Here is a 57,671-nt window from a genome sequence, read left to right on the forward strand (position 1 = left end):
CCATCGATGGCTTAAAACCATTCGACTATAGAAAAGCCCCATTGACCTTTTACTGCCGAAAATGGAAGTTGGTTGTTTCTACTTTCGCCTCAGAAATCATTAAAACCAAATTGATTTTTTTACCATTTATCTGAAACATTAAAACTTAACCTATGAAAATTTTGACCATTGACGACCAGCAGCTGATATTATTGTCTGTAGAAAAAAGACTTACAGAACAGGGCTATGAAGTAGAAACCGCCAATTGTGGCCAATTGGGCATCGAATTGTTCGACACTTTTCAACCGGATTTGGTTATTGTCGATATCAATATGCCAGTTATGTCCGGTTTGGAAGTCGTGAAACATATCCGTGTCAATAAAAAATCCCACACACCTATTATGGTAATGTCCGGAAACACCAATGAAAAGATAATCGTTGACGGATTTGACTTGGGGATTGACGATTATATGAAAAAACCGGTCAGTTTAGATGAGGTAGTAGCCCGTGTAAAACGCATATTGGGGAATACAGCGAAACAAGCAATTATCAGAAAAGAGGACAATACCCAAATGTTGCAAAAATATTGTGTGGGTGTTGTCATTCCTTGCTATAATGAGGAAGATCGCTTGTCTAGTGTATTGTTCCAGGAATTTGCACATAAAAACCTTGGATATCATTTATGTTTTGTAAACGATGGCAGTACGGACAATACCTTGGCTGTTTTGGAAGACCTGCGAAAAGGTAATGAAGATACCATCAGTATCTATAATTGTGAAAAAAATGGAGGAAAGGCCGAAGCGGTTCGCCAAGGGATACTTCATTTATCCAAAGATCCACAATTGGATTATATAGGATATCTCGATGCCGATCTTTCAACAGATTTTGAAGATTTTGATGAGTTGGTCCAAACGCTTGAAAATTCTGATTTCAAGATAGTAAGTGGTTCTAGGATCAGTAGGATGGGTGCAGACATCACCAAGGAATCTGCCCGAAAAATAATCAGTATGACCATTAATTTCATCATTCAAAAGATTTTGGGAATGCCTTTTAAGGATACGCAATGCGGAGCTAAGATCATGGATCGTGAGATTGCGTCCTTAATGTTCGATAAAAAGTTCATTACCCGCTGGTTGTTTGATGTTGAGATCTTCATGCGCATGCGTAAATATTACGGCAGGGAAAAAGTACAGGGTTTGATTTGTGAGCAACCTTTGAAACGTTGGATACATGCTGACGGTTCCAAGTTATCCATGAAAGATTCCATAACGATTGTAGGACAATTGGCAAGAATCGCTGTACAGTACAACACCTAAACAAATTTAGGCTAGGAATTGACAACCGTACGATCAAAGTGTATGTCAGTTTGGTTTAATTAAAAACTATGATATAAAAAAACCAACCAGGATTTATGGTTGGTTTTTCGGTTTTTAAGGATTCTCCAAGTTACAAACGCTTTACCTGTAAAGCATGAAAAGCATCGGCCTGAAGTTTAAGGAGTTCTTCGGCTTTTTGTTTTTTATGGGCATATACGGCTTCTTCCTCTTCGATTTCGTTATAGATTTTAGTGTTCAAAGCAATATCGGTAGCCAAAATCTGTTCGCGTTGTTGTACTTTTTGGGCTACCCAGGTTTTTAGAATACTTTCCTCTTCTTCCTGTTTTATGTCATATTCACCCTTAGGGGCCAACAATTTGGCTATAATCGGCGAAGTCTCAATAGCTAGGAACAAAAGAAAAATGAAGAATGAGGGAAACCAAGGTAACTTACCAAGGGCATTAATACGAGCCATGAGTCCATCAAAACCGTCGATAATGGGTTGTGAGGTATTTACAGCGTTATTGTAATCGGTGTTTAAAGCTGCAATTTGCGATTCCAATGTTGCTATTTTTTCGGCGTTGGCAGTCTTCAATTGTTGCAATTCGGCCAAGGCGGCATCGTGTTTTTCCCGTTTTTCACCATAAACAGGGCCTTTTCCCAAAAGACCTGTTCCTGCGGTGCCCTCGGCTTCACTAATATAGGTGTCGTAAAGGACATTGGTTTCGGCTTCCTTTGTTGATACTTCAGTTTTTAACGTCGTGATATCCTGATTCAATTTTTCGATCAAAGGGGTGTATTGCATTGCTATTTGATCTTTGTTGGCCAACGTGAGTTCGTTTTTTTGTTCCAATAATACCTGGTTGATTTCCTTTTCAAAAATCTTCATTTCCAAAGGTTTTGAAATGACTACGGCAATTATCACGGCCAAGATAATACGAGGTGTGGCTTGTAGTAGTTCATTGGCAAAACTATTGCGTTTCTTTATGGTAGAAACGATAAAACGATCCAAATTAAAAATCAACAGCCCCCAAATAAGTCCAAAAAAGATAGCCGTATAGAGGGTGTCAAAAACGGTGAACAGGGCATAGGCGCTAGCCAAAAAAGCCATTACAGCAGTGAAGAACACCGTGGCGCCGATACCGGCATATTTATTTTGTTCACCTTGTGAACAGGTTTGGAGTAAGGTGGCATCTGCCCCCGAGCAGAGGATAAAAAAGCGTTGTAACATAGTGTTCTGATTTTGATTGATGATGGCAATACTACGGTCAGTTCGAGCGCAGTCGAGAACTTTTGATCATGGTTCTATACTAAATCTGAATTGGTCGTAGTACTGCAAAATGTTTCATATAGATAGTTAGAACGCCATCTACGATGATTTGTTACAAAAAAGCCTCGATTTTCGAGGCTTTGGTGTAAAATTTATGATAAATGGGGCATTTTAATATGTTCAATGGCGGATTTTGACAATTGGAGGATTGTCGTTCTTCTGATTGATATCTATACTGAGGTCTTCATCTTTTGTTAAAAGGTTAAGAGCCTTATCTGGTGTAATCTCTTTGCCTTTATAATAAAACAAAGCACCTTTCATGTCCATTTCAATTAGAAGATCTAATGGAGAAATAGTTTTTTGGGGTTCTGGTGGTGTTGGAATATCATTTGTTTCTTCAAACTCTGCTTTATCCTCTTTTTGAAGAAAAAAACCAGTTTTCTTAGCCGATGAGATTGCATCTGGTGTGTTAAGGTTATCATAGGGGTCTTGATTTGCTATGATTTCTTGCATTATGCTATCTGCATTATGGTCTAGGGGACTTGGAGGTACGGGAGGTGTGGGAGGTTCAGGTAAATCAGGGAAGGGTTCCGCATTTTCTTTTTGCTCATGGGTCATTAATCCATGTAGGTATTCCAATCTTTCAACATCTGATTTAAGAATATGAATTTCTTTGGCATCACTCAATTGACGATTATATTTTTTGGCTAAAGCATTGTACTCTATAATTTGTTTTTTAGTGACACCTTCCTGAGGAGGGCATTCGGGAAAAGGGACTGCTTCATTTCTCTGTTGCCCACTCATCGATTGGTAGATATTTTCCAAAATTCGGAGGTCCTTCAATGGAATTCTCCTAGAGGCAAGAGGTTGTTGGTTGTACTTTTGGGCTAAGGAATTGAATGTCCGTATTTGGGCGATGGTAGCTCCCTTTTGTGTATTGATGTCGCGATTCGGGTCAAAAGATGCCTCAGGACCAATAAGGTTGACTTGTGCCACCCCATAATCGATTAAAACAGCTTCTACATTTTTCAAAATTTCAATGGGGGCTTCCGCAGCTGGTCGAATTATGGCGCGTATCCTATTGGAGCGTTGTTCCTTGGTCAAATTCGTATGGTGTTTTAGTAAAAAGCTTTTAAGGCGCTCTATGGGGATGACAGTGCTGTCCCCTGCAAGGATTTCACCTTTTTTCGAAATTCGAATTTCTATGGTTTCTGATCGTAGTGATTGTCCAATACTTTGCGGGTCCTGTTCAGGGGATATTGGGGCTGCAACTACTTTCCTGTCACTAAAAGCATAAAGCATTATGGCTAATAGGGGTGGGACGAATACACTTCTTAAGACAATGGCTTTTTTTGATGTTTTTGTTTTCATGACTGTAAATCGTTTTTTGATTGATGAATAATTGATGGCGTTAGCCAACTCGACTGAAGGTGAACTATAGGGATTTGATGAGAATCCCAGTAATATTTTTTGATATGTATTTGATGGAATGCCATGGGTGAGTACCTCCCGGTCAGCCAAAAATTCATGGTTTAGTTTTATGGCTTTTTTAGTTAAATAAACAAGTGGATTAAACCAGAATAATACCTGTATCAATTCAATAAGCAGTATATCGACACTGTGTTTCTGCTTGGCGTGGGTCTCTTCGTGTAATAGGACTTCCTTTGGGATCTGATTGGTTTCGAATCTTTGCTTGTTTAGGAAGATATAATGGAAGAATGTATGGGGTATTACACGGTTTTGCATCAATACATGGGTAATCCTATTGAATTTGTACTTTGGGTTTATATGTATGCGATGAAGAATCAGGTAGAGGTTTTTTAAGAATTTAAATCCGAAAACCAGAACCCCCAGGCCATAAAGTCCCCATAAGAATGTTGGTAAATAGGCCATCGGGTCAATATCGTTATGTGTGTTGATCGCATTTTGAACGGTTGAACCGGTTTCATCCTGAAACTGTTGTATATGGGGTAAGGAACCATATTCGACAATGGTAATCAAGGGGATGCCTAAAGCGGCAACCAAGACCCCGATCAAATAAAAACGCTTAAAGGTGTGCATGTTTTCCCTTTCAAGAAACAACTTGTAAAAGGCCAAGAATATGGCTAGACAAGTCCCGGACTTTATGAGGTATAAAAACATAGGTTACTTTTTTTCAAGTTCTTTGTCGATCATCGCTTTTAATTCCTCCAACTCGGTTTTGCTGAGGTTGGTTTCTTGGGTGAAAAATGAAGCGAATTGTGAGGCGCTGTCATTAAAGAAGTTCTTGATCAATCCGTTGACGTGTTTCGAGAAATAATCTTTCTTTTTTACCGTCGGATAATATTCTCGGGAACGACCATAACTTTTGTAGGCAACAAAACCCTTGTCGGTCATTCTTTTTAGCAAAGTGGCAATGGTCGTATTGGCCGGTTTTGGATCAGGATAAGCATTCAATAAATCCTTAAGGAACGCTTTTTGCTGCTGCCACAAAATATTCATGAGTTCTTCCTCTGTTTTTGATAATTGCACGTTCTACGTTTTTAGAATTACTTCTACAAACATAGAATAAATAATTTAATTCTACAAATGTAGAGTATAAAATGCGGTAGTAAGTCATTCAAAAATGAGGCTTCCATACATGGGAAATATTATTTATATGTAGCTTTGCAGCTCTTAAAAAAATATATATAATGGGTTTATTGGAAGACTTACAAGCGAGAAGCGGTGCAAAATGTGAAATATGTGGGGCAACGGAAAATTTGAAAATCTATGAAGTACCCCCGGTATCGACAGGTGGTGTTGATGGTAGTTTATTGGGTTGTGAAACTTGTTTAAGTCAGATTGAGGACCCGGATTCGGTAGACCCTAACCATTGGCGTTGTTTGAATGATAGTATGTGGAGCGAACATCCTCCTGTACAAGTAGTGGCCTGGCGCATGCTTTCCCGATTGAAATCTGAAGGATGGCCCCAGGATCTGCTCGATATGATGTATTTGGATGATGAACTACTGGCTTGGGCGAAGGCCACAGGGGAAGGTCAGGATGAATCTGAGAAGATCATTCACAGGGATGTGAACGGCGTCATATTGGAAAATGGGGATAGTGTGGTCCTTATCAAAGATTTGAAGGTAAAAGGATCTAGTATGGTGGCTAAGCAGGGAACCGCTGTAAGGCGTATTTCCTTGGATAGGGAGAATGCTGAATATATCGAAGGCAAGGTAGGTGCCCAGCAAATCGTTATTATCACGAAGTACGTTAAAAAGTTATAAGTTAAAAGTGCTAAGTGCGGAGTGCTGAATATAGGATTGAAATTATACTTTTAATCCAGCACTCTTCACCTAGAAAAGAGCTATTGCTTTTTGATTTAATTGGCCTTAGGCCATCATTTCCGTGAAATACTTGAAAAAGTATGGAATGGTCTCAATGCCCTTGTAGTAAAACCAGAGTCCAAAATGCTCATTGGGTGAATGTATGGCATCGCTATCCGAACCAAAGCCCAACAATATGGATTTACTACCCAATTCTTTCTCGAAAAGGGATACAATGGGAATACTACCGCCACTTCGTTGGGGTATTGGGGTTTTGCCAAAAGTCGTTTCATAGGCTTTGGCGGCAGCTTTATAGGCTATAGTGTCAATAGGGGTAACGTAGCCTTGGCCTCCATGATGTGGTGTTACTTTTACTTTTACACCTTTTGGGGCGATATTGGTAAAATGCTTCACAAAAAGATCGGTAATCACTTCCCATTCTTGATGGGGGACCAAACGCATCGATATTTTGGCGTAAGCCTTACTTGGAATTACGGTTTTGGCCCCTTCACCCGTGTAGCCACCCCATATTCCATTAACGTCCAAGGTGGGTCTAATGGAGTTCCGTTCGTTGGTGGTATATCCTTTTTCGCCGTATACACTTTCAATATCCAACGCCTTTTGGTAGGCATTGATATCGAATGGGGCTTTGGCCATTTCGGCTCTTTCTTCAGAAGATAATTCCTCTACCTTATCATAGAACCCTGGAATGGTAATATGGTTGTCCTCATCATGCAGCGAAGCGATCATTTTCGTTAATATATTGATGGGATTTGCGACAGCCCCTCCGTATAGGCCGGAATGCAGGTCACGATTGGGTCCTGTCACTTCTACTTCAACATAACTCAAACCACGTAAACCTGTGGTAATCGAAGGATATTCCTTACTGATCATTCCAGTGTCGGAAATCAAGATCACATCATTCTTTAATTTCTCCCTGTTATTGGCGACATAGGTCGCAATATTGACGCTGCCAACTTCTTCTTCCCCTTCAATCATGAATTTAACGTTACAGGGGAGTTGATTGGTCTTTACCATAAACTCCAAGGCTTTTACATGCATGTACATCTGACCTTTATCATCACTGGCACCTCTTGCGAATATCGCCCCTTCAGGGTGTTCTTCGGTTTCTTTGATAACCGGTTCAAAAGGGGGTGAGTCCCAAAGCTCAACGGGATCGGGGGGTTGAACGTCATAATGGCCATAGACCAGAACGGTTGGTAGGTTGGGGTCGATTATTTTTTCACCATATACAATTGGGTAGCCATCGGTCTCACATATTTCAACGTGATCACACCCTGCTTCGTCCAATGCTTTCCCCACCATTTCCGCAGTGTTGATCACATCCTGTGAAAAAGCCGAATCTGCGCTGATCGAAGGCATTTTGAGAAGCTCGATAATCTCGGTTAAAAATCGTTCTTTGTTCTTCGCTACGTACTCTTTACTATTTTGCATGTATATGGCTTTGTTAGAAATTCAAAATTACAAAAAGAACTTTTTAAAGAGAGAGTATCGTAAATTGAAATTTTGCTTTATATTTGCATCCCGATAATCAAATTAGGATTAAGGATTATTGTTTTGCGGGCGTGGTGGAATTGGTAGACACGCTAGACTTAGGATCTAGTGCCGCAAGGTGTGAGAGTTCGAGTCTCTCCGCCCGTACAAAGCGAAAGCCGACTTTTAGGAGTCGGCTTTTTTGTTTTTAAACTGTACTATTTGCTCCTCATAATAGTGGTTGAGGGGGCATTGAGTACGGTAAAAGGGTTGTCGCTATTCCACTGCATTCCAAATATTCCTTTTAGGATATTGTTTTTGTTCCCATTACATACCTACAAAAATAAAGGTGGTTTGATTGGAACCTCCTTTCTCATTCATTTTAAGGGGAATAGTATGGTTCGGAATTACATTCTCCATGAAATCATACTTAAACGGCCCCTGGCATTGTTGAATACCATTAGGATTGGAGGATACTTGTTTGGATGCTAATATTGGCGCTTTCGTTTTCCTCTTGTGTGGCAAAATCACACAGGATGGGTTCAAATAGTTTATTTTTGGGTTCCAGTCGATAACGCAATTTATTTGATCGGACAGAATTTAGTTAAATGGGAAACTAAAAAAACCAATTACATTGTACCATAATAGGTGTGCAACGAATAATGAATGAAATACCCGCATGTACAATAAAAACCGAATCCTTGATTATGATTGAATTTTACAAAATCCTTTTGGCCCTATTGTGTGTCAATTATGTCGCACAGGCACAAGAAATTAAAAACTTCGATCAAAATGGGGAACAGATTACCCGTTTTGATGAACTTGGAAATGCGGTGGACGCCCATGACGGTAAAATTGCCTATTTCAATGACACTTATTATTTATATGGAACGAGTTACGACTGTGGCTTTGAATGGCAAAATGAAGTGGCACGTTTTTGTGGTTTTAAATCCTATTCTTCCAAGGATATGGTTCATTGGAAGGACGAAGGCTTTTTATTTGACGCACAGACACCTTTGTGGCAATCTCGATGTGATGGAAAAACCTATGGCTGTTTTCGCCCCCATGTGGTTTATAATAAAAAAAATAAAAACTATGTGCTTTGGATAAATGTTTACGACAACGTTACGGGATACCGCGTATTTACCGCAAAAAAACCTACTGGGCCATTTGTTGAAGTGGAGCAACCAAGAATTGAGGTTAATAAGGATAAACCTGCGGCTGGTTTAAACAATGGGGACCATGATCTTTTTGTGGATGATGACGGAACCTGTTATCTCGCTATTACGGACTGGAGAACTACAGGGACAATTGCGATTGAGCAACTTAATGATGACTATTTGTCTGGAACAGGTAAAGTGGCTACGTTAATTACTTCCGGGCGTACAGAGGCACCCGGGCTTTTTAAACGAAAGGGTATTTATTACGTTACTTACTCCGATCCAAACTGTGGTTACTGTTCAGGTACGGGAACCTCCTATAAAACCGCTAGTTCTCCATTGGGACCTTGGTCAGAAGGCACAAAAATCAGTGACAATTCTTGTGGTGGGCAACCTTCTTTTGTGTCGGTCATGAAAATTAATTCCGATACCATTTATCTTTATGGTAGTGACCTTTGGAATAATGCGGCAAGAAATGAAGCCTTGGCCAATTTTTATTGGGCTCCTCTTACCTTTGCGGAAGATGGCTCCATAAATCCAATGGATTGTATTAAATCCTTTGTTCTGGACAAAAAGGGGGAGGAAAATAAGGTTGATGACCAAATCACAACAAATGGGGATTATAAAGCCTCATGTGACATTGGAGGGGGAATTCAGCGCTCCCAGTCATTCACGGCGAGTTCTAGTGGTACGTTAAAGTCATTTTCAATTACGACATTGAAAAGTGGGTACCCTACTGCGGATTTAACCCTTACTTTCTATGAGTCTCCAGACGGTTTAACAAAGAAAGGTAGTCCCCTTGCAACCGTAGTTATCCCCCAAAATACGCTTGGTTGGTCTGCACGAAACATCACCACAACCCCTTCCTTTGATTTGACTTTAGGCAAACGATATATGGTGATCCTTAAGTCAACTACCAATACGGGATGTTATGGGTTTGCGTATAGTGGTACTGTGTTGAATGCTGATGAAATTGCATCGATTAGTACAGACAATGGCGAAAATTTTATACCTGAAAAAAATAGCAAACTGAAATACAACTTGGTAATCGAATAGAATTTTCTACGTTATTGGTGATCAATAGGTTCGTGTCCATGGTTGGGTTAACAAATACATCGACTTCAAAATAAAAAAAACCGGGGCTGCCCTAGGGCATCATCCATATTGTCAACGGGGAGTTTGTACTTATTGCCCTTACACTTATTAATATATGTCCCATCGAAAACATACCCGCCTTTGATTAAAGGTTAAGGTTTCGGTGGTTGCTTATTTACATACTGGGTCTTTAATAACGAAATAGGCCTTCGCATATGGGTTCACTAATTGGGCGTTGTCATCAAGCATTTCCTCAAAATGGGGAATCCCCCGATGGGCATCTTTACTATACCGATAGAACCTTCCAGTACAAGGGTGCTATATTTCTCTGAGGCGATTTGGTAAAGTTGTTTTTATAAAGGAAAATGATGCGGTGTCATTGGTCGGTAGAGCATAAAAAAAAGTCCATTATTAAAATGGACTTGTTATTTTTCAGAATAAATTAGGAGGTAATATTTGGGGAAATCTTAGTTCGATCGCATTAAATGATTCCAACGGCAGCCAATAAAAGTCCACCAACTACGGATAGCAAAATCGCGATTAAAACCACAACCATAATACCCAAAAAAAGGTTGAGTATTTTAGTGCCAAATGTAATTTCTTGCTCCATGATTTTATTAATTTATTACAATTTAAGAAAATACGGCTTAAAATCCATCTGTTTTCAGCGATAATTCGACTAAAAGGCTGTTCCTTAGTATGTTTCTTGGGTGTAATACCTGTTTATTCGATGAAAAGCAGGGCTGAATTAGTCCTTAGCCTTACGTCCACTGAGCCTATCACTATTTCCTCTAAGGAAATCCCTTTGGTTTCGGGCATCATAAAAAGAGTTCAAGAACAATTGTTGTGTTTATGTAATTGATTGGGTTAACCTATAGAGGAAGAATGCTACATTTTTCACACCCCTGAACTGGGTCCTAAAGGCGGTTCATGCTTAATTATGGTGTTTTTTAATCGTTGGTTTTTAGTATTGGGAATAATCGAGTAAAACTTATATTGGGATTATTCTTTCATTTTAGTAGTAAATCAGGGTATTCCCACAAGGGAAATAGGAAGACATCCATAGCGTATAAGACCATGTCATTTCGACGGAGGGGGGAACGAGCGACGGGAAATCCCATAACCATATTCTAGTGCGATTCCTCTTCGAACCTCATTCGGAATTAAGTTGGAGTTTATAAGTTGGTTTGAGTAAATCCAACACCCCAATAGCTTAGGAATATAGCATGGCCACTTTAGGTTTCAGCGTATCCAGGTCCCTTGATTGCTTCCGCTTTTTTAAAATACTATCCTGGTTGTTGCTGTTCGGGACGGCCTTGTTCTTTTTGTTGGGGTCGGATTTCAATTTTTGGAGTTCCTCGGCAGGAGGGGTGTTGTCCTCTTGATTTGGTGGATTGACCTTTCTCCCTTGTCGGTTACCACAAGAATGGGTCAATATACTTAACAAGGCCAAAAGCATAAAAATTTGGGGAATTCTCATAGTGGCTACATATTCGTGTCATAGTAATGTACGAACGTATGCCATAATTTGGATGCTTGCCCCTTTATTCCCATTTACATAATCCGCATTGACCTGACCGGTTTTCCTTAAATAATCCGGGTTTTCCAATAATTGGGTTATTGTGGTGTCGAATTCAGCACGGTCTTTGATTACCAGGATGCCTTTTTTAAGGACCAAGGCCTTTGCTTCATTGAATTTCGAAAAGTCCGGGCCAATGATAATGGGGATGCCAAAAACAGCCGGTTCGAGGGTGTTGTGCAGCCCGGTGGCAAAAGCACCACCCACATAGGCGATATTCGAATAACTGTATATTTTGGTCAAAAGGCCTATGGTGTCAATAATCAATACATCAAACTGGCTAGGGTCATTATTTTCCCATTCGGAATAGAGCAAGGTTTTTTTGGTGATTGATTTTTTTAAGTCCGTAATGTGTTCCGGTTTTATGTTATGCGGGGCGAGAACGAACTTTAAAGGGGATTGGGTTTCATTGATGAACGGGAGCATAATGGCTTCATCCTCGGGCCAAGTGCTTCCAGCCACAAAACAGGGGGAAGTTCCTTTGAACTGCTCCATAAATGGAAGTTTGTTGTCCCTTTCCAGAATTTCGGCGACCCGATCAAATCGGGTGTCACCACTTAGTGTTATGTTGTTGAGGCCAATCCCTTTCAACAGGTTCACCGATTTTTCATCCTGAACAAAGAATTGGGTAAATGTGTCAAGAGCCTTACGCATGATGCCTCCATACCATTTGAAAAATATTTGGTCTTTTCTGAAAATGGCCGATATCAAAACGGTCGGGATGTTATTGTCGCCCAAAACTTTTAAATAATTGGGCCAGATTTCATATTTGACGAATATCGCTAGCTTGGGATTGACCGTGGCTATAAACCGTTTGGCATTGTCCAGGGTGTCGATGGGTAGATAGATGACGGCATCTGCCACGGGTGTGTTTTTTTTCACTTCGTAGCCAGAGGGGGAAAAAAAGCTGATCAGTATTTGGTAAGTTGGGTATTCGGCTTTGATTTTTTCCATGACGGGAAGGCCCTGTTCAAATTCCCCCAATGAGGCAACATGAAACCAGATAACATCCTTTTTTTTATCAATGGTTTTTTGAAGAATAGGGAAAGTGTCTTTTCTACCTTGAACGAATAGTTTGATTTTTGGATGGAAAAATGCTACTATTTTCAAGAAGAACCACGTGATTTGTGCGATAAGATTGTAGATATGATTCACTTGGTTATGGTTTGTGGCTAAAATACGTTTCTTTCCAGAATTGTTCCTTATTTTTGCACTGTTACTATGCTAAAACTTGCAGATGCGAAAAATACAAATGGTTGACCTAAATGGTCAATACCAATCCATCAAAGAGCAAATAAACTCATCGATATCAAATATTCTGGATACTTCGGCATTTATCAATGGTCCCGAAGTGCACGCCTTTCAAAAAGAACTGGAGGAATATTTAGGGGTAAAACATGTGATACCCTGTGCCAACGGTACGGATGCATTACAAATTGCCATGATGGGTTTAGGATTGCAGCCCGGTGATGAGGTTATTACCGTGGATTTTACCTTTGCGGCCACCGTTGAGGTAGTTGCCTTGCTCCAATTGACACCGGTTTTGGTCGATGTCGAAAAAGATACCTTCAATATCGATATTGCAGCCGCAGAGCGGGCAATAACCCCAAAGACAAAGGCGATTGTCCCCGTACACCTATTTGGTCAATGTGCCAATATGGATGCCATTATGGCCTTGGCCAAAAAACACGATTTATTCGTTATTGAGGATAATGCCCAAGCCATTGGAGCCACGTATAAGTGGGCCGATGGTTCAAAACAAATGGCCGGAACCATTGGTCATGTAGGTGCCACTTCATTTTTCCCTTCTAAAAACTTGGGATGCTATGGCGATGGAGGTGCTATTTTTACCAATGATGATGCTTTGGCGCACACCATTAGGGGTATTGTGAACCATGGTATGTACGAAAGGTACCATCATGATGTTGTGGGTGTGAATTCACGCCTAGACTCCATTCAGGCCGCAGTCCTAAGGGCGAAACTTCCACTTTTGGATAGCTATTGCGATGCTCGTAGAAAAGCGGCACGGGCATATTCAAAAGCATTTAAAGGCCAAGAACATATTGTTGTTCCTGTGACCGTGAACAATTGCGGGGAGATTTGTGATACCTGTGACTGCCATGTCTTTCATCAGTACACCTTGCGTATTACCAATGGAAAACGCGATGCCTTGGTAGCGCACTTAGGGGAAAAACAAATTCCATGTGGGGTGTATTACCCTATACCTTTACATAGTCAAAAAGCCTATGCAGATGAACGGTATAGTGAATCGGATTTCCCGGTGACCAATCAATTGGTGAAAGAGGTTGTTTCACTTCCCATGCATACCGAACTCGATGAAGAACAAATAGATTTTATTACTGAGACGGTTATCCGTTTTGTTAATGGCGAATAAACGCACTTTTTAATAGAATTGAATTTCAAAATAAACAAGATTATATGAAAGTATTGGTAACAGGTGGATTGGGTTTTATAGGCTCACATACCGTAGTGGAGCTTCAGAATGAAGGGTATGAGGTCGTTATTATTGATGATTGTTCCAATTCCTCTGAAAAAGTACTCGATGGTATCACTGCGATAACAGGAAAGAGGCCATTGTTCGAAAAAATTGATTTAAAGGAAAAATCGAAGGTGGAGGATTTTTTCAAAAGACATACCGATGTGCAAGGTGTAATTCACTTTGCGGCCTCAAAAGCCGTCGGGGAAAGTGTTGAAAAACCCTTGTTGTATTATGAAAACAACATTGGTACCCTTGTTTATTTATTGAAGGAACTATCAAGGAAATCGAAATCCAGTTTTATATTCAGTTCTAGTTGTACCGTTTATGGTCAGGCAGATACCATGCCTATTACTGAGAATGCCCCTGTTAAGGCTGCAGAATCGCCATATGGCAATACCAAGCAAATGGGCGAGGAGATCATAAGGGACACCTGTAAGGTCACCGAAGGCCTAAATGCCATTGCCCTGCGTTATTTCAATCCTATGGGGGCCCATCCCAGTTCTGAGATTGGGGAACTACCCATTGGGGTGCCACAAAACCTCGTGCCATTCATTACACAGACGGGGGTAGGCCTACGGGAACAGTTGTCTGTTTTCGGGGACGATTATCCCACTTCAGATGGCACTTGTGTCCGTGATTACATCTATGTGGTGGATTTGGCAAAAGCCCATGTTGTTGCACTTCAGCGTTTGTTGGGTGGGAAGAACAAGACGAATTACGAGGTGTTTAATGTAGGTACGGGAAAAGGAAGCACTGTTCTTGAGGTAATCAAAAGTTTTGAAAAGGTGTCAGGTAAAAAACTCAATTATAAAATTGTGGATAGAAGACCTGGGGACATCACTTCGGCCTATGCCGATACCACCCTTGCCAATGAAGAGCTTGGCTGGAAAGCACAATTTACCTTGGATGAGGCTATGAAATCAGCTTGGGATTGGGAACAAAAGATAAGAAGCTGAATGTAAGGGGTTGATTCCTGTCTTTTTTGTAAAGCCAATTCATAGGTTAGTATAGAAAGGAATAAACCAAAAACAGTTTGGGAAACGTATTTAGTTTATGGAACTTGATTTTGTAGATAGCAATGAGCTTTTGGCGAATGCCCAAGCTGAAAACCTTTACGGCAAGTTGGTGCTTCAGGTAAAGAAGGACTTCGGACTTGCCAATATCCCCATTGACCTTGCCGATACTGTTTCACCTGGACACCTGCGGGTCTTTATGCATGAGAAGATTTATTTTTTGATCATGGAGAAATTCACCGATTACCTCAATCTACTCTATGTGGTCGATGTCCCGGAAAAATCCTTTAATCAGATTCATGTAACCGATGCGGTTGAGGTTGCCGAACAGGTTTCGTTACTGGTCTTGAAAAGGGAGTTCCAAAAAGTCTGGTTAAAAGAAAAATACTCTTCCTAAAAATAGACGCGTACAAAAGGCATAAGTGCATTGGCATAAATGCTTTTATCATCATCGTATAATACATCATACCGAAGACCGAAGGTCACATTCTGGTTGCTATAACCTATGCCGAGGAAAAGTGCCGGGGACCAATAATTATCTTCCCTGTTGCCTCCGTCCAGCGCATACGTTCTATTGATTCTCAATTGTTCCAGTTCCCCTGATAATTGAATGTTGGGGATAGGGTTGTAAAGCGATAGAATACTACCGCCATAGGCAAATAATTTGTCTTCGTTGAATTTGGCATAATTGAAATTGAGGCTTACCCCCGTGGCGAACTGGTCATTCACTTGGTATATGGCACTGGGTGAGATTGAAGCGTTAAAGCTTTCATTGGTAAAGCCTAAACCTATACCGCCCCCAAAACGTACATTGTTCCAGAAATCATTGGAAGTTTTTTGGCCTAAACAGGAAAATCCGATGAGAAAAACCAGGGATAACATGTAATGTTTCATTTCGAATTGATTTTGTATATTATAATGGTTGTTGTTGCTTTTTGAGCAATATTACCAATGAAGATACGCCTAGATATAGGAAATATTGTATTTTTGATCAGGTTTTGTTGTTAAAACAATATTTGAAATTCAGGAATCATTATTTCAAACAAATTAGAAAGAATTAGACTCGTCACCAGACGGGATTTGCTTCTTATTATAAGATAGAGCACATACATGGATAAATATTCCTTTTTAAATGCGGCGCATACTTCCTATTTCGCGGAAGTGTACGACAAATATTTAACGGACCCCGATAGTGTTGAGCCTAGTTGGAGGGCATTTTTTCAAGGTTTTGATTTTGGGGTTGAAAGTTCATCGGAAAAGACCGGTGATCCACTTCAAAAGGGAGATGGAGCTACATCCTTGATCGCGGATGGTCAAGTGCCGGAACACATGCAAAAAGAGTTTCGGGTAGTCCGCTTGATCAATGGATACCGTACCCGGGGCCATCTTTTCACCAAGACCAATCCGGTTCGTAAGCGTAGGACATATGTTCCTACATTGGATTTGGAGCATTTTGGGTTGAGTGACCAGGATTTGGATACCGTATTCACCGCCGGTGAGGTTATTGGGTTAGGACCTAATACATTGCGCGATATTATCGGACATTTACAACGTATTTACTGTGATTCCATTGGGGTTGAGTATATCTATATCCGTAAGCCCGAATTTGTGGACTGGATCCAGAATTGGGTGAATGTAAACGATAACCATCCTGATTTCAGTAATGATCAAAAGAAACATATCTTAAAAAAACTGAATCAGGCAGTATCCTTTGAAAGTTTTCTCCATACCAAATACGTGGGTCAAAAGCGATTTTCCCTTGAGGGGAACGAGTCGCTGATTCCTGCTTTGGACGCCATCGTTGAAAGAGCGGCCGAAATGGGGGTCGAACAGTTTGTCATGGGAATGGCCCACAGGGGTAGGCTCAATGTTCTTACGAACATCTTTGGTAAATCGGCCAAAGCTATTTTCAGTGAATTTGACGGGAAGGATTACGAGCAAGAGATTTTCGATGGTGATGTCAAATACCATTTAGGTTGGACTTCCGATAGGAAATCGGATAATGGCAATAAGATCAAAATGAACATTGCCCCCAATCCATCTCATTTAGAGACGGTAGGACCCGTGGTCGAAGGTATCGTAAGGGCCAAACAAGATGCTCACTATAAGGATGATTTTTCAAAGGTTATACCGATTATTGTACATGGTGATGCGGCCATTGCCGGCCAAGGGGTAGTTTATGAAGTGGTGCAAATGGCAAAGCTTGATGGCTACAAGACGAATGGTACCATACATATTGTAGTGAACAACCAGATCGGTTTTACCACCAATTATTTGGACGCAAGATCTTCAACCTATTGTACCGATGTGGGTAAGGTTACTTTAAGTCCGGTATTGCATGTGAATGCGGATGATCCAGAGGCAGTTTGCCATGCGGCATTGTTTGCATTGGAATATCGTATGCGTTTCAATACTGACGTTTTTATAGATTTATTGGGGTATAGGAAATATGGACATAATGAGGGTGATGAACCTAGGTTTACCCAACCCAAACTTTATAAGGCTATTGCCAAACATAAAAACCCCCGGGATATCTATGCTGAAAGATTGATTGCCGAAGGGGTTATTGAAGAGGGGCATGTAAGGCAATTGGAGCAAGAATACAAAGCCTCCTTGGAAGAGGAACTCGAAGATTCAAGAAAAGAGGATAAGACGATCATAACACCTTTCATGGCCGATGAATGGAAGGATTTCACTCCGGTTCGCGAATGGGAGATGTTGGATCGTGTGGATACGACCTATGATAGGGATAAATTGAGTCAAATAGCGAAAGTACTGACCGAACTCCCTGAAGACAAAAAATTTCTCAGGAAAGTGGTCAAATTGGTTGCCGACCGAAAGAAAATGTTCTTTGAAACCGATAAACTGGATTGGGCCATGGGCGAGTTGTTGGCTTATGGAACACTCCTCGAAGAAGGTTTTGGGGTGCGTATGTCGGGTCAGGATGTCGAAAGGGGTACTTTTTCCCATCGACATGCTGTTATGAAAGTCGAAGAAAGTGAAGAGGAGATAATGCTTTTGAACCATATATCTGAAAACCAAGGTGATTTTCAGATTTACAATTCCTTACTGTCGGAATATGCAGTCGTTGGTTTTGATTATGGTTATGCCATGGCGAGCCCAAATACCTTGACCATCTGGGAAGCCCAGTTCGGTGATTTCAGTAATGGGGCCCAAATAATGATCGACCAATACATATCCGCAGCAGAGGATAAATGGAAGTTGCAGAACGGATTGGTAATGTTCTTGCCCCATGGTTATGAGGGGCAGGGTGCAGAACACTCTTCTGCCCGTATGGAAAGGTATTTGCAATTATGTGCTAGGGATAATATGTACATTGCCGATGTTACCACACCGGCCCAAATGTTCCATATTTTGAGAAGGCAAATGAAGGTTGGTTTTAGGAAACCACTGATTATTTTTACACCAAAGAGCCTGCTGCGCCATCCAAAAGCTGTTTCCGCTGTTGATGACTTTGTTTCTGGTGGATTCCAGGAAGTATTGGATGATGGGTTGGCAGACGTTGAAAAGGTAAGGTCATTGGTGTTCTGTACCGGTAAATTCTATTATGACCTTTTGGCTGAACGGGAAAAATTGAATAGGGATGACGTTGCATTGGTTAGGATAGAGCAATTATTTCCGTTGCCCATTAACCAAATAGACGCTATCTTGGAAAAATACAACCAAGCCGATGATTTGGTTTGGGCACAGGAAGAGCCACGGAACATGGGTGCCTGGAGCCATCTTATGATGCATTATCCTAAATCGGACAGCTTTAGGGTGGCATCGCGAAGATTCTATGCCTCACCAGCGGCGGGTAGTGCCGTTCGCTCCAAGAACAGACACCAACAAGTGTTGGATTTTGTTTTTGATAAGAGCAAGGATAATATGACAAGACCTAAATAAAGAAATAAAACATCTAATTATTTAAAGAATGATTTTAGAAATGAAAGTCCCCTCACCGGGAGAATCAATTACCGAGGTTGAGATTGCGGAATGGTTGGTCGAGGATGGCGATTATGTTGAAAAGGACCAGGCTATAGCCGAGGTCGATTCTGACAAGGCAACATTGGAGCTTCCTGCAGAGGCAAGTGGTATTATCACTTTGAAGGCGGAAGTTGGGGATGCTGTTGAAGTAGGAGCTGTTGTTTGTTTGATCGATACATCCGCAGCTAAACCGGAAGGATCCGAATCAAAGGCCGTCGCACCGGAAGCGGCCAAACCGGAAATGGCAACACCAAAAGCGGAGGCAAAACAGGAAACTACCTATGCAACAGGATCGGCGTCACCAGCGGCTAAAAAAATATTGGCGGAAAAGAATCTTGATGCGGCGCAAATTAAAGGCACTGGCAAGGATGGTAGAATCACCAAGGAAGACGCTGTAAATGCTGTGCCTTCAATGGGGACTATACCGAATTGGGGAAGTCGCGGGGAAAAACGTTCAAAACTTTCCATGTTGCGCAGAAAAGTGGCCGAGCGATTGGTGTCGGCGAAGAACGAAACAGCCATGTTGACTACATTCAATGAAGTGGACATGTCACCCATTTTTGAACTTCGAAAAAAATATAAAGAGGATTTTAAGGCGAAACATGGTGTAAGTCTAGGATTTATGTCATTTTTTACCAAGGCTGTGGTACGGGCACTTGATATGTACCCTGCGGTAAATTCCATGATCGAAGGTAAAGAGATGATCTCTTATGAGTTTGCCGATATCAGTATCGCGGTGTCAGGTCCCAAAGGATTAATGGTACCTGTAATACGGAATGCGGAAAAATTAACCTTTAGGGGTGTTGAGGCCGAAGTAAAACGTTTGGCGATTCGTGCCCGTGAAGGTGAGATTACAGTGGATGAAATGACTGGAGGAACGTTTACCATTACCAATGGAGGGGTATTCGGGTCGATGTTGTCGACTCCTATAATCAATCCACCACAAAGTGCGATTTTGGGTATGCATAATATCGTTGAGCGCCCAATCGTCAGAAATGGTGAAATCGTGGCCGCTCCGATCATGTATGTGGCCCTGTCCTATGATCATAGGATTATCGATGGTAAGGAATCCGTAGGTTTCTTGGTTGCCGTGAAGGAAGCCTTGGAAAATCCGGAAGAATTGTTAATGGACAATGATGTGAAAAAGGCGTTGGAGTTCTAATAACGCCGTTTCCCTTTATAATAGGAATCCTGAACTGTATGGTTCAGGATTTTTTTTATGACAAATATCATCTTTATTTAGACTCATTAAAAATAAATTCGACCCTGATTCAATACAAGGGGATAATGAGGGGTTTTGTTTTAAGTGTTCTTTCGGTAGTCTTTGTTTGTTGTAACCTATTAGGGCAGACCGTGGAGCCATCTGCTGCCGTAGGAAAGGACATATTGCAATTGGAGTTTGAAACCCTGTATTCGGTTGAAAAATCCGCAACATTGAAAAACACCACATGGAATATTCCCAATGTCCTTGTTCGTTATGGTTTGTCAGATAATGTGGAGCTGCAATTACATACGCCCTTTACCAAAGACCGTTGTTTTGAGAATAATGGATTGACCAGTACCATTTTTAGTTTTAAGGAAGTTGAGCTAGGGGTATCATTAAACTTGTGGGGACAAAGGAATATAAGACCTGAAGCCGCTATCTTGGTAAGGGCTATATCGGCAACGGAGTCATTCGGTTTTAAGGAAATCGGTAATATGGTTTCCTTGAATTTCTCAAATACCATTGGCCAAAAGTTCACATTGGGGTATAATATTGGAACAACCACCGATTTGGATAAGCACACCTCCGGATTTTATGTTTTGAATTTGGATTATGCCCCGAATCCAAAAATCCATTTTTTTGTGGAAAATACCGTAAATTTCAATTGGGATTCAATGCGGTCCAATTGTATAGGATTAGGTGCAGGGTTTAAAATGGGGGGTAATCTATTCGTGGATTTTTCAGCGGCCAAAAGTCTTTTGCATGATATGTTCTATACGGGAGCTATTGTAACTTGGGCCATCAATACCAAAAAGCCATAGGTCATTTGATTCTTGGGAAATGTAACTTAAGGGGTATAATTTTTTTACTGCTTACCCACTGTGAATTTATAGGCGTTCGCGGTGATTGTGAATCACGGTTCTTGTAGGGATTGTTGGAAGGAATATCGGTTGCGAAGAACGATTTTGTTATTTCAGTTTCAGGTATAAAAAACACCCTTTGTAATCGATTACAGCTTTTCCTCTTTTTAAGACATCGGCACCGATGATGCCATCAACGGGTAGGGCGTTATGGGTCGTGAGCGCTTCATTTACATGGGTGAGGTCGAACAAAACGATTTTTTGCTTTTTTTTGCTCCATTTTCCGATTTCAATCCTGTTTTTGGTCGATATCATGGTTTCCATATTGGAGGATCCAGCCCCGGCTGCCTTTATTTCCGATTCCTTGGAAACTAACTTGAAAAGTTCAATTTTATCAAATCCGATACAGGTGTTCGAGGCCCCTGTGTCAAGAATAAACCGACCGGGAATACCGTTGATTTTAGCGACGACCTCAAAATGGTTGGTGGCGGTATATACCAAGGGTATTCTGATGTAGTTTTTTTTACGTAAAAACTTTTTGAGGCTCAACATTTATTTTTTTGATAAAGATAAGGCTATTTTTGTTCCTTGAAATGGGCTTTATGGTGGTTGGTGCGAATCAAATGATCCATAAGCGCATCATGTCTGATTGTTAAATAGGAAATAATAGCTATAAATGATTTTAACAGATACACACACCCATCTTTACAGCGAGGCTTTTGATGAAGATCGCGATGAGGTGATACGAAATGCCATGAAAAAGGGTGTGAATCGTTTTTTTATTCCGGCCATAGATTCGACCTATACCGAGGCAATGTTCGCATTGGAGGCAGCTTATCCCGAGAATGTGTTTTTGATGACGGGACTTCATCCGACGCATGTCAAGGGGGGTTTTAAGGATGAATTGGAACATGTCGTGAAATTGTTGTCTGAAAGGAAGTTTTATGCGATTGGTGAAATAGGGATTGATCTGTATTGGGATAAAACCTTCCTAAAAGAACAGCAGGAAGCCTTCCGATCTCAAATTAAGTTGGCGAAAAAGCATGGTTTGCCCATAGTGATCCATTGTAGGGAGGCCTTTGAGGAAGTATTCGAGGTGCTTGAAAGTGAAAAAGGGGACGATTTGTATGGTATTTTCCACTGTTTTACAGGGACCTTGGAACAAGCGAAAAGAGCTATTTCATACAATATGAAATTGGGTATCGGAGGGGTAGTGACCTTTAAGAATGGCAAGATAGATACCTTTTTACAACATGTGGATGTTACGGATATCGTTTTGGAAACCGATGCGCCCTACCTGGCTCCCGTACCCTTTAGGGGAAAACGGAATGAAAGTGCTTATTTGGACCTTGTGGCAGATAAGTTGGCGGGCATTTACGGTATGGATAAAAACGAGCTTGCCAAGATTACCACGGAAAATTCAAAACAAGTATTCGGTATTTGATAAAAATGAAAGATAGACCACGCATATTACTGATTTACACTGGGGGTACCATCGGAATGATCAAGGATTATGAATCGGGTTCCCTTAGGGCGTTCGATTTTGGTGCCTTGATGAAGAATATACCCGAGTTGAACCAATTGGATTGTTTTATAGAAACCGTATCGTTCGAGACCCCAATGGATTCGTCCAATATGAATCCGAGCCATTGGGTAAGGATTGCGGAATTGATTGAGGATAATTATCATGACTATGACGGTTTTGTGGTTTTGCATGGCAGTGATACCATGAGTTATACAGCATCGGCTTTAGGGTTTATGCTCGAGAATTTAGCGAAACCGGTGATTTTCACAGGTTCCCAATTACCTATTGGGGATTTGCGTACCGATGCCAAGGAGAATCTGATTACCTCGATACAAATCGCGGCATTACAAGTAAAGAAGGGGCCTGCTATTCAGGAAGTGGGACTGTATTTTGAGTATAAGCTTTATCGTGCGAATAGGACCACGAAGATCAATGCAGAGCATTTTCAAGCCTTTAATTCGCCTAATTATCCCCCGTTGGCGGAGTCCGGTGTGCATTTAAAAGTATATGATGAATACCTTTTTAAGCCAAAAACCGCAAAAAAGCTAAAGGTTCATAAGCACATGGATGATAATGTGGCTATTTTGAAAATATTCCCGGGATTGAATGAATCGGTGGTCAAAAGCATACTCAATACGCCGAACTTAAAGGCGCTGATTCTGGAAACTTATGGGGCAGGAAACGCTCCTACGGAAAAATGGTTGTTACAAGCCTTAAAAAAAGCTATTGAACGAAATCTTCATGTTGTCAATGTCACACAGTGTCCAGGGGGTAGTGTTATCATGGGAAGGTATGAAACCAGCAGGGCAATGATGCGAATGCAAGTCATTAATGGTAAGGATATTACGACAGAGGCCGCTATAACGAAGCTGATGTACTTATTGGGGGACAATGTTTCCCCAAAGCTGTTTAAAACGATTTTTGAAACTTCCCTACGTGGAGAAATGCAATAAAAATAACGTTTTAAATTTCATTACTTGATTATTTTTTTGTTAATTGGCCCACCTTTTGGGCTAAATTAGAGAGGTGGCCGAGTGGTCGAAGGCGCACGCCTGGAAAGTGTGTATACACCAAAAGTGTATCGAGGGTTCGAATCCCTTCCTCTCTGCAAAAGCATTGGTGCTTAAAAACAAATGGGGAGTTGGCTTCAGCATTTTTTTTAATGTGCAAGTCCAAGCTGTAAATCAGCGGTTTGGAATGCTTGTTTTTACTAAATTGAAGGTTATGGGAACTACGCGGTTTTCCCCTTGCCCAAAGCAAAAAAAAATACTATTTTTGTTATGTTTTTTATTTATCTTTAACCCTTATTAACTAACTAAATTTAAGTTTGAAAGAAATGAAAAGATTATTCTCTACCCTAGCTGTAGCTGGGTTATTTGTAGCAGGTACAAATACGGTAAGTGCAAACGTTGCTTCAGCGATGGTTGCTGTTCAGGAAACAGCTCCAGAAGCTTCTAAAGGTTTCACGCAGGTTTTAAAGGAAATGTTCATAACAGGTGGTGCCGGTTTCATGGGTATCGTACTTTTGTGTTTGATTCTTGGTTTGGCAGTTGCCATTGAAAGGATCATCTACTTGAACATGGCAACAACCAACACAACGAAATTAAAACAACAAGTAGAAGATGCTTTGGCGTCCGGCGGTGTTGAAGCAGCCAAGGAAGTTTGTAGAAATACAAAAGGACCTGTTGCCTCTATATACTACCAAGGTTTGGACAGGGCTGATGAAAGTATCGATTCTGCAGAAAAATCAGTTGTAGCTTACGGTGGTGTTCAAATGGGTCAATTGGAGAAAAATGTTTCTTGGTTGTCTTTGTTTATCGCTATTGCCCCAATGCTTGGTTTCATGGGTACGGTTATTGGTATGATCCAGGCCTTCCAGAAAATTAGTGCAGTAGGTAACTTGAGTGCCTCATTGATTGCAGGTGATATTCAGGTAGCATTGTTAACAACGGTATTTGGTCTTATTACGGCTATCATACTTCAGATCTTCTATAACTACATCATTGCAAAAATCGATAGTATTGTTAATGATATGGAAGATTCATCAATCTCTTTGATTGATATGTTGGTAGACCACAAGAAATAAGTAGGACTTAATACAGATAGTATCATGCATAAATTTTTAAAAATATTTTTGTTAATTGTTGGTGTTATATCCGCAGTACTCTGGTACATGTTGCCAGAAAAGGATATGCCAGTGGCAGAAGCCGCCCAAAGTGGGGCGATGAACACAATGTTCATGATTACTTACCTTTTATTGGGTATTGCGGTAGTCGCTAGTTTAGTGTTCACGTTGAAGAACCTTTTTGCAAATCCAGCGGGTCTTAAGAAAACCTTATTTGTGTTAGGTGGATTTATCTTGGTTGTTGTGATTTCCTATGTATTGGCAAGTGGAACGGATATTTCCGATGAGTACATGGCCATGTCGGATGAGAGCACAGTGAAGAAAATAGGAATGGGACTTAATGTATTCTTTATTCTTACAATCGTGGCTATTGTGGCAATTATTTTGCCTGGAATTAAAAGAATGTTCAGTAAATAAAAATAAACTATGGCTAGAAGAGCAGGAGCACCAGAAGTAAATGCTGGATCTATGGCGGACATAGCTTTCTTACTATTAATCTTTTTCTTGGTTACAACGACCATCGAGACAGATGCTGGTTTGGATCGTATGTTGCCACCGATGGAGCCGCCAGAGAATATGGAAGATGTTGTTATTAAACAAAAGAACATCTTTCAGGTGAATATCAATAAAAATGGTCAATTGTTGGCCGATGAGGAATTGACGGATCTAAAGAGTTTGAGAGCTAAGGCAATGGCCTTTTTGGATAATGGTGGTGATGGTTCTTGTAACTATTGCAAGGGCAAAAAGAATCCTGAGTCTTCCGATAATCCAACCAAGGCGATTATTTCCTTGAAGAATGATAGGGAAACCAAATATGGAACCTATATCACGGTTCAGAATGAATTGGTAGGTGCTTATAACGATTTGCGGAATAGGGAGGCACAACGTCTGTATGGCAGAAAATTCACTGACATGGAAGCGGAGTATCTTAATCCTGAAACAGCACAAAGTGTTAAGGATGATCTAAAGGAAAAGGTAAAGAAGATACAGGATTTGTTTCCACAGAAACTATCAGAAGCTGAAACCTCAACCGCGAATTAATAATATCTAAAGAGAAGTTATGTCTAAATTTAGTAAGAAAAAAAGTGGAGAACTACCACCAGTGTCTACGGCATCGTTACCCGATATCGTGTTTATGCTGTTGTTCTTTTTCATGACGGTTACGGTTATGAAAGATAGTTCGCTAAAGGTAGAGAACGTACTTCCTAACGCTAATGAGGTTAAGAAGTTGGAGAAAAAGGATCGTGTAATTTATATCTATGTTGGTAAGCCAACCCAAGAATTCCAAAAGGTCTTTGGTACTGAGCCAAAGATTCAATTGAATGATAAATTCGCAAATCCTTCTGAAGTCGGTGATTATATTTTGGCGGAAAGGGCCAAAAAATCCCAGGAATTACAAAACGTTTTGACTACAGCTTTAAAAGTGGATAAGAATGCCAATATGGGATTGATATCCGATATAAAGCAAGAGTTAAGAAAAGTGAATGCCCTTAAGGTGAATTACACCACCTATGAAGGCGATGCTTTTAGGAACTTGCAGTAATACAATATTTCAAACTTAAAAAACGCCCTGATAATTTTATCAGGGCGTTTTTTATTTCATTATTTTTACTTTTAGATAAAGGGTTTGTTGCAGGTTTTTTAGTAACTAATTTATCGTTCCATAGTTTCGATGTGACCATGGATTGGTTCCCTAGGTGCTCTTTATGAAACCTTTTTTATGTCTTGAACTTTAATTATATTGGTAATGAAACAATTGATTCTTGGTTTATTTTTATGCTGTACAGTGGGATTGTACGCCCAAGATAACCAGGAATTCGAAACCTTGGACTCAAGGTATCTTGAAGATCAATTTTATTTGGGCATTACCTATAATTTTTTTCGGGACAAACCTGCCGACTTTACCCAAAGAAACCTTTCTTATGGTTTACAGGGGGGTATTATAAAGGATATTCCCATCAATTCCAGCAGAACCTTTGCTATCGGTATTGGACTTGGGTATGCCGTTAATTCATATTATTCCAATCTTTGGGCCTCCAAAACTTCGGAAGGAATTGATTATAGCCTAATTGATGACGATGAAATTGTTATCGACGATGAAACCATTCAAGTGGATCGCAACAAGTTGGAAACCCATGTACTTGAATTACCGCTTGAGCTAAGATGGAGGAATTCCACACTTGAGGAGTATAAGTTTACCAGGATCTATGCGGGTATGAAATTCGGTTATATTTTTGCTGCCCGCTCTAAACTGGTTACAGATGTGGATAAAACTTCATTTGCTAATCCGGATATTGCTAAGTTTCAATATGGAATTATGCTTAACATTGGGTACAATACCTTCAATGCGCATATCTATTACTCCCTAAGTAATCTTTTTGAGGATGGCCCTACGATAGGTACGGAGTCCATAAATTTAAAGCCGCTACGCATTGGGTTTATTTTCTATATTCTGTAATTGGATCCATTTGGTATAGTTTGATTGTCAAACATGTTTTTCGCGTGTATTTAAACGACCATAAGGATTTCTTGTGACTAATGTTCTTCATACAGGGTTTCGGAATACCCTAATCAAATATAAGTTTCGGTGGATTGAATCCATTTCGATTGGACTACAACTGTATGGGAATATGGTGATAGGTTACGGTATTCGAAATGGTCTAATATGGGATATTGCCTTTTAATCCATGGAAGGAATAGGTCAGGGGTAGGGGAAGTGAATACGATCTATATGGTCAAATGTATGGTAAGAATAATATACAAGCGTTTTAAGGCTTGGAAATCTATTAGGGCCACTACATCTTATGATTGGGAAAATAAACTGATTGACCGCCGTAAAATGCATTGGGATGAAGGGATAGGGGTTTAAAAACACTACCACAACAGAGAGGCGGGACTTTGGGATGCGTCGATATATATTTTTCGGGTAAGATGACTGAAAAATCAGGAATGCCATCCCAGCTACTTTCTTGGACTGTCTAGGGGCATTCAGGATTGTATCTTAAAGGGTGTCTGAGGGTGATAACTCCGGAGTAGGTGATTGCTAAAGTCCAAGGATAGGTTTGAAAATGGCCAACAGTGGGTGTATGCGGCTTTTGTAGAGTCTTACAGCCAGTATTTAACCGTCAGTAATTGTGAAATTAGGCCAAGGCAAAGTCCAATCAACAATTCAATTTTGTTATGTGCTTTAAAATATAATCTGGAAGTGGCTACCAGGCCAATAGCAAGAATTAGAAAGCTTATTGCAATGGTGATGTTGATTTCAAAATGGATGCTAAGATTTATCAAGAACATCAACAAACTACCCATGCCCAATAGATGCATGCTGCTTTTTATTTTAAAAAACAAAAGAACAATAGTGGCGAAAGTGGCACCAACAAGACCCACAAAAAAGAAATACAGTTCAATGACATAATTATTGGGGATAACCTTGAGTACGATCATGAGTAAAAGTACCAGGTTTATGAATAAAGGGTATTTGCGCTCTTTGATAGTGGGCAACTGGACTGAGTGTACATAGCCTATATTCTTTAATATCAAAAAGGTGATAATGGGTATGATGACTGTTAAGATGAAAATGGGTAATATATTGCCACTTTGTAGTTCTAGGGGGCTGTATTTAGGGGTGATGAGGAAATAGGCAAAGGTCCCGGAAATAGGTGTAAAAAGTGGGTGGAAAATATAGGAAATTGCCTTTTGAAAAGTCCTCATTAGATCTGTTTACGCAATCTTGCCACGGGTATGCCCAATTGTTCGCGATATTTGGCTACCGTCCTACGTGCTATGGGATAACCTTTTTCTTTTAATATCGCCGCCAGCTTGTCATCGGTCAGTGGCTTTTTCTTAACCTCTTCGGTTATCACCGTTTCCAGTATTTTTTTGATTTCCTTGGTCGAAACATCCTCGCCTTGTTCATTTTTCATCGACTCTGAGAAATACTCCTTGATTAATTTGGTGCCGTAGGGGGTATCAACATATTTGCTATTGGCGACCCTTGAAACCGTAGAAACGTCCATCTGGATTTCGTCGGCGATGTCTTTAAGGATCATAGGCCTTAAATTGCGTTCATCCCCGGTCAGGAAATATTCTTTTTGATATTCCATAATGGCGCTCATCGTTATCAATAACGTTTGTTGTCTTTGCTTTATGGCATCGATAAACCATTTCGCAGAATCTAATTTTTGTTTAATGAACATAACGGTGTCCTTTTGGGATTTAGACTTCTCCTTGGAGTCCTTAAAGCCCTTAAGCATGTTGTTATATTCTTTGGAAACATGTAATTCCGGTGCATTCCGGCCATTTAAGGTCAGTTCCAATTCGCCCTCGACGATTCTGATCGAGAAGTCAGGTACTACGTGTTCAACAATGCGATTGTTTCCGGCATAGGAACCACCTGGCTTGGGGTTTAGTTTTTCGATTTCAGAAATCGCCCCTTTTAGCTCGTCTTCGGTAATAGAATGCTTTTGAATTAATTTTTTGTAGTGTTTTTTGGTAAACTGGTCAAATGATTTTTCCAATATTAAAATGGCCCTTTCAATATTGGCATTGGGTTCCTTTCTTTTTAATTGGATGATCAGACTCTCTTCCAAAGATCGTGCCGCCACTCCGGGTGGATCGAGGGCCTGAACCACCTTCAACACAGATTCAATGGTTTTTTCATCAGTATAAATATTTTGGGTAAAAGCCAAATCATCCATAATGTCGGCCAAGGGTCTCCTTATATAACCGCTTTCATCCACACTACCTACCAAAAATTCGGCAATACTCCATTCTTCATCGTTAAGGTAAACGGTATTCAGTTGGTTCAAAAGGTATTGGTTGAATGAGGTGCCTGCCGCATATGGCACGCTCTTCTCGTCATCATCGGCACTATAATTATTAGCCTTTGTACGATAATCAGGAATCTCATCGTCACTGAGGTACTCATCGATATTTATATCCTCCGTATTGATGCTGTCGCCATCTGGCTCGTTATTATATAGGTCATCGTATTCATCATCAATGCTGTCATTTTCCTCTTTGCCACCTTCCAAAGCCGGATTTTCTTCCAATTCCTGTTTCAGGCGTTGTTCAAATGCCTGCGTAGGCAGTTGTATCAACTTCATCAACTGAATCTGCTGGGGCGATAGCTTTTGCGATAATTTAAACTGTAAGTGTTGTTTGAGCATTGATATTGATTGTTGCCTTATAAAGTTAGCAATTTCAGATTAGAACTCCGCATTCTGTGGCGTTCTTGGGAAAGGAATTACATCCCTGATATTTCCCATGCCAGTTGCGAATAGGACTAAACGTTCAAAGCCCAGGCCAAATCCGCTATGTACTGCTGAACCGAATTTCCTCAAATCGAGATACCACCATAGTTCCTTTTCGTCAATACCAAGCGCTGCAATTTTATCCTTGAGTACGTCCAAACGTTCCTCTCTTTGGGAACCTCCCACAATTTCGCCAATACCCGGAAATAGGATGTCCATGGCCCTGACTGTTTTTCCATCCTCATTAAGTCGCATGTAAAATGCCTTAATGTTCGCTGGGTAATCAAAGAGTATTACAGGGCATTTAAAGTGTTTTTCGACAAGATAGCGTTCGTGTTCACTCTGAAGGTCAGCACCCCATTCATCGATGGTGTATTGGAATTTTTTCTTTTTATTGGGCTTGCAGTTTCTTAAGATGTCTATGGCCTCTGTATAGGAAACCCTTTTAAAGTTATTCTCGCAAATAAATTTCAATTTTTCAATCAACGCCATTTCACTGCGCTCTGCCTGGGGTTTCGATTTTTCCTCATCCAGCAACCTCTTTTCCAAAAATTGCAAATCATCATTACAATTCTCAAGAACATAATTGATCACATATTTGATGAAGTCTTCTGCCAAATCCATATTGGCATCCAAATCATAAAAGGCCATTTCCGGTTCGATCATCCAAAATTCGGCCAAATGCCTGGAGGTGTTCGAGTTTTCGGCCCTGAAGGTAGGGCCAAAGGTATATACCTTGCCCAACGCCATCGCATAGGTCTCGGCTTCCAATTGTCCCGAAACCGTTAAGTTGGTTTCCTTGCCAAAGAAGTCTTCCTTGTAATTTACCTCACCCTCCTCATTTAAAGGGGGATTTTTGCTGTCCAATGTTGTTACCTTGAACATTTCACCCGCACCTTCGGCGTCGGAGCCCGTGATGATCGGTGCATGGAAATAATGGAAATCATTCTGTCTAAAATACTGATGTATGGCAAAGGCCAATGCTGAACGTACACGCATTACCGCGGAAAACGTATTGGTCCGTATACGGAGATGGGCCTTTTCCCTTAGGAATTCCAAAGAGTGTTTTTTGGGTTGAATAGGGTAGGTTTCCGGATCGGCATCGCCATGGACGAATATATTGCTTACTTGGATTTCAACATTCTGGCCCCTACCTTGACTTTCGACCAATGTGCCACTTATCTTCAAAGCGGAACCGGTATTGATTTTTTTTAAAACGCCATCCTCAAGTTTTTCAAAGTCAACAACGCATTGGATGTTGTTTATTGTTGATCCGTCATTGAGGGCGATAAACCTATTGCTTCTAAAGGTTCTGACCCAGCCATTTACCGTTACTTCCTGAAGCTTTGGAGCCATAGAAAGCAGTTCTTTTACATTTGAAGATTTCATTTTAAGTCAAATAAAAATTAAAAGTTCAAATATAGCCTTTTGCACAAAAAGAAGCGAGTTCTAAAATGTATAAAAAACCGAGTTAAGAGTATTATTGTAAGGGATGCCTTGTTTTAGGCAATCACTTTGGGGTCGATGGTGGGTATATGCATCAAGGCATAGCTTGTTTAAAGGACAGTAGGGGAATTAATTCACCAAAAATCAGTGGAAAGTTTTGTTCCAACTACTGCTATTCCTTGGTGTTGTCTTCTTCTATGGGAAGAATGTCTATCTGTGGCTTCTTTAAGACTTGCTTATTCGCAATACTTCGTTCTAATGAGAGTAATAGTGAAGGAAGTAGGATTAAGTTGGCCATCATTGCGAACAGGAGGGTGGCCGAAACCAATGCTCCCAAGGCTACAGTTCCTCCAAAGTTGGAGATGACAAACACAGAGAATCCGAAAAAGAGGACAATTGATGTATAGAACATACTGACCCCGGTTTCCCGTAAGGCGGCATAGACCGATTTTTTAATTTGCCATTGATGTGTTGCCAGTTCCTGACGGTATTTGGCAAGAAAGTGTATGGTGTCATCGACCGATATCCCAAAGGCAATGCTAAATACCAAAATGGTGGAAGGTTTTATGGGTACGCCCACAAATCCCATAACTCCCGCCGTTATTACGAGGGGCAATAGATTGGGGATCAATGATATGACGATCATTTTAAAGGATCGGAAAAGAAAGGCCATGAACAAGGCGATGAGAAAGATGGCAAAGGCCAAGGAAAGAACCAGGTTCTTAACCAGGTATTTTGTGCCTTTCAAAAACAACAAAGCGCTTCCAGTCAAATAAACCGTGTATCGTTCAGCAGGGAATATCTTGGCGACATTCTCCAATAACCGGGCTTCGATATCTTCCATGCGCTCGGTCTTCACATCCTTCATAAACGTCGTTATTCTTGCTGTTTGACCCGTACTGTCGACAAAACTTTTCAATAAATTGCCGTCGTTCGAGGACTTTCGGGCCACATCCATTATAAAACTGTTTTCCTGCGTTGTGGGAAGTTGGTAGTACTTGGGAATGCCATTGTAAAAAGCTTGTTTCGAATATTTGACCAAATTCACGACAGAAACCGGCTTGGACAACTCTGGGATTTCATCGATTACAGTACTGAGTTCATCCATTCTTTTGAGTGTGGCGGGCTTAAGTACCCCTTTTGGTCTTTTGGTGTCCACAACAATTTCAACAGGCATGATACCGTCGAATTCTTTTTCAAAAAATCGGATGTCCTTGAAAAATTGCGCCTTCTTCGGCATATCTTCGATTGGGCTACCCGAAATTTCTATTTGATAGATGCCTATGATACTCACGACCAATAGTACAATGGAGGTAATGTATACGGTAATGCGTTTTTCACGTACGATATGCTCCATGCGATTCACAAAAGCATCAATCCATTTTTTGTTAAGGTGTTTTAAGTGCTTTGTTTTGGGCAAAGGCATAAAACTATAGACAATGGGTATGATCAGAAGTGACAAAACGAATATGCCAAGAATATTTATGGAAGCGACAATACCGAATTCTTTCAATAATTTACTGTCGGTTATGATGAAGGTCGCAAAACCTGAGGCCGTGGTTATGTTCGTCATTAAAGTGGCGTTCCCTATTTTTGAGATTACCCGTTGTAGGGAGAGTGCCTGATTCCCGTGTTTTTTGACCTCTTGTTGGTATTTGTTGATTAGGAAAATACAGTTGGGGATTCCTATGACGATGATCAATGGGGGGATCAATGCCGTCAATACGGTTATTTCGTACTGTAGTAGACCTAAAACACCAAAGGCCCACATCACCCCAATGATTACAACGAACATTGAGATAATCGTGGCACGGAAACTCCTAAAGAAGAAAAAGAATATCAACGAAGTTACACCAAGGGCTGCAAGAATGAACTTGCCTATTTCGTCGATTATGTTCTGTGAATTCATTGTCCTGATATAGGGCATACCCGATACCCTTACATCCAAACCGGTCTCTTCCTCGAAATTGTCAATGAGATGGGTGAGGTCTTCCAGGATGAAATCCTTTCTTACCGAGGTGTTCACAATATCCTTGTCCAAATACATGACGGTTCGAATCGTCCTACTCTCTTTATTGAACAATAAATTGTCATAAAAAGGGAGGTCGTTAAAAAGATGGTTTATTAGGGTATCAACATCCTCTTGTGTCTTGATTTCTTTTTTTATGAGGGGTTCAAAGATGAATTTTTGATTTTCTTGGTCTTTGACAAGTTCTTGGAGGTTATCTGTGGAAAGTACAAAATCAACCTCAGGGAATGCCCCAAGTTGTTTGCTCAATTTATTCCATCGATTGAAATTCTTTGGGGTATAAAGTGCACTATCGTTTACGGCGAATACCACGGCATTGCCCTCTTCGCCAAATTGGTGTAAAAATTTATTGTATTCGATATTTACCGGATGATCATCAGGTAATAGATTGGCTTGGGAATTGCTGAAGCGCATATTTCCCCACTGCATGGCCAAAAAGAATGTTAGGGCGGCGACCAAAAACAGGATTAAAATACGATTCCTTAAAATAATCCGGGCGATCCGTGCCCAAAAGCCTTGTGTTAATTTAGCTACCATCTGGGATTTTTACGAGCGCAAAGGTAAAGAATGCTTGGTTGTCTTCCTAAATTGGAGCTATGAAATAAAATTTCAAGGTAGCGTTTGTCAAAAAGGCGACCCATGGGTCGCCTTTTCTATGATTCCAATACTTTATGAACTGTGTTATACTTTCATTATTTCCTCTTCCTTTACGGATAGGAAAGCATCGATTTTTTTAATGTATTTGTCGGTTAACGCTTGGATATCCGCTTCTGCATTTTTCTGAAGGTCTTCGGAGACATCCTCTAAATCACGTATTTCCTTATTGGCTTCTTGCCTGGCATTTCGTACACCCACTTTTGCGTGTTCACCTGCAGCCTTGGCTTGTTTTGCCAATTGGATCCTGCGCTCTTCGGTCAATGGCGGCACATTGATGATGACCATATCACCGTTGTTCATGGGGTTGAACCCAAGATTTGCATTCATGATGGCTTTTTCTATTTCATGAAGCATGGCCTTTTCCCAAGGTTGTACGGATAGTGTCCTACCGTCTGGTGTATTTATATTGGCTACCTGCGATAATGGGGTTTGGGATCCATAATAATCAACCATTACGGAAGATAACATTGAAGGGTTTGCTTTACCGGCACGGATTTTAATAAACTCTTTTTGAAGATGAATGATGGCTGCATCCATGCTTTCTTTTGCAGTATCTAAAATAAATGTAATCTCTTCGTTCATAATCTTAAATTTAATAATCAAATTAGCACAAAGCGTTCCAAACTATAAATTTACTTTTGTGCCTACATTTTCACCATCGAGTACCCTTAAAAGGTTCCCTTTTTTGTTCATATCGAAAACGATGATAGGGAGTTCGTTTTCCTGACTTAAAGTAAATGCGGTCGTATCCATAACTTTCAATCCTTTACTGAGTACGTCATTAAAGGATATGGTGTCGAATTTTGTGGCGTCTTTGTTTTTTTCAGGATCGGAAGTATAAATGCCATCAACCCTTGTCCCTTTTAGGATAACATCGGCCTCTATTTCAATAGCCCGTAATACTGCAGCGGAATCTGTTGTAAAATAGGGGTTTCCGGTTCCTCCACCAAAAATCACTACCCTGCCTTTTTCCAAATGTCTCATAGCACGTCTACGAATAAAAGGTTCGGCCACCTCATTGATTTTTATGGCGGATTGTAGGCGGGTTTCCACTCCTGCGATTTCAAGTGCGCTTTGAAGCGCCAAGCCATTGATCACGGTTGCGAGCATACCCATGTGGTCTCCTTGAACGCGGTCCATGCCATTACTGGCACCGGCCAATCCCCGAAATATATTGCCACCACCGATAACTACGGCCACTTGCATGCCTTTTTCTACCACTTCCTTTATTTCCGCAGCATATTCAGCAAGTCTTTTAGGGTCGATACCATATTGTTTCTCGCCCATTAAGGCTTCGCCGCTTAGTTTTAAAAGTATTCTTTTGTATTGCATGCCTAGTGTATATTTTTAACAAAAATAGTCAAAAAAACTTATCGCGCCTTGCCATTTTTACAAGCATACGGGGATAGGTTTGTTTCCTTGGGATTTGGCAAAAAAAAACCACCATAAGAATATATGGTGGTTTATTATTTTTGGAAAGCCTTGTTTAACCCAAAGCAACCCTTTTAAATCCTGTGACGCTTAAATTAGCGTCTACTGATTTTACGTATTCGGCAACACTTTGTTTGCTGTCTTTGATGAAAGCTTGGTTCACCAAGGTGTTGTCTTTAAAGAATCGTTTAAGTTTTCCTTTGGCGATGTTGTCCAACATAGCTTCTGGTTTACCTTCTTGACGCAATTGGTCTTTTGCGATTTCGATTTCCTTATCAATTACGGTTTGGTCAACACCATCTTCATTCAAGGCAACCGGGTTCATTGCTGCGGCTTGCATCGCTACATCCTTTGCAACAACATCAGCGCCATCTACAGCAGCGGAAAGACCCGATAAGGTAGCGATTTTGTTACCAGCATGAATATAGGATCCAACGAAAGGCGCGCTTAATTTGGCGAAACCTCCAATTTCAATTTTCTCACCGATAACACCGGTTTGTTCAGTAAGTTTGTCCTGAACACTCATACCGTTGAAATCTGCAGCAAGAAAATCTTCTTTAGTGTCACAATCCAATGCCAAAGTGGCTAAGTCGTTTGCCAAGCTTACGAAACTTTCGTTTTTCGCAACGAAATCTGTTTCACAGTTCAATGAAATGATAACACCGGTAGTGTTATCTGCATTTACCTTAGCTATGGCAGCTCCTTCAGAGGATTCCCTGTCGGCTCTTTTAGCAGCAACTTTCTGACCTTTTTTACGAAGGATCTCAATTGCTTTTTCAAAATCCCCTTCAGATTCAACCAATGCATTTTTGCAGTCCATCATCCCTGCTCCAGTGGTCTTTCTTAATTTATTTACTTCCGCGGCGGTAATTTTAGCCATCTTATTTGTTATTTAATTCTGTCATAGGTTTATGACAATGTTGTTATTTGTTTTAATGTCTTCTGAACGAAAAACTATTCAACACCACCTTTGGTGTTGTCTTGCCATTCTTTAAGTTCGTCCCATTTGCCTTCAGCAGCCATCTTGGCTTGTTTAGGCCATGACGTTGGGTCTAAATGTGCCATTCTAGAGCTTGCTTCTGTCAAGATTTCCTTGATGTTATCGGCGTTGGCCTCTGCTAATTGCGCATAGGTTTTAATGCCTGACTTAACAATGGCTTCGGCAGCTTTAGGGCCTATTCCCTCTACTTTGGTAAGGTCATCGGCTTCAACGGTTGTTGGTTCGGCAGCTTCCGCTTTAGGCGCTTCGACTACTTTTTCCTCAGCTACTTTTTCCTCAACTACTGCAGGTGCAGGTGCTGGTGTAGGGGCGGGTGTTGATTTTTCTTCTTTTTTGGCTTTTGGTGCTTCGCTTTGTTTCTCGGCTTTACGCTCGGATAAACCTTCGGCAACAGCATCGGTAACCTGACCCATGATGATATCAATGGATTTTGATGCATCGTCATTGGAAGGAATAATATAATCGATATCCCTAGGGTCGCAATTGGTGTCTACCATGGCGAAAATTGGAATATTCAATTTAAGGGCTTCCTTAACTGCGATGTGTTCTCTCATGGTGTCTACGATGAAAAGAGCACCAGGAAGACGGGTCATTTCGGAAATGGAACCTAAGTTCTTTTCTAATTTAGCCCTTAAACGATCAACTTGTAAACGTTCTTTTTTGGAAAGTGTGTTGAATGTGCCATCTTTCTTCATTCTGTCAATGGAAGCCATTTTCTTAACGGCTTTACGAATGGTTACAAAGTTGGTCAACATTCCTCCAGGCCATCTTTCAGTAATGTAAGGCATGTTTACCTTGGCTACTTTATCTGCAACGATGTCCTTTGCTTGTTTTTTTGTGGCAACGAAAAGTATTTTTCTGCCAGATGCAGCAATTTTCTTAAGGGCCTCGTTGGCCTCATCCAATTTTGCTACTGTTTTGTAAAGGTTGATGACGTGGATTCCGTTACGCTCCATGTAGATGTAGGGCGCCATGTTAGGATTCCATTTTCTTGTTAGGTGGCCAAAATGCACACCTGCTTCCAATAATTCTTTTACTTCGACTTTCGCCATTTTAAATTTAGTTTACGTTCTTTTGAATTAGCAATGTTGGAGTGGTATTGCGAAATAGTGCAAAGCCTCCAGCATTTAGATGCTAAACTAATTTACCCGATAACGATATGGTTTTTACATCGTAAACTTCCATTGGAAATGGAAATCGGGATTTTTTAATTGACCCAAAAGAGGGACTTTCAATGAACTAGTTAGAAAATATAATAAAGGTGCCCTTCGAAAAGAGCACCTGAAAATTTTGATATTAACGTTTGGAGAATTGGAACTTCTTACGGGCTTTCTTCTGACCGAATTTCTTACGTTCAACCATTCTCGGATCCCTGGTCAATAAACCTTCTGGCTTAAGGGCACCCCTGTTTTCCTCATCGATTTCGCATAAAGCTCTTGAAAGTGCTAAACGGATGGCTTCTGCCTGCCCAGTTATACCACCACCATAAACATTAACCTTAACATCGTAGTTATCCTCCGTGTTGGTCAATGCAAATGCTTGCTTCACTTTATATTGAAGGGTCGCTGTAGGGAAATAGTTGGTCACATCCCTGTTGTTAACGGTTATATCTCCTTTACCTTCTGAAAGGTAAACTCGAGCAACAGCCGTTTTTCTTCTCCCTATTTTGTGAATTACTTCCATTATTTAAGGTCGTTTAAATTTATTACAGTTGGTTTTTGGGCTACTTGATCGTGGTTTGCACCTACATAAACCTTAAGGTTTCTGAAAAGATCTGCACCTAACCTATTTTTAGGAAGCATTCCTTTGATGGCTTTTTCAACGATTCTTTCTGGATTTTTCTCCAACATCTGTTTCACACTTGTAGTGCGTTGGCCTCCTGGGTAACCTGTGTAGCGACTGTACGTTTTGCTGTCCCATTTATTTCCCGTTAGGGTAATTTTTTCAGCATTGATGATAACAACGTTGTCTCCACAATCAACATGGGGAGTGAAATTAGGTTTATGTTTGCCTCTAAGTAATTTGGCAACTTTAGAAGCTAGACGTCCTAATGTCTCTCCTTCAGCATCAACCAATAACCACTGTTTGTTAACAGTAGCTCTATTGGCAGAAATAGTCTTGTAGCTTAATGTGTCCACACTAATATTTTTATTGATTAAATACTTCAATCCCGATAAACGGGGTGCAAATGTACAATTAATATGCAGAAATACAAATGCAAAAATCGTAATATTTTTTTGATTTATAAAAGAGTTTGATAACTACTTCTGTTTTTTTTGTTCCTAGAAGGGTACGAACACCCGAAATCCATTAAAAAATGGGTGTTTTCCGGTTCAACTGTAACTTTCTTTTATTGCTGTCGTCTTTAGTACAACATCAATCAATTAATTAATAATCATTAGATGAAGACCAGCCTTCTATTGTTTTGTTCAATTTTTATTGTACAAGCGATTTCACTTGCCCAGGATTCAACAGTCGTTATTCCGAAAAGGATTTATACCACGAAAGCTTTAAAAGATGTAAAACCGCCACTGATCGATGGGAAGCTGAATGATGAATCATGGAAAAATGTGCCTTGGGAAGATAGTTTCGTTGAGTCTCGCCCAGATGAAAATACTACCCCGAGCAATCAGACCCGATTTAAGATCACCTATGATCAAAAGTTTATATATGTAGGCATACAATGTCTGGATAATGAACCGAAAAAAATAGTTAAACGTCTTTCGCGTCGTGATGGTTTCGATGGGGATTGGGTAGGCATTTTTATCGACAGCTATTATGATAAACGGACAGCCTTTGGTTTTATCGTTTCCGCCGCTGGGGTAAAAGGGGATGTTTTTGAATCCAATAACGGGGGAAATGAGGATGATAGTTGGAATCCGATTTGGTATACCAAAACCAGTGTTGATGCGGATGGTTGGAATGCGGAAATGAAGATTCCGTTAAGTCAGTTGAAATTCGGAAAATCCAAGGAACAGGTTTGGGGTTTTGAGGTGATGCGGAGGCATTTTAGGGAGGAGGAACGTTCGGTTTGGCAGCGACTGCCACCTGATACGGGTGGTTTTGTGAGTGAATTCGGTGAGTTGCATGGGTTAATGGATTTGGAGCCCCAAAAGCAATTGGAAATACAGCCGTACACGGTAGGTAGTTTAAAAACGTATGAGGCCGAGGAAGGTAATCCCTTTCTTGATGGAAACGATGGTCATTTGGCTGTTGGTCTTGATGCGAAAATCGGGATCACCAATGATTTGACAATGGACTTGACCATTAATCCTGATTTTGGCCAGGTAGAGGCAGATCCTTCTGCCATAGCCTTGGACGGTTTTCAGATTTTCTTTGAGGAACAACGCCCGTTCTTTGTGGAGAACAAGAACATTTTTGACTATAGTGTGTCTTCCTCCCAAGCCGGCAATACCTTTAGTTCGGACAACGTTTTCTATTCGCGGCGTATCGGACGCAGTCCCCAAGGAAACCCAGAGGTGTCTGACAATGAATTTGTTGATCAACCCGAAAACACAAATATTTTGGGGGCGGTAAAGTTTAGTGGTAAGACCAAGAATGGATGGTCTATTGGTGTTTTAGAGAGTGTTACGGCAAGAAAACAAGCGACGATAGATGACAATGGGACCCGTAGAAAAGAGGTGGTTGAGCCCCTGACCAATTATTTTGTAGGTCGTTTGCAAAAAGACTTCAACAATCGGAATAGTTACATTGGTGGCATATTCACGGCAACCAATAGGGAACGATTGACATCCGATCTTGATTTTTTGCATAAATCGGCATTCACAGGCGGTTTTGATTTTAAGCATCAGTGGAATGATCGTGATTGGTATGTAGGGGGTGATGTTATTTGGAGTCATGTACAGGGCAGTACCCAGGCAATCCAAAACACACAGGAATCCATCGCCCATTTATTTCAGAGGGTTGGTGCAGACCATGTTGGGGTAGATTCGACTAGAACATCACTATCGGGAACTGGAGGGAACCTACAACTTGGAAAAATCGGGAATGGACATTGGAAATTTGAGACCGGGGCGACTTGGCGTTCACCGGAACTCGAGTTGAATGATATAGGGTTTCAAAGACGTTCCGATGATATTCGACATTATACCTGGGTAGGCTATCAGACCTTGAAGCCCGATAACACCTTTCGGAAGGTGGGTGTTAATTATAATCATTGGAGTGTTTGGGATTTTGGAGGAAATTTTAACAGCCTGATGTTCAATACCAATTCATGGCAAAACTGGAAAAACAATTGGTTCAGCAATCTTGGATTCAACTATGAGCCCATTTCCTACTCGAATTTTGCCTTACGTGGTGGACCCCGACTGAGGGAATCCCCCCAATTGTCCTTTTGGAATGGTATTGAAATGGATGGGCGAAAAAAATTGAGATTTGATTTTTTCCATAATGGAAGTAAAGCTGCCGACAATTCCTTTAGTTCCTATTATGCGGAATTCGGTATCGTTTATCAGCCCTTTAATTCGTTGCGGATTTCCGCATCGCCCGAATACGGCATCAATAAAAACAAATTACAGTACATCGATAATTTGGATGTGAATGGTGAAACCCGATATTTAAATGGTACAGTGGACCAAAGGACCTTGAGCATGTCGTTCCGTCTTAATTATACCATAAACCCAAATCTTACCATTCAGTATTGGGGGCAACCCTTTATCTCTCGCGGAAGATATAGCGACTTTAAGGAAGTGACCGATCCTTTGGCCAAGGATTTCAAAAATCGTATTTCCCCGTTTTTGGATAATCAGATTACACTTTCCGATGATGTATATGCAGTTGATGATGATTTGGATGGGGTTTCCGATTTTAGTTTTGATAACCCTGATTTCTCTTTTGTACAGTTCCGTTCCAACTTGGTACTTCGTTGGGAATACACCCCTGGATCGGAAATTTTCCTGGTCTGGTCGCAGGATTTATCACAAACGGGAAATCCCCGGGAAATGCTTTTCCAGGACCTTCAGGATAATGTTTTCAATAACGAGAAACCACAGAATATCTTCTTGATAAAGGCTACTTATCGTTTTATTTTATAGGGTGTATTGGCAAGAAATATAATAGAACATCTATTTTTGCGTTTAGGGTTTGTTGAAAATCAATTCGAAATAAGAGATGAAACATTATAAATTTTTCTTTGTATTACTTGTGTTTACGGCGTTATCCTGTTCTTCGGACAAGGAGGATGATGTGCTGGATGCCACTTCGATCGTTGGGACTTGGGATGCCACGGGGTTAATGATAGATAGCGAAACAGCAAGCGATGATGCAAAAAACGCAAGGGATATACTTAACTTTTTAACAGCAAAAGACTGTTATATTCTGGCTTTTACATTTAAGAGCGATTTGACTGTTACAGCACATAATTCTTCGAACTATATTGAGATCAATGTGAATTCAGCGGGTACTGGGTTGGATATTCCCTGTCCCACTGAAAGTGATATTGAAACGAGTACCTATACGTTTGATGGAGCTGTCCTGACAATCGTCGATGGCGAGGGGGAAACGGTCAACGTAGATGTGGAAATCGATGGGGATACCATGGTTATCGATGCTTCCGACCTTGATATTCCCAATTTCAATGAAGGTGGTGAATTGATTTTTGTTAGAAGGTAAGGATAAGATATTTGAAGTTTGAAAAGGAGCCCCGACTATCAGTCAGGGCTTTTTTATTTTTTATAAAATTTTGTCTGTACTTTTTGTTCTTGGGAAATAATGGTTACCATATAGATACCTGCATTCAATGATGCAACGGGAATGTTCAAGGCATTGGTCTTTATTTGCCACTGATACTTTAGAAGGGTGTTTCCGTAGATGTCTGAAATAACGATATCGGCCCTAAGGCTGTTTTTTAACCCAAGAATATTGATCACATTGGTTGCCGGGTTGGGAAATACCTTTATTTTTTGAACTGTTTCGTTTTGGGGCGCTTGGTTTCCCGAAAGGGTATTGTCCTGCGCTTGCCCGGCATAGGAGCACAATAAAACAACCATACACATCAATACCATCCTTTTCATCTTCCTTAGGTATTTGGATTACCTCTTTGTCAATAACGTGGAATATGGAATGTTTAGTGTTACCGTTCTGCTAATAAAAGGTTAAAAATGAAAGTGTTGGGTTTAAGGGTGTTTTCTTTCATTGGGTTTATCAATGAGCCTCAAGCCAATTTTGCCCAATACCCAAGTCTACATCCAAGGGAACGGCAAGCTCATAGGCGTTTTCCATTTCCGATTTGATCATGGTCTGTAACGCTTCCAATTCGGGTTTGTATACATCAAAAACCAATTCATCATGCACCTGTAAAAGCATTTTGGATTTGTAATTGCCTTCCCCAAGTTTTCTATGGATGTTGATCATTGCGATTTTGATGATATCCGCGGCACTTCCTTGAATGGGGGCGTTTACGGCATTCCGTTCCGCGGCTCCTCGGACGATGGCATTACTGCCATTGATGTCTTTTAAATACCTACGTCTGCCCAAAACGGTCTGTACGTATCCATTATCACGGGCAAAATCAATCTGTTCACTGATGTAATTTCGTAGTTTGGGATAGGTTTTATAATAGGTTTCTATCAATTCCTTGGCCTCGGTACGGGATAGGTCGGTTTGGTTGCTTAGTCCAAATGCCGATACTCCATAGATAATCCCGAAATTCACGGTTTTGGCATTGCTACGTTGTTCTCGGGTCACTTCTTCCAAAGGAACATTGAAAACTTTGGAAGCCGTGGAGGCGTGAATGTCCTCACCGTTCTTAAATGCCTCGATCATGGTAGTCTCGTTGCTTAAGGCGGCAATAATCCGCAATTCGATTTGGGAATAATCCGCAGCCAACAAGATGTAATTTTCATCCCTTGGCACAAAGGCTTTACGTACTTGACGCCCGCGTTCTGTTCGAATAGGGATGTTCTGTAGGTTCGGGTTGTTGCTGCTCAATCGACCTGTGGCAGCGACCGTTTGCATATAATCGGTGTGTACCCTTCCGGTTGAAGGTTCAATCTGCTCTGGCAGGGCATCGATATACGTGCTCTTTAATTTTGAGAGTCCACGATAGTCCAATACATTCTGAACAATCCCATGGTCCTTGGCCAAGTACGAAAGCACATCCTCAGCGGTGGAATATTGTCCGGTTTTGGTCTTTTTGGGTTTGTCGACCAACTTCAATTTGTCAAAGAGGATTTCGCCCAATTGTTTTGGTGATGCGATATTGAATTCCTGATCGGCTTCCTTGTATATTTTTTCTTGAAGATTCAGGATATCATTGTCGAGATCCTCGGAAAGGGAGTGCAAGAATTCCTTATCAAGGTTGATGCCTTCCAATTCCATGTCTGCCAGAACGTGCAAGAGCGGAATTTCAATAGTGTTGAACAGCTCTTCGGTCTTGGCATCGGCCAACTCGGGCCTAAAATGTTGTGCCAATTGGAAGGTGATGTCGGCATCCTCAACGGCATATTCGGTTTGTTTTTCCAAAGGTACATCACGCATGCTTAATTGGTTTTTGCCTTTTTTGCCAATCAGCTCGGTTATTGAAACCGGGGTGTAATTCAAATAGGTTTCCGAGAGTACATCCATATTGTGGCGCATATCGGGATTGATCAGGTAGTGGGCCAACATCGTGTCAAAGCATTTGCCTTTGACCTGAATATTGTATTTGTGCAATACCTTGATGTCGTACTTCAGGTTTTGTCCGATTTTCTCAATGTCTTCCGCCTCGAAGAAAGGTCTTAATTGCTCAATTAGTTCTTGGGCCTCATCCCTGTTGTCCGGGAAAGGAATATAAAATCCTTTTCCTGCTTCCCAAGAAAATGCGATCCCAACCAATTCGGCTGTTAACGGATTCAATCCTGTGGTTTCCGTATCAAAGCAAACTGATGGTTGTTTCATGAGGTTCTGCATAAAGAGTTTCATGGCCATAGGACTTGTGACACTCTGGTATACATGCGAAACATCCTTTATTGTTTTTCTGCCTGTGGTTTCCGTGGTGGTCGCAGGGGCATTACCATCGTTTCCAAATAGGGAAAACTGTCCGACACCGGCTTCGGATGCTGCTTTTTTTGTGGAAGATGAACCAGTTTTGGTTTCGTTTGTTTGGGGAGCGTCGGGAGCGAATATTTTTGCGAATTGATCTTTGAGCCGCCTAAATTCCAGCTCGTCAAATATCTTTTGAACCTTTTCATTGTCCGGTTCGGACATTTCATAATCCTTGGCATCGAATTTTACATCGACGGTAGTGCAAATCGTGGCCAGTTTTTTTGAAAGCAGGCCGAGTTCCCCATTTTCCTCGACCTTCTCTTTCATTTTGCCTTTGAGCTTGTCGGTATTGGCAAGAAGTCCTTCCAACGAGCCAAATTCATTGATGAATTTTTTAGCGGTCTTGTCCCCGACCCCAGGAAGGCCTGGGATGTTGTCACTGGCATCACCCATCATTCCCAAGTAATCGATCACTTGCTCGGGGCGTTCGACCCCAAAACGTTTCTGTATTTCGGGGATGCCCCAAATCTCGATACCGTTACCCATACGTGCTGGACGGTACATAAAAATATTCTCTGAAACCAATTGGCCAAAATCCTTATCCGGGGTGACCATAAAAACCTTGTATTCCTCCTTTTCGGCTTGTTTGGCCAATGTGCCAATAATATCATCAGCCTCCCAGCCCTCTTGGACCACTACGGGAATATGCATGGCTTTTAAAATTTCCTGGATATAGGGTACGGCAATTTTAATGGCATCGGGGGTTTCCAAACGGTTTGCTTTGTACTCAGGGAACATTTCGGTGCGTTCGGCACTGCCTCCTTTGTCAAAACAAACGGCCAAATGGTCCGGTTTTTCACGCCTGATGACATCGAAAAGGGAATTGGTGAATCCCATAATGGCAGAAGTGTCCATGCCTTTGGAATTTATTCTTGGGTTTTTTATAAGTGCATAGTACCCGCGAAATATCAAAGCGAAGGCATCCAATAAAAAAAGTCGTTTTTGTTCGGCCATTTTAGATAATTAGTTGTGCGAAGTTAAAAATACGAAGTTTCTTTTCGTACCTATTTATTTTTTAAGATTTAATAAATGAATCGGAAGGATGGTTGATATGTCCGGCTTCCGAATATTGCCGATAGGTAAACCCAGGTTGAATACAGAAACTACCGGTTTCCCCCTTTTTGTTGATGGCGATAAAGCCGATTTGAAAATCGGTATTGTCCTTGTTTTTGGCAATGATTCGTTTTACGCCTTCCTCACAAGCCTCTTGGGGCGATTTTCCTTGACGCATCAATTCTACGATCAAAAAGCTGCCCACGGTGCGTACGACCTCCTCGCCAACACCGGTCGCAGTGGCGCCACCTATCTCATTGTCGACGAAGAGTCCTGCCCCGATTATGGGCGAATCCCCAACACGGCCAGCGTATTTGTAAGCCATGCCACTTGTGGTACAGGCTCCTGAGATGTCGCCGTTCCTGTCAATGGCCAACATGCCGATGGTATCGTGGTTTTCAATGTTGATGATGGGCTTGTATTGCGATGTTTTTTTCCACTCCAGCCATTCTTGTTTTGATTTTTCGGTAAGTAGGTTTACTTTTTCAAACCCCTTTTCATAAGCGAATTGCTCAGCTCCTTTGCCAGCCAACATTACATGGGGTGTGTCTTCCATGACCTTTCTGGCGACGGAAACCGGGTGTGCGATATTCTGCATGCACAATACTGCGCCGCAGTTTCCATCCTTGTCCATGATACAGGAATCCAAAGTCACATTTCCGTTACGGTCAGGCCGCCCCCCAATACCTACGGTTTGGTTGTTTTCATCAGCTTCCTCAACCATAACCCCTTGCTCAACGGCATCCAAGGCACTTCCTCCGGCCTTCAATACCTCCCATGCTTTCGCAGTGGCGTTTTCAAAATTCCATGTGCAAATGGCTATGGGTTTTATCTCGGTAGGGGTGTCATTTACCTTAGGTTCAACCTTTTTGATGTCTTGGCATGAAGCCAATAGTGGGGCGGAAACCAATCCGGCGGTAATCGTACTTGAATTTTTCAGGAACTTTCTTCGTTTCATCTATATGTGTTACTTAATTTTAGGGAGTTAAATATAAGCAATATGTTAGTAGAAGTTTGTGCCAATTCGTTGGAATCTGCGATGAATGCTGAAAAAGCAGGAGCGGATAGGATCGAGTTGTGTTCCGAGTTGGCGGTTGGTGGAATCACACCTTCCTATGGATTGTTGAAAAGCGTTAAGGAAAACATCGGTATTCCCGTGCATGTACTTATTCGTCCCCGTAGTGGGGACTTCAGTTATACCGATGGGGAGTTCAATAGTATGAAGCAAAATATAGCCCTTTGTGTGGAAATGGGTTTCGACGGAATCGTATCGGGGGTATTGCATACCGATTTTAGGTTGGATGTGGGGCGTACCAAGGAATTGGTCGAATTGTCGGAAGGTTTGAAATTCACCTTTCATCGTGCCTTTGATTGGGTTTTGGATCCGTTGCAGACTATGAAACAATTGGAAGGTTTGGGTGTCGATTACATGCTGTCTTCCGGTCAGGAAAAGTCCGCCTTGGAAGGGATAGCGTTATTGTCCCGCCTAAATGATGAAGCTGCCTCATGCGCGGTAATGCCGGGTGGAGGGGTAAATGCGGGTAATGTTCATAAATTCAAGGACAGTGGATTTAAGGTAGTTCATTTGTCAGGAACATGTTTTGAGCCCAAATTGAAGGTTGTTCCCAAGGTTTCCATGAATGCAGCCTCTTTTTTACAGGATCAAGGTGTTTTTGTTTCCAATGTGGAAGCTATTCGGAAAGTATTGAAAGAAGTTAAATAAACCGTAAAGGGTGTTCATGGCATCCTTAGATGAAATAACTTTGCTAAAAATAGGATTATGTTACGTTGGATAATTTTTGTAGCCCTCTATACTGCACTTGGTTTCTATGCCTTACAGGCTCTTAGGGCGGTTACTAGATACCCATGGGTCTATTTCACCTATATTGGTATTTCTTTGGTCGTACTGTTGAATTTTATCTATCAATTTGCTTGGGGTGATGATGCGGGAAGGGTTTTGAGCCGGCCCAAGAGTTATGCCTTTGGGTTTTTGTTGACCATCCTTACCTTTAATGTCATTACGGTGATATTTCTTTTTTCGGAAGATCTTTTTCGTTTTTTGAGTGGCACCTACAATAAGTTTTTCGGGGGTCATAAGGAATTTACTTTTCCCGAACGCAGAAGATTTTTGAGTATGATTGCCATGGGGATAGCCGCCTTGCCTTTTGGGGCATTGCTTTACGGTATGTATCGTGGCAAGTATAATTTTCAAGTGCTGAAATACCAATTGGAATTTGACGATCTGCCCGATGCCTTCGATGGCTATCAGATTACACAGATTTCCGATGTACACAGTGGTAGTTTTGACAATCGGAAAAAAATAGAATATGCCATTGACCTAATTAATAAACAAAAAAGTGATGTTATTTTGTTTACAGGGGATATGGTGAATAATAAGGCTGAAGAGATGGAGCCTTGGAAAGATACCTTTGCACGGTTGGAGGCAAAGGAAGGCAAGTTCTCTATTTTGGGTAATCATGATTATGGGGATTATGTTGATTGGGACACCCCGGAATTGAAAAGTAAGAATCTCGAAGACCTTAAAGTTCTACAGCGAGAAATCGGTTTTGATCTTTTATTGAATGAAAGCCGGTATTTGAAAAAAGGAGAGGATAAGATCGCTTTGGTAGGTGTTGAGAATTGGGGTAGGGGCGGATTTAAAAAGGCCGGTGATCTTTCAAAGGCTACCGAAACCATTTCAAAAGATGACTTTAAGATTCTAATGAGCCATGACCCGTCGCATTGGGAAGATGTCGTTATTGATGATGACTATCACTACCATCTTACTTTGAGTGGTCATACCCATGGGATGCAGTTTGGGATTGAAATTCCGGGTTGGGTCAAGTGGAGCCCTATTAAGTGGCGTTATAAGTACTGGGCTGGCGTATATGAAGAAATGGGCCAATATATTAATGTCAATCGCGGATTCGGGTTTTTAGGTTACCCTGGAAGGGTAGGGATATGGCCTGAAATCACGGTGATTACCTTAAGAAAAAAGTCGTTAACATGATTTTAACGGCCATCTAGGGGCACAAAATAGCGGCAAAAACTGGTTTTTTAACATTTTTTCTTACATTTGATTTGTAACCGAAACAACTCTATATGTCTAAGTTTGGTGAACTGATAGATTTACATGTGCCAGTATTGTTGGATTTCTATGCTGAATGGAATGAACAATCAACCGCAATGCATCCTGTACTTAGGGATGTGGCGGCCGCCCTTGGTGATAAGGGGAAGGTCATAAAAATCGATGTGGATAAAAATAAGGAGCTTTCCCAGGCACTTCGTGTAAAGGGCTTGCCTACCTTGATGATTTATAAAAAAGGGGAAATGGTCTGGCGCCAAAGTGGTGAGCAGGATGCCAATACCCTTATCGGTATTCTAAACGAATACGTCTAACCTTTTTTTTGCTGGTAGCCTACCCAGTGGGCAAGCTATTCAATTGACATTGTATTTAGTCAAAATTGAAGTGTCACGTGCGTGATTTTCAATTTTGACCAAATAGCAGTTGCCAATACATTGTTTGGTTCTGGAACCCCCAATTATTCTTCGACGGATTCAACAGTGCCCATGGTGTCAATGGCAATGGTGTCCGATACATCGGGATTGCTTTCGTTGATCAATGGTTCCTCTGGGATTTCATCCTGATAGAAATGACTGAATTTATCTATGTATTCGTTGAATATCAAGGTTTCCTTTTCTGCCATTTCACGGTCATTGTTCTCGATAAGTACATCGATCAACCTTCGATATGACTCCATATCAGAGATGATGTCATCGATTTTCTTGTACTGCTGATCCAATGGGATTCCTTCGTAATACTCCAATCTTTCTTGGTATATTTTCTTTAGCGAGGAGTATATTTCATGGGCCTTGCTGGTTTCCCCAACTTTGTAATAACCATCTATGAAAGGTAAAACAAAGTGGTAGTAGCCAAAATATTCCACAGGTATTTTCTCCATGGCCAAATCAATGATGTTCTTGGCCTTGTCAATTTTGTTTTCTTTGATCAATTGTTCCGTTAAACGGGCGAGGTTGCTGCGATACGAAATACCTTGGACCCTGGTTTGTGGGTCATGGTAGATTCTAGGGTCGCCTGAATTACCCCAATCCCATTTGGTAACGATATCGTACATAAGTTCAGTGTCAATCCTACCCATATCAAACGAATTGCTTCGTTCGGTCTTTATGGGCACCAATTTATACGCCATCCCATCCAATTGAAGATAGTCCTTCATCCAAATGAATTCGGCATCATCAAAGCTTCCACCGGAGAAATACAAGGGCCTTTTCCAATCGTTGTTGGCGACAATGTCCAACATCATCATGCTTTTCTTGGTAATGGCACTTGGCAGGTTGATGTCGATATAGTCTACAATTTGAGCGGAGTCCTTTGCTTTCACCAAACCGCTCTCAAGCACATTCTTCTTATTGACGGGAATTCGGATTTTCTGGGTGGGGTAGTAAACCAGATTTTGGGTGTTCTCAGGGTATTCATCAACATCAATATCCTGTTTTTCCAAGAAAAATTTGAATTTGGTCTGGGGTTTGTCGCTGTCGATCCAGTCGATAAAATCCTTTATGTTCCATCGGCTTTTGGATACTTCACGATTGAATAGGGGGTCAACGTTTTGAAAATACAAAACATCCCGAGAGCCCCATCTATACTTCTCATGGGTTATCTGGGAAGGTATGGGGTCACTTGAGTAGGCTTTTCGTTTCATTTGGTCTACATACCAGTCGGTCTCGAAAAGACTCGTACAGACAATCCGCACATCAGTCCTGTAGTTTTCGATCTCCTGGGCAAACCAGAGCGGAAAAGTGTCGTTATCCCCAATGGTGAATAAGATGGCACCTGCATCCTTTTGGCATGAATCCAAATAGGCCTTTGCCGAGGATTCGGCTGTATAACGATTCGATCGATCATGGTCGTCCCAATTCTGTACGGCCATTACGGTAGGTACGGCCAACAGGCATATAAGGGTTACCGCTGGCGCCAATATCTTAGGTGAGAGCCATTTTTTAAATTCATCGAACAATCCGTAGACCCCGAGACCAATCCACAAGGCGAAGACATAGAAAGAGCCCACAAGGGAATAATCCCTTTCCCGCGGTTGGAATATGTAGGGGTTCGTGTAAAATTGTATGGCAATTCCCGTAAATAAAAAGAAAATAAACAGGACCCAAAATTGTTTGGGGTTTCTTGATATTTGAAAGAGGATTCCGATAATACCAAGAATCAAGGGTAAAAAGAAATAAGTATTCCGGGCTTTATTGTTTTTGATGTCACTGGGTAGGTTTTCCTGGCTTCCGTGAAATACGCTATCGATGAAGGGGATACCTGATAGCCATTTGCCGTTTTCGTCGTAGCGCCCTTGGACATCGTTGTTCTTTCCGACAAAATTCCACATAAAATAACGCCAGTACATATAGCCGAATTGGAATTCGAACATGTATTTTACATTGTCCCAAACTGTTGGGGGTTGCACTTCGAGATATTCATCAAACCGTTTTAGGAAACTTATATATTGTTCGGCATCGATCTCCCCATTGGCATATCCGGTTTTTACTTGCTGTACAGCCTCACGAAGTTCATCGTTTGATTTTTTCATTTTGAAATCCAAGGGGCCAAAATACCGCATATAGTTCTCTGCATGTTGGCCGCTCCACATGCGGGGTAAGATTCCCTTGTGCTTTTCATTGGAGTCCTGTAATGCGTTCTTGTAATGGTTTACAATAATATACTTCCCTTTTTCAAGGTCTTTCTCATATTTGGGTTTGTCATCCATTTCCTTTCCTGCAGGAGCGAAAATATCGGAGTAATATGCCCCGTAAACGGGACTGTCCACGCCAGGGTATTGTTCCCTATTGTAGTACGCCAACAGTGATCTGGCATCTGATGGGTTGTTTTCGTTGATCACCACATTGGCATTGGCCCTGATCGGCAGCATTAACCAGGTGGAAAATCCAAAGAAAAGGAACATGATACACAATACAATGGTGTTGGCATCGCGGTAATTGTTTTTTCGGGTGTACATTAATCCGAAATAGAATGTAGCTATAAATAGGAGTCCCATGATCAGGGAGCCTGAATTGAAGGGTAACCCTATGGTGTTGACAAAATAGACCTCGGCCCATCCAAAAAGTTTGAGTACATAGGTCAATGAAAACTTATATACCAACATTAAAACGGCAACCACCGAAATATTGGCTAAAAGGAAGTTTTTTACGGTAGTGGTTTTGTATTTTTTGAAGTAATAAAGGAGTCCTACCGACGGTATGGCCAAAAAGCCCATAAACTGTATTCCGAAGGTCAGTCCCACGACAAATGAAATAAGGATAAGCCAGCGATTGCCACGAGGGGTGTCCAAATTGTCTGTCCATTTTAGACCTAGCCAAAGTAGTAATGCCATAATAAAACTTGCACTCGCATATACTTCGGTTTCTACGGCATTAAACCAAAAACTATCGGAATAGGTGAATGCCAAGGCACCAACCAGTCCACTGCCTAAAACGGCTATCGATTTGCTATCGGTCAACACTTCGTTTTGACCGATCAGTTTTCGGGTAAGGTTTGTGATGGTCCAAAACATGAAAAGAATAGTAAACGAACTACTCACCCCGGAAACATAATTGACCATACGGGCAACTTGATCGGGGTCTAGGGCGAACATGGCGAAAAAGGCGCCGAGCATTTGTAATAAGGGGGCTCCCGGAGGGTGTCCGACCTGTAATTTGGCTGAGGTTGCGATATATTCCCCTGCATCCCAAAAGCTACTGGTGGGCTCTACGGTGATGCTATATGTGATTAGGGCTATAAAGAAGACTACCCATCCGAGTATGGTGTCCCATTTTTCGAAGTTCTTAGAAAACATGCAATTTTTGGTTTTACCTTGGGGGCGAATTTAGTAATTAATATAGACATCCTCATACAATTTTGATAAACCTTTAACAGGACTAGTTTTGGTTTTTTTGGGCGATTGTATTAAAAATGTTTGCTCAAACCAAACTTTGTTTTAAATTTGCACGCTCTAAAGCTGAAATTATTCTTGATTGTTTTGGGAATATGACTTTAGATGAGGTAATGGCCTATGGTGTAATTGGCAACACAGCTGGTTTTGGTCCAGTCGTTCTAGGTTCGAGTCCTAGTAGGCCAACAGATTTTACGAATAATCCCGATGTCTTCTGATATCGGGATTTTTTCATTTTAGGGAAAAGCTGAGGCAGGAAGTTTATGGGGCAAGATCAAATGTTGTGTTTTTGGAAATCATCCATCTTTTTTTAAAGTGCCCTTTTATTCTTTGCTTACATCTGTGTCGTCAGTGGTCTTTTCCATAGGGGTATCTTCCTCGTGTTCGGTGTTGGTGATTTCCAAATTTGGTGATTGGGGTGCTTCCTGTGTGCTGTCTAGTAATTCTTCGTCCAGTAGAACGCCTGGTTTTTTGCCTTCTTTGATCAGGGCCCATGTCATGATCAAGCTTGTCGCTATAATCACGAATAGCAAAATGCCGGATTCAAAATTGGCAACCTGGGCCTCCTTGGGTATGGCATAAAACAATAGAACGGTGATCAATCCCCGGGGTGCTATGAATAATTGGGGCATGATGTCGCTACCAAAGAAAGTTCGCAGTATTACAAATCGTATCAGGTAAATGGAAACGATGATCAAAACACTGACCAAGGCGACACTTAGGCTAAAAAGCGAGGAAATGGCAATGGTAAGTCCGAATATCACAAAGAAAAAGGTACGCACGATAAAGGCGGTTTCCAAGGTGATGATATGGAGTTCGTGGTACATTTGGCTTACCTTCTCATTTTTCAAATAAGTGGACAGCCGTCCAGGAAAGAATAGTTTGACATTGGCAATGACCAAACCGAAAATCAGGATAATGATCAAGGAGGAAAGGTGGAATTTCTTTCCTATGGCGTATAACAATAGGAGTACGGCAATCAACAAAAAGAGTTTTGCCTGACTTTTGATTCTCTGGAAAATAAGGATGATGGCATAACTGGCGACCAGTGCAATGACAATGGTGATCAATAGATTGATTGAAAAACCTGAAAACCCAGTGTCTTCCACAGGGTTTAATCCTCCAATGAGAAAATAGAACATCATAATTCCCATAATGTCCGAAAAAGTGCTTTCGTAAATGTGGAATTCCTTTTTGGTTTCACTAAGTCCGTTAACACTGGGTATGATTATGGCGCTTGACAGGATTGATAGGGGAGTGGCGTATAGCCAGGCCGACTGCATGCCCATTTCGGGTATAAATTGATGAAGGATAATGGCGGCAACCCAGGCAGAGGCCAATAGGCCCAACAGTGCGATACCCATCGCTTTGATGATGGGTACGATTTTGTTCTTCTTGAGTTCAAGTTCCAAGGCGGCCTCAAGAACGATCATGATCAACCCCACAATGCCCAAAATTTCCAGGGCGCCGTCGAATTCGGGTTTGTCGGGCATGAAATACCCCATGGCGTATTGTAGGATAATGCCTAAAGCTATAAGCATTAGTACGGACGGTATGTTGGTCTTTTTCGAAAGGGTATTGAACCAGAAAGAGAGGATTACAATGATCGAAGCTTCGATTATTATGTTATATGAAGAAAAAATTTCCATAAAATAAGGGCTTTTGAATAAAAACTAAAAATAGTATTTAAATATCACTTTGGGCACGAGTGTTAATATATCCACACATCATTCAAATAAGCTTGTTGTGGATATAAAAATGTTGTATATTTGCATCACTGAAAGGATATTAAGGTATTCATGAGGGGACAATTTGTCCCCTCTTTTGTTACTGAAAATTATGTTGAAGGATAAAGTCAAAACACTTTTGGATGACGCCCTAGACCAGGACGAATCACTCTTTTTAATCGATTTTTCAATGGGTGCCGACAATAGTATCCATGTTGTTTTGGATGGTGATAATGGTGTGAGTGTGCAGGATTGTATAAAAGTCAGCCGGGCCATAGAGCACAACCTGGATCGTGATGAAGAGGATTTTTCGTTGACTGTGACTTCGGCAGGAGCCGCGTCCCCAATGGTGTATCCCCGACAGTTTAAAAAGAATATTGGTAGGAAAATAAAGGTGCAGACCCAGGATGATCTGTATGAAGGCAGTCTTACCGAAGCCAATGCGGAAGGCATTGTGCTGGAATGGAAGGCACGGGAACCCAAACCCATAGGAAAAGGGAAAACCACAGTTCAGAAAAAAAAGGAAATTTTATTTTCTGAAATTAAGGAAGCAAAAGTTATTTTAAAATATTAATAGTAGTATACAAATGGAAAATATTGCGCTGATTGAATCTTTTTCGGAATTTAAAGACGATAAATTCATAGATAGGGTTACGCTAATGGCGATTTTGGAAGATGTTTTTAGGAATGCGCTTAAAAAGAAATTTGGTTCTGATGATAATTTTGATATTATTATAAATCCTGACAAAGGGGATTTGGAGATATGGAGGAACCGTATCGTGGTTGAGGATGGAGAGGTCGAGGAACCCAATGAGGAGATTTCTTTGTCGGAAGCCCGTAAGATAGAACCTGATTTTGAGGTTGGAGAGGATGTGTCGGAAGAGGTGAAATTGATCGATTTGGGTAGAAGGGCGATTTTAGCCTTGCGCCAAAATCTTATCTCTAAGATCCATGAGCATGACAATACGACCATTTACAAGCAGTTTAAAGACTTGGAAGGTGAGATCTATACGGCTGAAGTGCATCATATTAGGCATAAAGCGATAATCTTGTTGGATGATGAGGGTAACGAGATCATCTTACCTAAGGATCGTCAGATACCTTCTGATTTCTTTAGGAAAGGGGATAATGTTCGTGGTGTCATCGAAAGTGTTGAATTGAAAGGGAATAAACCGACAATCATTATGTCGAGAAGTTCGCCCCGTTTCTTGGAGCAACTTTTCTTTCAGGAGATACCTGAGGTTTTCGACGGTTTGATCACCATCAAGAAAGCCGTGCGTATACCTGGGGAGAAGGCTAAGGTGGCTGTTGATTCCTATGACGATCGTATTGACCCGGTTGGTGCCTGTGTGGGTATGAAAGGGTCTCGTATACATGGTATTGTTAGGGAATTGGGTAATGAGAATATCGATGTTATCAATTGGACGAACAATCCACAATTATTGGTAACCAGGGCTTTGAGTCCTGCCCGGGTTTCTTCGGTGAAGCTAAACGACGAGAAAATGACGGCCCAAGTATATTTAAGGCCAGAGGAGGTTTCCAAAGCCATAGGTAGGGGAGGTCATAATATCAGACTTGCCGGAAAACTTACGGGTTATGAGATAGATGTATTCCGTGAAGGGGTTGAGGAAGATGTGGAATTGACCGAATTCTCGGATGAAATCGATGCTTGGATCATAGAGGAATTCAAGAAAATTGGAATGGATACGGCAAGAAGTGTATTGGAGCAAGATGTTGATGATCTAGTGAAAAGAACAGACTTGGAAGAGGAAACGATTTCTGAAGTTGTGCGTATACTTAAGGAAGAATTAGAAGATTAGCTATATATTAGCGGCAGTTTTTAGAATAAGGAAGTAATATTTATGGCAGACAATGCAACAATCAGACTTAATAAGGTCTTAAGGGAGCTCAATATCTCTTTGGACAGGGCAGTAGATTTCCTAAAGTCGAAGGGGCATGAGGTAGATGCGAGACCCACCACAAAAATATCCGAAGAGGTACACCAAGTGCTATTGGATGAGTTTCAAACCGATATGAGCAAGAAGGTTGCTTCTAAGGAAGTTGGTGAGGAAAAGCGTAAAGAAAAGGAAGCCATAAGATTGCAACTTGAGCAAGAGCAGGAAGAGCGTAGGCTGGCCCGTGAAAAGAGAAATCAAGCTTCTGAGCGGATAATTAAGGCCAAAGTAGAGCTTCCAGGTCCTAAGACTGTTGGTAAGATCGACCTGAATCCCAAGAAAAAATCACAACCTGTTGTAGAGGAGAAGAAAGAGGAAGTAAAACAAGAGGTTGTCAAGAAAGAAGAAGTCAAACCAGAAGAGGTTAAGAAGGAGGAAGTCAAGGAAGTAGCCGTTAAGAAAGAGGATGTCAAGGAAGTAGCGGTTGAAAAAGTTGAGGTTAAGAAGGAGGAAGTCAAGGAAGAGGTTGTTTCGAAACCTGTTGAAAAGGTAGAGAAAGCCGATGCACCCGTTGCTAAGGAAGAAGAGGCCAAGGAAACCACGACACCGACTGAGGAGGCACCCAAGGAAGAAAAAATAAAAACCCAATATCAAAAGCTTAGTGGTCCTAAGATAATGGGTGACAAGATTGATCTTAGTAAATTCAATCGACCCAAAAAGAAGAAAGAGGAACCTAAGGCTTCCGGCGATAATGCCGATAGGAAGAAAAGAAGAAAAAGAATTGTCAGTAGTCCTGGCAGTGGACCAAATAGAGGTCCGGCCCAAAGAAGTGGGGCACCCGGTAACAGAAAAGGCGGAAAACGTTTTGCAACTGTAAACAAGGTTGAGCCTACTGAAGAGGATGTACAGAAACAAGTACGGGAAACCTTGGAAAAACTACAAGGTAAATCCAAGAAAGGTAAAGGTGCCAAATACCGTAGGGATAAAAGAGATCATCACCGTCAACAGACCGAAAAAGATCTTGAACAACAAGAATTGGAAAGCAAAATACTTAAAGTAACCGAGTTTGTTACAGCGAGTGAAGTTGCTACCATGATGAATGTCAATACGACACAAGTGATATCCGCCTGTATGTCTTTGGGAATCATGGTGACCATGAACCAAAGGTTGGATGCGGAAACATTGTCCATTGTTGCCGATGAGTTTGGCTATGAGGTAGAGTTCATTACTGCCGATATAGAGGAAAGTATTGTAGAGGAAGTCGATGCTCCAGAGGATTTGAAACCTAGGGCGCCTATCGTAACCGTAATGGGACATGTGGATCACGGTAAAACATCCTTGTTGGATTATATTCGACAAGAGAATGTGATAGCCGGTGAAAGTGGTGGTATTACCCAGCATATTGGTGCTTATGGGGTAACCCTTTCTGGCGGACAAAGAATTACTTTCTTGGATACACCGGGTCACGAAGCCTTTACGGCCATGCGTGCACGTGGTGCCCAAGTAACCGATATCGCCATTATTGTGGTCGCTGCGGATGATGATATAATGCCACAGACGAAAGAGGCGATCAGTCACGCGCAGGCTGCGGGTGTGCCAATCGTATTTGCAATAAACAAAATAGATAGGCCAACGGCCAATCCGGATAAGATCAAGGAAGGTCTTGCCCAGATGAACTTGTTGGTGGAAGATTGGGGAGGTAAAATACAATCCCATGATATTTCAGCAAAAACAGGTGACGGGGTCAAGGAGTTATTGGAAAAAGTACTC

The 57,671-nt window shown here is 41.2% G+C and carries 48 protein-coding genes and 3 tRNA genes (1 of these 51 running past the window's edge); 27 read left to right on the forward strand and 24 right to left on the reverse strand.

Features of this window, described 5'->3' with window-relative positions; translation table 11 throughout:
• The first annotated feature begins 152 nt into the window (after window positions 1–152).
• Window positions 153–1,295, forward strand: a complete 1,143-nt coding sequence (locus LX92_RS12615; RefSeq protein ID WP_109651118.1) for a response regulator — start codon at window positions 153–155, stop codon at window positions 1,293–1,295.
• Window positions 1,296–1,425: 130 nt separating this feature from the next.
• On the opposite strand, the gene LX92_RS12620 is transcribed toward LX92_RS12615, so the two are convergent.
• From LX92_RS12620 to LX92_RS12630, 3 genes are all read right to left on the reverse strand, one after another.
• The gene (locus LX92_RS12620; RefSeq protein WP_109651119.1) at window positions 1,426–2,526 is read right to left on the reverse strand and encodes a DUF4407 domain-containing protein; all 1,101 of its coding nucleotides are present in this window, start codon (window positions 2,524–2,526) and stop codon (window positions 1,426–1,428) included.
• Window positions 2,527–2,745: 219 nt separating this feature from the next.
• The gene (locus LX92_RS12625; RefSeq protein WP_109651120.1) at window positions 2,746–4,707 is read right to left on the reverse strand and encodes a M56 family metallopeptidase; all 1,962 of its coding nucleotides are present in this window, start codon (window positions 4,705–4,707) and stop codon (window positions 2,746–2,748) included.
• A gap of 3 nt (window positions 4,708–4,710) precedes the next feature.
• Complete coding sequence (locus tag LX92_RS12630; protein ID WP_109651121.1) at window positions 4,711–5,076, reverse strand: BlaI/MecI/CopY family transcriptional regulator; 366 nt, start codon at window positions 5,074–5,076, stop codon at window positions 4,711–4,713.
• 161 nt (window positions 5,077–5,237) lie between these two features.
• Here LX92_RS12630 and LX92_RS12635 point away from each other — a divergent pair, with 161 nt between their 5' ends.
• Window positions 5,238–5,816, forward strand: coding sequence for a PhnA domain-containing protein (locus LX92_RS12635; protein ID WP_109651123.1), 579 nt, complete (start codon window positions 5,238–5,240; stop codon window positions 5,814–5,816).
• A 105-nt stretch (window positions 5,817–5,921) separates the two neighbouring features.
• On the opposite strand, the gene LX92_RS12640 is transcribed toward LX92_RS12635, so the two are convergent.
• The gene (locus LX92_RS12640) at window positions 5,922–7,310 is read right to left on the reverse strand and encodes a dipeptidase (RefSeq protein WP_109651125.1); all 1,389 of its coding nucleotides are present in this window, start codon (window positions 7,308–7,310) and stop codon (window positions 5,922–5,924) included.
• 125 nt (window positions 7,311–7,435) lie between these two features.
• On the opposite strand from LX92_RS12640, the gene LX92_RS12645 reads away from it, so the two are divergent.
• Both LX92_RS12645 and LX92_RS12655 read left to right on the forward strand, forming a co-directional pair.
• Window positions 7,436–7,517, forward strand: a tRNA-Leu gene (locus tag LX92_RS12645).
• A gap of 539 nt (window positions 7,518–8,056) precedes the next feature.
• A complete protein-coding gene (locus tag LX92_RS12655) occupies window positions 8,057–9,565 on the forward strand; it encodes a family 43 glycosylhydrolase (RefSeq protein WP_170117844.1) in 1,509 nt (502 codons plus the stop codon).
• A 520-nt stretch (window positions 9,566–10,085) separates the two neighbouring features.
• On the opposite strand, the gene LX92_RS22910 is transcribed toward LX92_RS12655, so the two are convergent.
• From LX92_RS22910 to LX92_RS12665, 3 genes are all read right to left on the reverse strand, one after another.
• Window positions 10,086–10,214 (reverse strand): hypothetical protein, encoded by a 129-nt coding sequence (locus LX92_RS22910; RefSeq protein ID WP_262509846.1) that lies wholly within the window; start codon window positions 10,212–10,214, stop codon window positions 10,086–10,088.
• Window positions 10,215–10,817: 603 nt separating this feature from the next.
• Window positions 10,818–11,084, reverse strand: a complete 267-nt coding sequence (locus tag LX92_RS12660) for a hypothetical protein (protein WP_109651132.1) — start codon at window positions 11,082–11,084, stop codon at window positions 10,818–10,820.
• An 18-nt stretch (window positions 11,085–11,102) separates the two neighbouring features.
• On the reverse strand, window positions 11,103–12,338 hold the full coding sequence (locus LX92_RS12665) for a 3-deoxy-D-manno-octulosonic acid transferase (RefSeq protein ID WP_109651134.1): 1,236 nt from the start codon (window positions 12,336–12,338) through the stop codon (window positions 11,103–11,105).
• An 82-nt stretch (window positions 12,339–12,420) separates the two neighbouring features.
• On the opposite strand from LX92_RS12665, the gene LX92_RS12670 reads away from it, so the two are divergent.
• The 3 genes from LX92_RS12670 (at window position 12,421) to LX92_RS12680 (ending at window position 15,093) form a co-directional block, all read left to right on the forward strand.
• Window positions 12,421–13,578 (forward strand): DegT/DnrJ/EryC1/StrS family aminotransferase, encoded by a 1,158-nt coding sequence (locus LX92_RS12670; RefSeq protein WP_109651136.1) that lies wholly within the window; start codon window positions 12,421–12,423, stop codon window positions 13,576–13,578.
• Between the two features lie 44 nt (window positions 13,579–13,622).
• Window positions 13,623–14,639 carry a UDP-glucose 4-epimerase GalE gene (galE, locus tag LX92_RS12675; RefSeq protein ID WP_109651138.1) on the forward strand — a complete coding sequence of 339 codons (1,017 nt, stop codon included), beginning with the start codon at window positions 13,623–13,625 and terminating at the stop codon, window positions 14,637–14,639.
• Between the two features lie 97 nt (window positions 14,640–14,736).
• Complete coding sequence (locus LX92_RS12680) at window positions 14,737–15,093, forward strand: hypothetical protein (protein ID WP_109651140.1); 357 nt, start codon at window positions 14,737–14,739, stop codon at window positions 15,091–15,093.
• On the opposite strand, the gene LX92_RS12685 is transcribed toward LX92_RS12680, so the two are convergent.
• Window positions 15,090–15,590: a porin family protein gene (locus LX92_RS12685; protein WP_109651143.1), complete on the reverse strand. Its 501-nt coding sequence runs from the start codon at window positions 15,588–15,590 to the stop codon at window positions 15,090–15,092. The two genes, LX92_RS12680 and LX92_RS12685, sit on opposite strands and share 4 nt — an antisense overlap.
• A gap of 216 nt (window positions 15,591–15,806) precedes the next feature.
• Here LX92_RS12685 and LX92_RS12690 point away from each other — a divergent pair, with 216 nt between their 5' ends.
• From LX92_RS12690 to LX92_RS12700, 3 genes are all read left to right on the forward strand, one after another.
• Entirely contained in the window at window positions 15,807–18,602 is a 2,796-nt protein-coding gene (locus LX92_RS12690) for a 2-oxoglutarate dehydrogenase E1 component (RefSeq protein WP_109651145.1), read from the forward strand.
• 28 nt (window positions 18,603–18,630) lie between these two features.
• A complete protein-coding gene (gene odhB, locus LX92_RS12695; protein ID WP_109651146.1) occupies window positions 18,631–19,845 on the forward strand; it encodes a 2-oxoglutarate dehydrogenase complex dihydrolipoyllysine-residue succinyltransferase in 1,215 nt (404 codons plus the stop codon).
• Window positions 19,846–19,970: 125 nt separating this feature from the next.
• Window positions 19,971–20,708: a transporter family protein gene (locus LX92_RS12700; protein WP_170117845.1), complete on the forward strand. Its 738-nt coding sequence runs from the start codon at window positions 19,971–19,973 to the stop codon at window positions 20,706–20,708.
• Between the two features lie 147 nt (window positions 20,709–20,855).
• On the opposite strand, the gene LX92_RS12705 is transcribed toward LX92_RS12700, so the two are convergent.
• Window positions 20,856–21,299 (reverse strand): retropepsin-like aspartic protease, encoded by a 444-nt coding sequence (locus tag LX92_RS12705; protein WP_109651150.1) that lies wholly within the window; start codon window positions 21,297–21,299, stop codon window positions 20,856–20,858.
• A 124-nt stretch (window positions 21,300–21,423) separates the two neighbouring features.
• Here LX92_RS12705 and LX92_RS12710 point away from each other — a divergent pair, with 124 nt between their 5' ends.
• The 8 genes from LX92_RS12710 to LX92_RS12745 all read left to right on the forward strand — a co-directional run bounded on the left by LX92_RS12710 (window position 21,424) and on the right by LX92_RS12745 (window position 26,855).
• Complete coding sequence (locus LX92_RS12710; RefSeq protein ID WP_109651152.1) at window positions 21,424–22,191, forward strand: TatD family hydrolase; 768 nt, start codon at window positions 21,424–21,426, stop codon at window positions 22,189–22,191.
• Between the two features lie 5 nt (window positions 22,192–22,196).
• On the forward strand, window positions 22,197–23,225 hold the full coding sequence (locus LX92_RS12715) for an asparaginase (protein WP_109651154.1): 1,029 nt from the start codon (window positions 22,197–22,199) through the stop codon (window positions 23,223–23,225).
• A gap of 67 nt (window positions 23,226–23,292) precedes the next feature.
• Window positions 23,293–23,380: transfer RNA gene (locus LX92_RS12720), tRNA-Ser, on the forward strand.
• Window positions 23,381–23,608: 228 nt separating this feature from the next.
• On the forward strand, window positions 23,609–24,358 hold the full coding sequence (locus tag LX92_RS12725; RefSeq protein WP_109651156.1) for a MotA/TolQ/ExbB proton channel family protein: 750 nt from the start codon (window positions 23,609–23,611) through the stop codon (window positions 24,356–24,358).
• 24 nt (window positions 24,359–24,382) lie between these two features.
• Window positions 24,383–24,814, forward strand: a complete 432-nt coding sequence (locus LX92_RS12730; RefSeq protein ID WP_109651158.1) for a hypothetical protein — start codon at window positions 24,383–24,385, stop codon at window positions 24,812–24,814.
• Window positions 24,815–24,823: 9 nt separating this feature from the next.
• Window positions 24,824–25,438 carry an ExbD/TolR family protein gene (locus LX92_RS12735; protein ID WP_109651160.1) on the forward strand — a complete coding sequence of 205 codons (615 nt, stop codon included), beginning with the start codon at window positions 24,824–24,826 and terminating at the stop codon, window positions 25,436–25,438.
• A 19-nt stretch (window positions 25,439–25,457) separates the two neighbouring features.
• On the forward strand, window positions 25,458–25,940 hold the full coding sequence (locus LX92_RS12740) for an ExbD/TolR family protein (protein WP_109651162.1): 483 nt from the start codon (window positions 25,458–25,460) through the stop codon (window positions 25,938–25,940).
• A 204-nt stretch (window positions 25,941–26,144) separates the two neighbouring features.
• Window positions 26,145–26,855: a porin family protein gene (locus LX92_RS12745; RefSeq protein WP_109651164.1), complete on the forward strand. Its 711-nt coding sequence runs from the start codon at window positions 26,145–26,147 to the stop codon at window positions 26,853–26,855.
• Window positions 26,856–27,502: 647 nt separating this feature from the next.
• Here the strand turns inward: LX92_RS12745 and LX92_RS12755 are convergent.
• The 10 genes from LX92_RS12755 to rplM all read right to left on the reverse strand — a co-directional run bounded on the left by LX92_RS12755 (window position 27,503) and on the right by rplM (window position 38,350).
• Window positions 27,503–28,108, reverse strand: coding sequence for a hypothetical protein (locus LX92_RS12755; protein WP_109651168.1), 606 nt, complete (start codon window positions 28,106–28,108; stop codon window positions 27,503–27,505).
• Window positions 28,108–29,565 carry an RNA polymerase factor sigma-54 gene (rpoN, locus tag LX92_RS12760; RefSeq protein ID WP_109651170.1) on the reverse strand — a complete coding sequence of 486 codons (1,458 nt, stop codon included), beginning with the start codon at window positions 29,563–29,565 and terminating at the stop codon, window positions 28,108–28,110. The genes LX92_RS12755 and rpoN overlap by 1 nt, the downstream gene beginning before the upstream one ends.
• Window positions 29,566–29,604: 39 nt before the next feature.
• Window positions 29,605–31,038: an asparagine--tRNA ligase gene (gene asnS / locus LX92_RS12765; protein WP_109651172.1), complete on the reverse strand. Its 1,434-nt coding sequence runs from the start codon at window positions 31,036–31,038 to the stop codon at window positions 29,605–29,607.
• 229 nt (window positions 31,039–31,267) lie between these two features.
• Window positions 31,268–33,661, reverse strand: coding sequence for an efflux RND transporter permease subunit (locus tag LX92_RS12770; RefSeq protein WP_109651175.1), 2,394 nt, complete (start codon window positions 33,659–33,661; stop codon window positions 31,268–31,270).
• 144 nt (window positions 33,662–33,805) lie between these two features.
• Complete coding sequence (frr, locus tag LX92_RS12775; RefSeq protein WP_109651177.1) at window positions 33,806–34,363, reverse strand: ribosome recycling factor; 558 nt, start codon at window positions 34,361–34,363, stop codon at window positions 33,806–33,808.
• 42 nt (window positions 34,364–34,405) lie between these two features.
• Entirely contained in the window at window positions 34,406–35,113 is a 708-nt protein-coding gene (gene pyrH / locus LX92_RS12780) for a UMP kinase (RefSeq protein WP_109651179.1), read from the reverse strand.
• Between the two features lie 154 nt (window positions 35,114–35,267).
• Window positions 35,268–36,092 carry a translation elongation factor Ts gene (gene tsf / locus LX92_RS12785; protein WP_109651181.1) on the reverse strand — a complete coding sequence of 275 codons (825 nt, stop codon included), beginning with the start codon at window positions 36,090–36,092 and terminating at the stop codon, window positions 35,268–35,270.
• 74 nt (window positions 36,093–36,166) lie between these two features.
• Entirely contained in the window at window positions 36,167–37,264 is a 1,098-nt protein-coding gene (gene rpsB, locus LX92_RS12790) for a 30S ribosomal protein S2 (protein ID WP_109651184.1), read from the reverse strand.
• A 244-nt stretch (window positions 37,265–37,508) separates the two neighbouring features.
• Window positions 37,509–37,895, reverse strand: a complete 387-nt coding sequence (rpsI, locus tag LX92_RS12795; RefSeq protein ID WP_109651186.1) for a 30S ribosomal protein S9 — start codon at window positions 37,893–37,895, stop codon at window positions 37,509–37,511.
• Complete coding sequence (gene rplM / locus LX92_RS12800) at window positions 37,895–38,350, reverse strand: 50S ribosomal protein L13 (RefSeq protein ID WP_109651331.1); 456 nt, start codon at window positions 38,348–38,350, stop codon at window positions 37,895–37,897. Before rplM ends, rpsI begins: the two co-directional genes overlap by 1 nt.
• A 264-nt stretch (window positions 38,351–38,614) precedes the next feature.
• Between rplM and LX92_RS12805 the strand changes: the two genes are divergently transcribed.
• Window positions 38,615–41,266, forward strand: a complete 2,652-nt coding sequence (locus LX92_RS12805; protein ID WP_109651188.1) for a DUF5916 domain-containing protein — start codon at window positions 38,615–38,617, stop codon at window positions 41,264–41,266.
• Between the two features lie 76 nt (window positions 41,267–41,342).
• Window positions 41,343–41,843 carry a lipocalin family protein gene (locus LX92_RS12810; protein WP_109651198.1) on the forward strand — a complete coding sequence of 167 codons (501 nt, stop codon included), beginning with the start codon at window positions 41,343–41,345 and terminating at the stop codon, window positions 41,841–41,843.
• 53 nt (window positions 41,844–41,896) lie between these two features.
• Here LX92_RS12810 and LX92_RS12815 read toward each other — a convergent pair whose 3' ends face one another.
• From LX92_RS12815 to LX92_RS12825, 3 genes are all read right to left on the reverse strand, one after another.
• Window positions 41,897–42,244, reverse strand: a complete 348-nt coding sequence (locus tag LX92_RS12815) for a T9SS type A sorting domain-containing protein (RefSeq protein ID WP_109651200.1) — start codon at window positions 42,242–42,244, stop codon at window positions 41,897–41,899.
• Window positions 42,245–42,374: 130 nt separating this feature from the next.
• The gene (gene polA, locus LX92_RS12820) at window positions 42,375–45,209 is read right to left on the reverse strand and encodes a DNA polymerase I (protein WP_109651202.1); all 2,835 of its coding nucleotides are present in this window, start codon (window positions 45,207–45,209) and stop codon (window positions 42,375–42,377) included.
• 61 nt (window positions 45,210–45,270) lie between these two features.
• Window positions 45,271–46,266: an isoaspartyl peptidase/L-asparaginase family protein gene (locus LX92_RS12825; protein ID WP_109651204.1), complete on the reverse strand. Its 996-nt coding sequence runs from the start codon at window positions 46,264–46,266 to the stop codon at window positions 45,271–45,273.
• Window positions 46,267–46,308: 42 nt separating this feature from the next.
• Between LX92_RS12825 and LX92_RS12830 the strand changes: the two genes are divergently transcribed.
• From LX92_RS12830 to LX92_RS12840, 3 genes are all read left to right on the forward strand, one after another.
• The gene (locus tag LX92_RS12830; protein WP_109651206.1) at window positions 46,309–47,031 is read left to right on the forward strand and encodes a copper homeostasis protein CutC; all 723 of its coding nucleotides are present in this window, start codon (window positions 46,309–46,311) and stop codon (window positions 47,029–47,031) included.
• A 57-nt stretch (window positions 47,032–47,088) separates the two neighbouring features.
• Complete coding sequence (locus LX92_RS12835) at window positions 47,089–48,318, forward strand: metallophosphoesterase (protein ID WP_109651208.1); 1,230 nt, start codon at window positions 47,089–47,091, stop codon at window positions 48,316–48,318.
• A gap of 92 nt (window positions 48,319–48,410) precedes the next feature.
• Window positions 48,411–48,707 (forward strand): thioredoxin family protein, encoded by a 297-nt coding sequence (locus LX92_RS12840; RefSeq protein ID WP_109651210.1) that lies wholly within the window; start codon window positions 48,411–48,413, stop codon window positions 48,705–48,707.
• Between the two features lie 143 nt (window positions 48,708–48,850).
• Here the strand turns inward: LX92_RS12840 and LX92_RS12845 are convergent, their stop codons facing one another.
• Window positions 48,851–52,183, reverse strand: a complete 3,333-nt coding sequence (locus LX92_RS12845; protein ID WP_109651212.1) for a glycosyltransferase family 117 protein — start codon at window positions 52,181–52,183, stop codon at window positions 48,851–48,853.
• A gap of 210 nt (window positions 52,184–52,393) precedes the next feature.
• Here LX92_RS12845 and LX92_RS12850 point away from each other — a divergent pair.
• A tRNA-Gln gene (locus tag LX92_RS12850) sits at window positions 52,394–52,465 on the forward strand.
• A 137-nt stretch (window positions 52,466–52,602) separates the two neighbouring features.
• Here LX92_RS12850 and LX92_RS12855 read toward each other — a convergent pair.
• The gene (locus tag LX92_RS12855) at window positions 52,603–53,928 is read right to left on the reverse strand and encodes a cation:proton antiporter domain-containing protein (RefSeq protein ID WP_109651214.1); all 1,326 of its coding nucleotides are present in this window, start codon (window positions 53,926–53,928) and stop codon (window positions 52,603–52,605) included.
• 190 nt (window positions 53,929–54,118) lie between these two features.
• On the opposite strand from LX92_RS12855, the gene rimP reads away from it, so the two are divergent.
• The 3 genes in view from rimP to infB are tightly spaced (at most 42 nt apart) and all read left to right on the forward strand, a layout consistent with a single transcriptional unit that may run on beyond the window.
• The gene (rimP, locus tag LX92_RS12860) at window positions 54,119–54,580 is read left to right on the forward strand and encodes a ribosome assembly cofactor RimP (protein ID WP_109651216.1); all 462 of its coding nucleotides are present in this window, start codon (window positions 54,119–54,121) and stop codon (window positions 54,578–54,580) included.
• Window positions 54,581–54,593: 13 nt separating this feature from the next.
• The gene (gene nusA / locus LX92_RS12865) at window positions 54,594–55,826 is read left to right on the forward strand and encodes a transcription termination factor NusA (protein WP_109651218.1); all 1,233 of its coding nucleotides are present in this window, start codon (window positions 54,594–54,596) and stop codon (window positions 55,824–55,826) included.
• 42 nt (window positions 55,827–55,868) lie between these two features.
• Window positions 55,869–57,671: the 5' portion of a translation initiation factor IF-2 gene (gene infB / locus LX92_RS12870; protein ID WP_109651220.1), read on the forward strand. 1,032 nt of this gene lie beyond the right edge of the window; the window shows 1,803 of its 2,835 coding nt (coding positions 1–1,803); it begins with the start codon at window positions 55,869–55,871; the stop codon falls past the right edge of the window.

It is taken from the genome of Maribacter polysiphoniae (genome assembly GCF_003148665.1).
Lineage (GTDB): Bacteria > Bacteroidota > Bacteroidia > Flavobacteriales > Flavobacteriaceae > Maribacter_A > Maribacter_A polysiphoniae.

Bases quoted from the DNA above. Each gene is read 5' to 3' on its own strand.
- LX92_RS12615 (WP_109651118.1), top strand. From the start codon at position 153: ATGAAAATTTTGACCATTGACGACCAGCAGCTGATATTATTGTCTGTA.
- LX92_RS12620 (WP_109651119.1), bottom strand. From the start codon at position 2,526: ATGTTACAACGCTTTTTTATCCTCTGCTCGGGGGCAGATGCCACCTTA.
- LX92_RS12625 (WP_109651120.1), bottom strand. From the start codon at position 4,707: ATGTTTTTATACCTCATAAAGTCCGGGACTTGTCTAGCCATATTCTTG.
- LX92_RS12635 (WP_109651123.1), top strand. From the start codon at position 5,238: ATGGGTTTATTGGAAGACTTACAAGCGAGAAGCGGTGCAAAATGTGAA.
- LX92_RS12640 (WP_109651125.1), bottom strand. From the start codon at position 7,310: ATGCAAAATAGTAAAGAGTACGTAGCGAAGAACAAAGAACGATTTTTA.
- LX92_RS12655 (WP_170117844.1), top strand. From the start codon at position 8,057: ATGATTGAATTTTACAAAATCCTTTTGGCCCTATTGTGTGTCAATTAT.
- LX92_RS22910 (WP_262509846.1), bottom strand. From the start codon at position 10,214: ATGGAGCAAGAAATTACATTTGGCACTAAAATACTCAACCTTTTTTTG.
- LX92_RS12660 (WP_109651132.1), bottom strand. From the start codon at position 11,084: ATGAGAATTCCCCAAATTTTTATGCTTTTGGCCTTGTTAAGTATATTG.
- LX92_RS12670 (WP_109651136.1), top strand. From the start codon at position 12,421: ATGCGAAAAATACAAATGGTTGACCTAAATGGTCAATACCAATCCATC.
- galE (WP_109651138.1), top strand. From the start codon at position 13,623: ATGAAAGTATTGGTAACAGGTGGATTGGGTTTTATAGGCTCACATACC.
- LX92_RS12680 (WP_109651140.1), top strand. From the start codon at position 14,737: ATGGAACTTGATTTTGTAGATAGCAATGAGCTTTTGGCGAATGCCCAA.
- LX92_RS12685 (WP_109651143.1), bottom strand. From the start codon at position 15,590: ATGAAACATTACATGTTATCCCTGGTTTTTCTCATCGGATTTTCCTGT.
- LX92_RS12690 (WP_109651145.1), top strand. From the start codon at position 15,807: ATGGATAAATATTCCTTTTTAAATGCGGCGCATACTTCCTATTTCGCG.
- odhB (WP_109651146.1), top strand. From the start codon at position 18,631: ATGATTTTAGAAATGAAAGTCCCCTCACCGGGAGAATCAATTACCGAG.
- LX92_RS12700 (WP_170117845.1), top strand. From the start codon at position 19,971: ATGAGGGGTTTTGTTTTAAGTGTTCTTTCGGTAGTCTTTGTTTGTTGT.
- LX92_RS12705 (WP_109651150.1), bottom strand. From the start codon at position 21,299: ATGTTGAGCCTCAAAAAGTTTTTACGTAAAAAAAACTACATCAGAATA.
- LX92_RS12710 (WP_109651152.1), top strand. From the start codon at position 21,424: ATGATTTTAACAGATACACACACCCATCTTTACAGCGAGGCTTTTGAT.
- LX92_RS12715 (WP_109651154.1), top strand. From the start codon at position 22,197: ATGAAAGATAGACCACGCATATTACTGATTTACACTGGGGGTACCATC.
- LX92_RS12725 (WP_109651156.1), top strand. From the start codon at position 23,609: ATGAAAAGATTATTCTCTACCCTAGCTGTAGCTGGGTTATTTGTAGCA.
- LX92_RS12730 (WP_109651158.1), top strand. From the start codon at position 24,383: ATGCATAAATTTTTAAAAATATTTTTGTTAATTGTTGGTGTTATATCC.
- LX92_RS12735 (WP_109651160.1), top strand. From the start codon at position 24,824: ATGGCTAGAAGAGCAGGAGCACCAGAAGTAAATGCTGGATCTATGGCG.
- LX92_RS12740 (WP_109651162.1), top strand. From the start codon at position 25,458: ATGTCTAAATTTAGTAAGAAAAAAAGTGGAGAACTACCACCAGTGTCT.
- LX92_RS12745 (WP_109651164.1), top strand. From the start codon at position 26,145: ATGAAACAATTGATTCTTGGTTTATTTTTATGCTGTACAGTGGGATTG.
- LX92_RS12755 (WP_109651168.1), bottom strand. From the start codon at position 28,108: ATGAGGACTTTTCAAAAGGCAATTTCCTATATTTTCCACCCACTTTTT.
- rpoN (WP_109651170.1), bottom strand. From the start codon at position 29,565: ATGCTCAAACAACACTTACAGTTTAAATTATCGCAAAAGCTATCGCCC.
- asnS (WP_109651172.1), bottom strand. From the start codon at position 31,038: ATGAAATCTTCAAATGTAAAAGAACTGCTTTCTATGGCTCCAAAGCTT.
- LX92_RS12770 (WP_109651175.1), bottom strand. From the start codon at position 33,661: ATGGTAGCTAAATTAACACAAGGCTTTTGGGCACGGATCGCCCGGATT.
- frr (WP_109651177.1), bottom strand. From the start codon at position 34,363: ATGAACGAAGAGATTACATTTATTTTAGATACTGCAAAAGAAAGCATG.
- pyrH (WP_109651179.1), bottom strand. From the start codon at position 35,113: ATGCAATACAAAAGAATACTTTTAAAACTAAGCGGCGAAGCCTTAATG.
- tsf (WP_109651181.1), bottom strand. From the start codon at position 36,092: ATGGCTAAAATTACCGCCGCGGAAGTAAATAAATTAAGAAAGACCACT.
- rpsB (WP_109651184.1), bottom strand. From the start codon at position 37,264: ATGGCGAAAGTCGAAGTAAAAGAATTATTGGAAGCAGGTGTGCATTTT.
- rpsI (WP_109651186.1), bottom strand. From the start codon at position 37,895: ATGGAAGTAATTCACAAAATAGGGAGAAGAAAAACGGCTGTTGCTCGA.
- LX92_RS12805 (WP_109651188.1), top strand. From the start codon at position 38,615: ATGAAGACCAGCCTTCTATTGTTTTGTTCAATTTTTATTGTACAAGCG.
- LX92_RS12810 (WP_109651198.1), top strand. From the start codon at position 41,343: ATGAAACATTATAAATTTTTCTTTGTATTACTTGTGTTTACGGCGTTA.
- LX92_RS12815 (WP_109651200.1), bottom strand. From the start codon at position 42,244: ATGAAAAGGATGGTATTGATGTGTATGGTTGTTTTATTGTGCTCCTAT.
- polA (WP_109651202.1), bottom strand. From the start codon at position 45,209: ATGGCCGAACAAAAACGACTTTTTTTATTGGATGCCTTCGCTTTGATA.
- LX92_RS12825 (WP_109651204.1), bottom strand. From the start codon at position 46,266: ATGAAACGAAGAAAGTTCCTGAAAAATTCAAGTACGATTACCGCCGGA.
- LX92_RS12830 (WP_109651206.1), top strand. From the start codon at position 46,309: ATGTTAGTAGAAGTTTGTGCCAATTCGTTGGAATCTGCGATGAATGCT.
- LX92_RS12835 (WP_109651208.1), top strand. From the start codon at position 47,089: ATGTTACGTTGGATAATTTTTGTAGCCCTCTATACTGCACTTGGTTTC.
- LX92_RS12840 (WP_109651210.1), top strand. From the start codon at position 48,411: ATGTCTAAGTTTGGTGAACTGATAGATTTACATGTGCCAGTATTGTTG.
- LX92_RS12845 (WP_109651212.1), bottom strand. From the start codon at position 52,183: ATGTTTTCTAAGAACTTCGAAAAATGGGACACCATACTCGGATGGGTA.
- LX92_RS12855 (WP_109651214.1), bottom strand. From the start codon at position 53,928: ATGGAAATTTTTTCTTCATATAACATAATAATCGAAGCTTCGATCATT.
- rimP (WP_109651216.1), top strand. From the start codon at position 54,119: ATGTTGAAGGATAAAGTCAAAACACTTTTGGATGACGCCCTAGACCAG.
- nusA (WP_109651218.1), top strand. From the start codon at position 54,594: ATGGAAAATATTGCGCTGATTGAATCTTTTTCGGAATTTAAAGACGAT.